We start from the raw sequence: 57671 nt of genomic DNA, 5'->3' as shown, positions 1-57671 counted from the left end.
GGAGCCGCGCTGCAGTGCCGCATCACCACGGAAGACCCGTCCAACGGATTCCGTCCGGACGTCGGAAAGATCAGCGGCTACCGCTCCGCCGGCGGAGCCGGTGTGCGGCTCGACGGCGGTACGGTGTACGCCGGCGCCGACATCAGCCCGCACTTTGATTCCATGCTGGTTAAGCTGACCTGCCGCGGCCGCAACTACCCCGCTGCCGTCAACCGTGCCCGTCGTGCGCTGGCCGAATTCCGCATCCGCGGAGTCTCCACCAACATTTCCTTCCTCCAGGCTGTCCTGGACGATCCGGACTTTATTGCCGGGGACGTAGCGACCTCCTTCATCGAGGAGCGCCCCGAACTGCTCAACGCCCGTGGTTCCGCGGACCGCGGTTCACGGCTGCTGAACTGGCTGGCGGATACCACGGTGAACAAGCCGAACGGCGAGCTGCCCGTCCACATTGACCCGGCGGACAAACTGCCCTCGGACCTGCCCGAAGTCCGCCCAGGCTCCCGGCAGCGGCTGCAGGAACTGGGGCCGGTTGGTTTCGCTGCCGAGCTCCGCGCCCAGCAGGCGCTGGCCGTCACCGACACCACCTTCCGGGACGCACACCAGTCGCTGCTGGCAACCCGGGTCCGCACGCGTGACCTGCTGGTGGCTGCACCGGCCGTGGCGGCCCTGACCCCCGAACTGCTTTCGGTCGAGGCCTGGGGCGGAGCCACGTATGACGTCGCACTGCGGTTCCTTGGTGAAGATCCCTGGGAGCGGCTTGACTCGCTGCGCCGGGCGCTGCCCAACATCTGCATCCAGATGCTGCTGCGCGGGCGCAACACCGTGGGTTACACCCCGTACCCGGCGGAGGTAACCGAAGCCTTTGTGCAGGAGGCGACCGACGCCGGCGTCGACATCTTCCGTATCTTCGACGCGCTGAACGACGTCGAGCAGATGGAACCGGCCATCCGCGCCGTACGCGCCACCGGAACTGCAGTGGCCGAAGTCGCGCTGTGCTACACGGCTGACATGCTGAACCCGGAAGAAAAGCTCTACACGCTGGACTACTACCTGAACCTCGCCCAGCAGATGGTCGACGCCGGGGCCCACATCCTGGCGATCAAGGACATGGCCGGACTGCTGCGGCCCGCTGCCGCCGCCAAGTTGGTGGCCGCACTGCGGGAACGGTTCGACCTGCCCGTGCACCTGCACACGCATGACACCGCCGGCGGCCAGCTGGCCACGCTCCTCGCCGCAGCCAACGTTGGTGTGGACGTCGTCGACGTTGCCAGCGCCCCGCTGGCAGGCACCACCAGCCAGCCTTCGGCGTCGTCCCTTGTGGCCGCGCTGGCGCACACGGACCGCGACACCGGGCTCAGCCTGGAGGCCGTCAGCTCGCTTGAGCCGTACTGGGAGGCGGTGCGCCGTGTCTACGCACCGTTCGAATCCGGCCTGGCCGGACCCACCGGACGGGTCTACCAGCATGAGATCCCCGGCGGACAGCTCTCCAACCTCAGGCAGCAGGCCATTGCCCTGGGCCTGGGCGAGAAGTTCGAAGCCATTGAGGACATGTACACAGCGGCGGACCGAATCCTGGGCCGCCTGGTCAAGGTCACGCCGTCGTCCAAGGTGGTGGGAGATCTCGCCCTGGCGCTTGTGGGCACCAAGGTCTCACCGGCGGACTTCGAAGAGAATCCGCAGAACTACGACATCCCCGATTCCGTCATCGGCTTCCTCAGCGGCGAGCTCGGAAACCCGCCCGGCGGATGGCCCGAGCCTTTCCGGACCAAGGCCCTGCAGGGACGCACCGTGAAGGTGCGCGACGTCGAACTCACCGAGGTTGACCGGGACGGTCTGGCCGGAGACTCGTCCACACGCCGCGAAACCCTGAACCGCCTCCTGTTCCCCGGGCCGGCCAAGGAATTCGCCATGGTGCGCGAAACGTACGGCGACGTCTCGGTCCTTGACACGCGCGACTACCTCTACGGGCTGCAGCGCGGCTCCGAGCACGTGGTCGAACTGGAGAAGGGCGTGCGGCTGATTGCCACCCTTGAAGCAGTGAGCGAGCCCGATGAAAGAGGCATGCGCTCCGTCATGACCACCCTCAACGGCCAAATGCGGACCGTGCTGGTCCGCGACCGCAATGTGCAGTCCTCGGTCAAGGTTGCCGAGCAGGCGGATCCGGCGAACGCCGGACACGTGGCGGCTCCGTTCGCCGGTGCGGTGACCATTACGGTCAGGGACGGCGATTCGGTCACGGCCGGACAAACGGTGGCCACCATCGAGGCCATGAAGATGGAAGCCTCCATCACGGCGCCCGTTTCAGGTACCGTCTCCCGGCTGGCGATATCCACCGTTGAACAGGTACAGGGCGGGGATCTGCTCGTGGTGATCGACCCCCAGAAAGACTAGGCGCAGCCTGCGGGCCGGGTGCAGCCGCCCAGGCTGCAAATCCGGTCCCCCGCAAAGGCCCCGGAATCCGCACGTCGGATGCCGGGGCCTTTGCGCGGTCCTAGACTGGAAGGGTGACTCACTTTGATTTGGCCATCATTGGCTCGGGCTCCGGCAATTCACTCATCACTCCGGATTGGGACGGCAAGAAGGTTGCCATCATCGACGGCGGTGTTTTCGGGGGCACCTGCCTGAACGTGGGGTGCATCCCGACGAAGATGTTCGTCTATCCGGCGCAGCTGGCAGCGGCCGGATCGGACGCCACCCGCCTGGGCGTGGACGTGACCCTGGACAAAGTGCACTGGCGGGACATCCGCGACCGCATCTTCACCCGCATCGATTCCATCTCCCGGGGCGGGCGGAACTACCGCGCGGAGGAACTGGACAACGTCACCCTGTATGAAAACCGGGTGCGGTTTGTCAGCGAACATGCCCTGGAGACCGAGGACGGCCAGCGGATTACCGCGGACCAGATTGTTGTGGCCGCAGGTTCCCGCCCGGTGCTGCCCGACATCCCCGGCATGGACCTGCCGCAGGTACACACCTCGGACACCGTAATGCGCATCCCCGATCTGCCTGAACGCATCCTGGTTATCGGCGGCGGCTACATTGCGGCCGAATTCGGTTTTGTGTTCTCCGCCTTCGGCGCGAAAGTCACGATGGCCGCACGTTCCGGCACCCTGCTGCGCGCACTGGATGAGACCGTGGCGGAGCGTTACACCCGGGAAGCCTCCAAGAACTGGGACGTCCGGCTGAACACGCAGGTGAAGTCTCTCGCGGAAAACGCCGACGGTTCCGTTCGTGTCAGCCTGGACGGGCCGCAGGGGCCAAGCGAACTCGACGTGGACCTGGTGCTTGCTGCGACCGGCCGGGTGCCCAATACCGACCGCCTCGACGTCAGCGCCGCGGGTTTTGACCTGCATCCCGACGGACGGCTGGCCGTGGACAAGTTCCAGCGGGTGCTGAAGGACGGCAAGCCGGTGAGCGGTGTGTGGGGACTGGGAGATGTCAGCAGCGATTTCCAGCTCAAGCACGTGGCCAACCATGAGGCCCGCGTGGTGGCCCACAATTTGGTGCACCCGGAAGATCTTCGTGCCAGTGACCACCGGTACGTTCCCTCCGCTGTTTTCAGCAGCCCGCAGATTGCGTCGGTGGGGATGACGGAGGAAGAGGCCTGCGCGGACACGGAGGCGCGGGGCGTGGAATTGGCCCTGGCGGTTCAGGAATACGGATCCACCGCCTATGGGTGGGCCATGGAAGACAACACCGGTTTTGTGAAGCTGTTGGCCGAAAAGGAGAGCGGAAAGCTCCTGGGCGCCCACATCATGGGCCACGAGGCCTCCATGTTGATCCAGCCGCTGATCCAGGCCATGTCCTTTGGGCTGGACGCGCAGTCCATGGCGTCCGGCCAGTACTGGATCCACCCGGCACTGACCGAGGTTGTGGAGAACGCGCTGCTCTCGCTGAAGACCGGGGCTGGCAGCTAGCGGCGGACGCAGAAAGGCCGGCCCGGTAATCCCGGACCGGCCTTTTTGCAGCGGCAGGTGAAGCTAGACCTTCTGTCCGCTGTAGATGCTGTCCACCACGGCGGAGAAGTCCCGAAGGACCTGGGCGCGCTTGATCTTCATGGACGGCGTGAGATGGCCGCTGGCTTCCGTGAAGTCGGTGGGAACCACGCGGAACACCTTGATGGCTTCGGCCTTGGACACATGCTTGTTGGCACGGTCCACCAGGGCCTGGATCTCGCTCTGCAGCTGCTCCGTTTCGGCCGCCTCGGCCACTGTCATGCCGGCCGGCAGCTTATGGCGCTCCAGCCAGCCGGGAAGGGCTTCCTCATCCAGTGTCACCAGTGCCGAGATGAAGGGGCGCTGGTCGCCCACCACCACGCACTGGGAGACGATGGCGTCAGCGCGGATGCTGTCCTCCAGGACCGCCGGCACCACGTTCTTGCCGCTGGCCGTGACAATGATTTCCTTTTTCCGTCCGGTGATCTTCAGGAAGCCGTCCTCGTCCAGCTGTCCGATGTCGCCGGTCCGGAACCAGCCGTCGGTAAAGTTCTCAGCTGTCAGGTCCGGACGGTTGTAATAGCCCTTCATGACGCTGAAGCCTTTGGCGAGGATCTCGCCGTCGTCGGCAATCTTTACCGCATTGCCCGGCAGCGGAGTGCCCACGGAACCAATCCGAACCCGCTTCGGGGTGCTGCTGGTGATCGGAGCGGTGGTTTCCGTCAGCCCGTAGCCTTCAAGGACCAGGACACCCACGCCGCGGAAGAAATGACCCAGCCGGTCACCCAGGGGAGCACCGCCGGAAATTGCGTACTGCACGCGGCCGCCCATGGCATCCCGGATCTTGGCATAGAGCAGCTTGTCGAAGACCGCATGCTTGATTTTCAGCCCCAGCGGGATCTTTCCGGTTTCCTTGGCCCGGGACCAGGCAATGGCTGTGGCGGCGCCGGCGTGGAAGATCTTTCCCTTGCCGCCGTCCTCGGCCTTGAGCATGGAGCTGTTGTAGACCTTTTCGAAGACCCGGGGGACCACCAGGATGAAGGAGGGCTTGAAGCTCTGCAAATCCGGCAGGAGGTTCTTGACATCGGCGGTGTGCGCCACGGTGGCGCCCGATGCGATGCAGAGGATGGAAATGAAGCGCGCATACACATGGGCCAGCGGCAGGAACATGATGGTCTGGGCACCTTCGCGGCACACTTCGGGCTGCGCCGCCGCGGCGTTGCGGGACAGGTTCACGAAGTTGCCGTGCGTCAGTTCGCAGCCCTTGGGCCGGCCGGTGGTTCCTGAGGTGTAGATGATGGTGGCAAGGTCATCCAGCCCGGCTTTGGAACGGCGGGTTTCGAGTTCGTCGTCGGACACCGGGGATCCTGAGGTCCGAAGTTCATCAAGGCCGGAGGCATCCAGCTGCCAGACGCTGGTTACCGCTGCCAGGTCCTCGTCAGCTGCGGCTTGCCGGACCACGTTTTCGTGACGGGCGGATTCAACCACCACGGCCACTGCACCGGAGTCGCTGAGGATCCAGGCCACCTGCGACGGAGAGGACGTCTCGTAGATGGGGACCGACACGGCGCCGGCATACCACAGGGCAAAGTCAACGAGCGTCCACTCATACCGGGTGCGGGCCATCAGGCCCACCCGGTCGCCGGCCTGGATGCCGGCGGCAATAAAGCCCTTGGCCAGCCGCCGGACGTCTGCGAGGAACTCCGTGGCGGTGATGGGCTGCCAGATGCCGTTCGCGTCCCGGACCGAGAACAGTGCCGGATTGGAGGCTTTGCCTGCCTGTTCCAGCAACAGGTCTGTAGTGTTGCTTTGCAGTGGCGATTCCACCAGAGGCGGCACACTGTATTCACGCACGATAGCTCCTTTGATATCCGGCTGCCCCGCGGACGTTCGGCGCAGACATTACCCGACAGCCTATAACGTGGATCACATAAAATACTGACGGGTAGCTTCTCGAAGCAATAACGCTTTCGCGGCGGGGGCGGCCGGTGAATAGAATGGTTGGTTGATGCGTCCCGTAACCCCAGCGCCCGTTCCCCGTTCCTCTCCGATTCCTTGGCAGCGCCGCGCCATTGAGCCCTTCCCTGCGCGGCGCCCGATGCGGCTGCCCAACCGGATGCGGAGGCGCGGGCTGGCCATCGGGATCGACATTGGCGGCACCAAGGTTGCCGCCGGACTGATCGACGGCGACGGCAGGGTTCTCGCCGAGGCCCGGCGCTCCACCCCCGGGCAGGATCCGCGCGAAGTGGAATCCGTGATCGTGGACCTGGTGGACGAGCTTTCCGCCAACCACCATGTGTGGTCCGTGGGCATTGGCGCTGCCGGCTGGATGGACCTTGCCGGCAGCACGGTGCTTTTCAGCCCCCATTTGGCGTGGCGCAACGAGCCGCTGCGAGAAAACCTGGAACGGCTGCTGCGGCGGCGCGTCTACCTGGTCAATGATGCCGACGGCGCGGCCTGGGCTGAGTGGCGCTTCGGATCCGGCATGGGCCAGAGCCGGATGGTCTGCGTTACCCTGGGCACCGGAATCGGCGGAGCCATGGTTATGGATGGCCGGCTGGAGCGCGGCAGGTTTGGCGTGGCCGGTGAGTTCGGCCACCAGATCATCATGCCCGGCGGCCAGCGCTGCGAGTGCGGAAACCGCGGCTGCTGGGAGCAGTATGCGTCCGGCAATGCGCTGGGCCGGGAAGCCCGGGAGCTGGCCGCCGCCAACTCACCCGTGGCCCAGGAAATCCTGCGGGCCGTGGACGGAGACATCAGCGCGATCACCGGTGCGGTTGTGACCGGAATGGCGCTCGACGGCGATCAGGCCTGCATCGAGCTGCTGGAAGAAGTGGGCCAGTGGCTCGGCCTGGGGCTGGCCAACCTGGCCGCTGCCCTGGACCCCGGCATGTTCGTAGTGGGCGGCGGACTCAGTGCAGCCGGGGATCTGCTGCTCGAACCGGCACGGCGCTCCTTTGCCCGCAACCTGACCGGCAGGGGCTTCCGCCCGGCGGCCCGGCTTGAACTCGCGGAACTGGGTCCGGCGGCCGGAATGATCGGTGCCGCGGACCTGTCCCGCATAGCTGCCCGGCGCTGACGGGCAGCTAAACGGCGGCGCCGTCGTCGTCGTGGTGGGACGGGAGCCGGAAGAGCAGGTAGCCCGCCGACGCCACGAACACGGCAACCACTCCCGCAAAGACGGCCAGGGGGGCGCTGCGCCAAAACATGGCAAACAACAGCAGCAGGATCGGGCCGCCCACCGCTCCCAGCCAGGCAAGCAGCACCAGCGGTTCGCCCGTGCTGAAGGGAGGGGGATCCGGCGGCACGAACTCGCCTTCGGATTCCAGCTCCTGAGGTTCGTCATAGTCCCGGGGCCCGCGCGGCGGTGCCGCCCGAAACGGCTGGTTGTCGAAGATGGCGCGGGTCCGCTCCGCTGCAGAGCGGCCGGCCGGCGGAGGGGTGTCGGCAGGGCGCGGACCGGCAGCCTGCGCGTCGCCCGGGGGAATCGGTTCTGCCGGGTTGCCGGCAGGATCCGCTGTTGGGCCGGTGCCGGTGTCCGCCGCCCCGGCAGCCCCGGGCGCCGGCGGTGTGTCCCTGCCGCCATGGGTCTCATCGGCCGGCATATTCTGCAGGCGGGAGACGAGCTCCAGCCAGACCGCGTCGTCGGTGGACTCATTGCGTTCCGGTTCACGTTCTTTCATGCTGCAGCACCTGCGCTGATTCTTTGGATGAACTGGTGGGAACGGTCAAAAATCAAGGGAGCATCATGGTCCATAGTGGCCACATGGTAGCTGTTTTCCAAGGGCACTACCTCCAGCTCGCTGACCAGATGCCGGCGCAGGACATCCATGCTGGACTCCGGGACCACCGTGTCCACCGTGGACCGGAACACCATCACCGGCGCGCTGATGCGGGGCAGCGCTGCCGTGGTGTCCTTGAACAGCCTCATCAGCTGGTGGACGCCGCCCACCGGAGTCCGCAGGTAGGCGCCTTCGTCCCGGCCTTCGAGCTTGATGTTGTTGCCGATCGCCGGCACCGACCGCAGGACATACTTCAGCAGGCCGGAGTAGCGCGCCCTGGGATCATCGATGGTGAGACCGGGATTGACGACGGCGACGCCGGCCACCGGGCGGTGCGCGGCCAGGCGCAGGGCAAGGGTTCCGCCCATGGACAGTCCTGCCGCAACCACTCGGTCCGTCCGCGCGGCCAGCTCCGAATACGCCGCGTCGTACGCGTCATACCAGAGCTCCCAGGGGGTGCGGGCCAACTCCTGCCAGGTGGTGCCGTGTCCTGGCAGAAGGGGAAGGCTCACGGCATATCCCTGGTCTGACAGGTGCTGGGCCCATGCCGCGAGGCTTACGGGCGAGCCGGTGAATCCATGGCTCAGGAGAACTCCGGTTGCGGCGTTTGCACCGTGTCCGTCGCTGGAGAAGGCGGCTGCGCCCGGTGGGGAAGTCATATCTCTATAGTTGCATTGATAGGGGCCTTTTCCACCCCTGCAGGTCCCAAAGCCGCGCCGCTTCCGAGCGCCGAAATTCGGTGCGGGCAAGCGGGCGCATAGAGTAGTAGAAGGGGACACCAAACCGGGTCCCTGATTTGTTTTGTCCGGACGGGAGAGCTGGCTTACGTGTTCTATTGGGTGATGAAGACCATTTTCATCGGGCCGGTGGTCAATCTGCTCTTCCGGCCCTGGGTCAAAGGCATGAACAACGTGCCGGAAACTGGTCCGGCTGTTCTGGTGAGCAACCACTTGTCCTTTTCCGACTCGATCTTCCTGCCGCTGGCGGTGCCCCGTCCCGTAAGCTTCCTGGCCAAGTCCGAGTACTTCACCGGCAAAGGCCTCAAGGGCAAGCTCACCGCAGCTTTCTTCCGGCTCACCAACCAGCTGCCGATGGACCGTTCCGGCGGCGCAGCTTCGGCAAACTCCCTGAGCGCAGGCGTGGACGTGCTGGAAAACGGCGGACTCCTGGGCATTTATCCCGAGGGAACCCGCAGCCCCGACGGCCGGCTGTACCGGGGCAAGACCGGGGTGGCCAAGCTGGTGCTCAAGACCGGCGTCCCGGTAATTCCCGTTGCCATGATCGGAACGGACAAGGTTCAGCCGATCGGCCGCAGGATTCCCAATATCCGCCGGATCGGAATCATCGTTGGCGAGCCGCTGGACTTCTCCCGCTATGCCGGCATGGAGAATGACCGGTTTATCCAGCGTTCGGTGACCGATGAAATCATGTATGAGCTCATGCGCCTTTCCGGCCAGGAATACGTGGATGTGTACGCGAGCACGATGAAAGAAAAGCAGGCAGCCGCCCGCAAGGTGTCCAAGGGGGCGGAGGCCCGCAGCGCCGCGGTGCGCCTTTCGGATTCCGGGGCTGTGCCCGCCGCCGGTGACGATGCCGGACAGGCAACCCGGCCCGGCGGCCGCGCCCGGCCCGCCGAGCAGGCGTCGGGAAAAGACTCTGCTCCCGTGGAAGATCAGGCGGAGCCTTCCTCCACCAGCCGCAGATCACACCGCAAACCCGGAACCGTCACCACCATCGGGCGCCGGAAGGCGCCGCGGGCGGACACCGGCACGGCCGGCGTCGAACCCGAAGACACCGAGCCCCACAGCGCCTAGTTCCGGTGCGTTCGCGGCCTCAGTGAACCGGTGAGCCGACGGGTGTCCCGGCGGCCGCAGCAGCGCCGGCACGGCGGCCAAAGAAGGTCCCGTCGCCCAGGGATGTGCCGCTGATGTATCCCAGGCCGTGCAGTCCCGAAGCGGCCCGCCCGGCCGCATACAGCCCGGGTATCGGCGCGCCGGACACATGCAGAACCTCCCCGTCATTGCCGGTTTTCAGGCCGCCGAGGGTGAAGATTTTAGCCCCGCCCCGGGACGCCCCCAGATCGGGTGAGCTCATGCCGCGGCTGACGTCGATCGCCGCAAAAGGAGCCTCCAGCGTCCGCAGCCAGCGTTTGTCCTTATGAAAATAGGGGTCCTCGCCCCTTGCAGCATGCCGGTTGTATTCGGCGAGTGCAGCTCCGTACCCTGCTGTGTTGCGGTCAAGCCGCTCCACGTTACGTCTCACACCCGGCGGCTTCTGCCTCCGCGGGCTCCAGACAGTACCCTTAAAGGCGTGACATACACTCCAGTTGATATCGCACTAGATTCATCTTCCGCTGCACGGAAAGGCGCGGCGGATTATCCCGGCCTCGATGACTGGCGGGCGCTGCCGATCGCGCAGCAGCCCACGTGGCGGGAGCACCCGGGTTATCAGGCCGCTGTAGCCGAGCTGTCCGCTGTACCTCCGCTGGTATTTGCCGGTGAAGTGGACATCCTCCGCAGCCGGCTGGCCGCAGCTGCCCAGGGAAAGGCCTTCCTCCTGCAGGGCGGAGACTGCGCGGAAACCTTTGAGGACGCCACTGCGGACAAGATCAGTTCGCGTGTGAAGACCATCCTTCAGATGGCGGTTGTCCTCACCTACGGCGCATCCCTGCCCGTCATCAAGATGGGCCGCATGGCGGGACAGTTTGCCAAGCCGCGTTCCTCCAATGAGGAGACCCGGGAAGGACAGACCCTCCCGGCCTACCGCGGCGACATGGTGAACGGCTATGAGTTCACCCCCGAGTCACGGGAGCACAACCCGGCACGGATGGTCCGCGCCTACCACACGTCCGCATCCACCCTGAACCTGATCCGCGCCTTCACCCAGGGAGGTTTTGCGGACCTCCGGCTCGTGCATCACTGGAACAAGGGATTCACCTCCAACCCGGCCCACTCGCGTTATGAATCACTGGCCCGCGAAATCGACCGTGCCGTCCGTTTCATGGATGCCTGCGGAACCGACTTTGAGGCGCTGAAGCGGGTGGAGTTCTTCGCCAGCCATGAGGCACTGCTGCTGGATTACGAGCGGGCCCTGACCCGGATCGACTCCCGCACCGGGCTTCCGTATGACACGTCTGCACACTTCCTCTGGATCGGTGAACGGACCCGGGACCTGGATTCCGCACACGTGGAATTCCTCTCCAAGGTCCGCAACCCCATCGGCGTGAAGCTGGGCCCCACCACCAAGCCCGAAGACGCCCTGGCCCTGATCGACAAGCTGGATCCCAACCGAGAGCCGGGACGCCTTACTTTCATCACGCGGATGGGCGCGCAGAATATCCGCGAGAAGCTGCCGCCGCTGGTGGAGCGGGTCACCGCTTCCGGCGCCCAGGTTCTGTGGGTGACGGACCCGATGCACGGCAACACCGTCACCTCACCCAACGGTTACAAGACCCGGAACTTCGACGACGTCATGGATGAAGTCCGCGGCTTCTTTGAAGTCCATGACTCGCTGGGCACTTTCCCTGGCGGGCTGCACGTGGAAATGACCGGAGACGACGTCGCCGAGTGCTTGGGCGGAGCCGATCCGATTGACCAGGAAGCATTCCTGGAAGGGTACGAATCGGTTTGCGATCCGCGCCTGAACCACATGCAGTCCCTGGAAATGGCCTTCCTGGTGGCCGGAGCGCTTTCCCGCCGGGGGGAGTAAAGCCAGCCCCGGGACCGGCATCCTGACATACCGACAGATACAGCCAGCCAAGCACTGAAGGTGCACACCCTGCAGGGTGTGCACCTTCAGTGCTTTCCGGAGACGTTGCTTTCCGGGGGATGTTACTTCCCGGAGTGAGTCCGCAAACCGGGGCGCGGGTCCGCGGAACAGTCAGCTAGACAACGCGCAGCGTGATCAGGGATCCTTCCGGTGCCATGGAACCGCCGCTGGGATCCTGCGACTGGACGATGCCCAGCAGGCCGCCCAGCAGTTCATTGATCTGGACCCGGAAACCAAGGCGTTCCAGCTGCGCCTGTGCATCTTCGGGGGACTGGCGCACCACATTGGGGACAGCCACCATCACCGGTCCCTTGGACAGGGTCAGCGTCACTGTTGAGCCGCGGTCCACCAGTTGAGGGCCGGGAGCCTGGACGGCAACGGACCCGTCCGGGATGTCGCTGCTGTTGATTCGGTCCGGAAGTACCTTTGCGGTCAGCCCGGCCTCTTTGATGAGCCGCTCTGCCTCGTCCTTGGTCTTGCCGACAACTGACGGAACCTGCACCGGAGCCGGGCCGAGGCTGAGGACCAGATTCACAGGTGTGTCGCGCCGCAGCTGGGTATCCGCTGCCGGAAACTGGCTGATGATTTTTCCTGCGTCAACGCTCTCGCTGTATTCCTCGGTAACCGCTCCCACGGCAAGACCGGCATCCGTAATGTTCTTCCGGGCAGCCTCCGCCGTGCGGGAGACGACATTGGGGACCTCGAAGAGTTCGGGTCCTTTGCTGATGAGCAGGGTCACGGGCTTGTAGCGCCGGATTTCAGCCGGTGCATCGGGATCCGTTCCCACGGCGAGGCCCGCGGCAACAATTTCGTCGTGCACTTCGCTGGTGGAGTACTGCAGCCCTTCTCCGCTGAGCAGGGCACCGGCTGCCTCCTGGGAGACATTGGCGACGTCCGGAACGGAGACCACGGCGCCGGGGCCGCGGCCAAAGAACCATCCGGTGAACACGGCGGCGGCAATGAGCAAAACTGCCAGCACCACCAGGAGCGCACCGCGCCTGCGCGGCCGTCCGGGGCGCAGTGAAACTTCGGGGCGGTGTGCTTCTTTGCTGCTTTGCCGCTGGAATGCTTTGGCATCCCTGCGGTCCTGCCGCCGCTGGGCAATGGTTCCGGTCCGGGAGCCGGCCGAAGTGTCCTCGGCCGGATCAACGGCCTCATAGTCGTTCTCCTGCCCCGCTCCGGCAAGGCGCCCGGTAGCCGGGACTGCCCCGCCGGCGGGAAACACCGCAGTGGCGTTGTCAGTGCGGCGGATAACCTCGGTGGGGTAACCGGGACCGGGCACTGCGCCTGACGGTGAGATGACCTCGGTGGAACCGGCCGGCGGCCTCGGAAGGGCGACGGTCTCTGTCTCGGGCGATCCCGCGGCTTCCGCGGAAACTGACGGACGGCGCTCCGGCGGGAGAGGCTGTCCAACGGGGGCGGAAAAATGGTAGTCGAGTTCCTCATCGCTGAGGGACGTGCGGATGTGGCGGAGTTCGCCCAGGAGGGCCCTGCCGTCCACGGGGCGGTTGTCAGGATCCGCAGCCGTGCACCATTGGACCAGTTCGTCCAGATCGGCAGCCAGCCCCGGACAGGCCCGGGAAGGCGCCGGAACGGTGGAATGGACGTGTTGGAATGCAATCTGGATGGGAGCCGTGCCCGTGAAGGGCTGCTTGCCGGTAAGCATCTCGTAGAGCATGATCCCGGCCGAATACACGTCGCTGCGCTTGTCCCCTCCGCTGCCGGTCACCAGTTCAGGGGCGAGATAGGCAACGGTTCCCACCAGCGTGCCGGTGTTGGTGCTCGTGGAGACAGCGCGGGCCAAGCCAAAGTCAGCAATTTTGATGCTGCCGTTGTCCGCGAGCAGGACGTTTTCGGGTTTAACGTCACGGTGGACCAGCCCGGCGTCGTGTGCTGCCGCCAGGCCGTCCACAACGGCGTCGAGCAGGGCCAGGGCGAGCCGGGGGGACAATCTGGTCCGCGTCTCCAGCAGCTCGCGCAGGGTCTTGCCGGGCACGTATTCCATCACCAGATAGGCCAGGTTTTCCTCGAAACCCTGATCGAGGACGCCGACGACGTGCGGGTGCGAAAGGCGGGCGGCGGACTTGGCCTCCCGCTCAAAACGGTCCAGGAAACCCGGGTCGGCGGCCAGATGCGGATACAGCACCTTCAGCGCAACGTTGCGGTCCAGCCGCAGGTCGGTGGCCAGATAGACCGTGGACATTCCGCCGCGGGCAATACGGGAAAGCACCTGGTAGCGCTCATCCACTACGGTGCCAACTAAGGGGTCATTCACGGTTTCATGCACTCTACGATCCTACGTGTGCAAAAGGGCAGGGTCCGGATCGACACCCGATCCGGACCCTGCCCTGCTTGCGGCTGCTGCAGTTAGGAGAAGGACTGGCGGTGTGCCAGGACGGAGGCGACGTAGTTGCGGGTGTCAGGGAACATGCCGTGCGTGTCCACCGAGTACTGGCCCTGGTAGTAGGAAGCCACAGCATCTTCAAGGCTGCCGGTTGTCCTCATCAGCGAGCTGATGATGGCTACGCCCGCGGTGGCGTTGTCATACGGATCCAACAGGTTCAAGTCGCGGCCCACGAGGTCTGAAGCCCAGTCGCCGGAGCTGGGGATGACCTGCATGGCTCCGATGGCGTTGGCGGGGGACACCGCTCGCTGGTCGAAGCCTGATTCCTGGTAGGAGAACGCCAGAGCCAGGGCTGGATCAACACCCATTTCCGCCGCTGTCTGCGCGACAATCTGCTGCATTTCCGCACGGTCCGGAACGGCGGAATTGTTCAGTGACTGCTTATTGACGTTGGCGTCGGCAACCACTGCGTCCGGGTAGGTGTAGTGCAGGAACGTGCTGGGGACCAGATCTGCCGGGGCTGCTTCCGCGGGTGCGTAGGCAAGTGTCGTCACGGACGCGCCGCCGGAAAGAACAACCACGTCGCCCGGGTGCAGGACGGTGCTGCCGTTCATGCCGTTGGCGGACATGAGCTCGGCGAGGCCAATGTTGTGGCTGGCTGCGATCCCCGTCAGGGTGTCACCGGGCTTAACCGTATGGTTTGCTGCGGGAGCGGCGGAAACCGGTGCAGCTGAAGGAGCGGAACCGCCGGAAAGCGAGATCTGCTGGCCGGGGTGGATGACGGAGGTCATCGTCAGGCCGTTGGCGGCCAGGACGCTGTCCAAACTGACACCCTGAGCAGCGGCGATGCCGCCAAGCGTATCGCCGGCCACCACTGTGTAGCCGGAGGCAGCGGAAGCGGAAGCGGCAGGGGCTGCGGGCGCGGCGGAAGGGGAGCCGGTCAGGCGCAGCTCTTCACCGGCAAAGATCAACGAGGTCGCCTGGAGGTTGTTTGCGCTCAGGACTTCATCCTGGGACAGTCCGTAGCGGGCGGCAATGGAGCTGACGGTGTCTCCGGCCTCGATCCGGTGCGTTGCGGGCACGCTTGTTTCGGCGGTGACGGTGACCGGAATCTGAGCGGTCACCTGCGACGGGATAACAACTGTGGCTGCCTTCTGGGGAGCCTGTGCCGGCATTTGCACAAAAGCGGCTGTGCGGTTGCCCGCGGGAGCTGCATGCGCCGGGTCGGCGAGCGCGAGTGCCGACAGTAGGAAAGCGGGAATGGCAGCCGCTGTCACGGCAACACTCAGCTTCCGGGGCATTCCCCGCGGGATAAAACGCTGGGAAGTGCTTCCCTGAATCGCCTGTGCAGTCATAAAGGGCTATTTCCTCATCTGTGGACGGCGCGGCTTTACCGCAACTCCGGGACAATTGTTTAGTGGTGGTGCGAGTGTGACAGGAGTGACTCCGGTGACGTAAGCGAATTTACACTACGTAGGCGCCTATCAGTACCTGAGTAGATGACATTTACGGTTTCAGCACCGCAATGAACCCGAAACTGGCCCGGGAGCGGGTTCTCATGGGAACCTAGGGGAGTGACTGAACTTGAGGAACTAGTTTCCGACTGGCTGACCCTGCCCGATGTGGCTGAAAAACTTAACGTATCCATTACCAAGGTGCACAGCATGCTCGAAGAGCGTGCGCTGGTGGCCGTACGGCTTGGAGACCGGAAAATCCGCAGTATTCCCGCCGCGTTCATTGACGACGGCGCTGTCCTGGACAGCCTGAAGGGGACAATCTCCGTGCTGATCGACGCCGGCTATAACGACGTCGAAATGGTCCGTTGGCTCTTTACGGCTGACGATTCCCTGCCCGGGCGCCCTGTTGACGCCCTGCGCGAAGGCCGCAAGACGGAAATCCGCCGGCGGGCGCAGGCTTTGGGCTGGTAAACCGGAACACCGAAAATATGTAGAAGCATAAAGTGCATGAAAAAGCATAAAGCAGCGGTTCCCTTAATAAGGGAGCCGCTGCTTTGTTATTGCCCGGTGCCGAGTTTCTTTGCTGCTTTCGCCGGCAGTGGATCCGTCCCGCCCTGATCAGGCTTTGCGGTTAACCGCCGCGAGTGCGAGCGAGTGCAGTGCCGCACGGGTGACGGCGTTTACCGGCATTTGCTCCAGTGCGTCAAATGCTGCCCGGGTATGGCCCTCAATGAGGGTTTCAGTGGCCGCAAGGGCTCCCGAATCTTCGATCAGGGAACGCAGCGCGGTAACGCCGTCGTCGTCGAGGTCTTCACGGCCCAGGCTGTCCGCAATGACCTTTTGGGCGGAGGATCCGCCCAGGGCAAGGGCATAGGCGACCAAAACGGTGCGTTTTCCTTCCCGCAGGTCGTCACCGGCGGGTTTTCCGGTCTGCACGGGGTCGCCGAAGACACCCAGGACATCATCGCGGAGCTGGAATGCTTCCCCCAGCGGAAGCGCAAAGCGGGAGTACCAGTCCATGAGCTCATCGGATGCTCCTGCAAGGGCACCTCCCAGGGTCAGGGGGTGCTCCGTGGTGTATTTGGCGGACTTGTAGCGCAGGATGTTCCGGGCGCGGACGACGGCGCGCTCGGGTTCGTGAGTGGGGCCCACCACTTCCTCGAGGATGTCGAGGTACTGCCCGGCCATCACCTCGGTGCGCATGCGGTTGAAGATCCGCCGCGCCGGAGTGCCGTGAGCCGCTTGGGCGCCCACTGCAGCGAACATTTCCTCACTCAGCGACAAGCACAAATCGCCGGCAAGGATAGCTGCGGATGAACCGAAATGGGTTCCATCCAGGTGCCAGGCGGCCTCGCTGTGGGCTGTGCTGAACCGCCGGTGGACGCTGGGCCCGCCCCGGCGGGTGTCTGAGCGGTCGATGATGTCATCGTGGATCAGGGCAGCGCTTTGGAACAGTTCGAGTGCAGTTCCTGCCCGCACGGCAGCGGTCCCCAGCTCGGCCCCGCCTGCGCCCCGCCAGCCCCAATAGCTCAACAGGGCGCGCAGGCGCTTACCGCCGCGGGCGAGGGATGACACGGCGTCCAGGAGCGGGAGCGATTCCACTGACACATCCTGGAGAACGGCCTGCTGCTCACCCAGGAAGGCTTCGAGTTCCGCGCTGAGGTGCTCACGGTAGGAGGACTGTTCCTCGGCGGCAGCCGCCTCGGCGGCTGAGAGGGTATTTTCCACGGCCGGCCTACTTGGCTGACTCTGGCAGGGTGTTGATGCTGGCCGTGTAGGTGTTGCCGCCCTCGCGGGGAACGACTGTCACGTTTGCGGTGTCATCGGCACCGGAGCGCAGGAACTGCTGCACGGTGGCGGTCTTCTGGACCTCGGACTCACCCGCTGTGAACCCCTGCGCGGTGAACGTCTTGGCGTAATAGTCAAGGATCTCCTGCGCGGAGGCGGCCGTCGTCGCGCTCAGGGAAGCGGTGAACAGTGCGGGGGTTTCCTCGAAACTCGTGGTCAGCGGGGTTGACCCCGGCATCACCGGAATGAGGTCGGAGGGAAAGCCCTCGGCAATGGCGGAGGACGTGGACGTGGCAGAGGGGGAGGCGCTGCTGCCGGCGGACGACGGGCTGCCGGAGGCTGAAACGGAGGGGGAGGCTGAGCCGCTGGGTGACGGTGACGCTGAAGACGGTGACGCTGAAGACGGTGACACTGAAGACGGCGACGATGACGTGGATGCGGACGCTGAGGCGGTGCCGGCGGAATCCGAGTCCGGGGAGCATCCGGCGGCGACCACCAGCAGGGCGGCGGAGGCAAGGGCGATCAGGGGCTTATTCATGGGTATCCGCTTCGTGTGGGAGTCAGGATCTGGTCCCCAGTCTAGGGGAAGCCCGAATGTCAGTGCCGTTGTCTACCATGAAGGAGTGAGCAACGGCCCCAGCGAAAACCGCGACTGCACCATAATGCACGTGGATATGGATGCGTTTTACGTCTCCGTGGAATTGCTCAACCGGCCGGAACTGGCGGGCCGGCCCATCATTGTGGGCGGCCTGGGCGGCAGATCGGTGGTGCTGTCCGCCTCCTACGAAGCCAGGCGCTACGGGGTCCATTCGGCCATGCCCATGTCCGTGGCCTACCGGCAGTGTCCGCAGGCCGTCATCCTGGAACCGCACCAGGAAGATTACCGGGAGGTCTCCGGGCGGCTGATGGGGATCTTTGAATCCATTACCCCGCTGGTTGAGCCCCTCAGCGTGGACGAGGCTTTCCTTGATATTGGCGGTGCCATGCGGCTGCTTGGGCCGCCCCGCGCCATTGGTGAGCTGATCCGGCGGCGGGTGGCCGCGGAGCTGGGCATCACCGCCAGCGTGGGCATCGCCGCCACCAAGTTCGTGGCAAAGATTGCCTCCACCCGGTCCAAGCCGGACGGGCTGCTGCTGATTCCGCGCGGCGAGACGGTTCCCTTCCTGCACACCCTGGATGTTTCGGCCCTTTGGGGCGTGGGCGCCAAAACACGGGAAACCCTGGGACGGGTGGGCATTTCCACTGTCGAGGACGTTGCCCGCACTCCGGTGAGCGTCCTCAAGCGGCTGCTCGGCTCAACCGGGGAACACGTATACGAACTGGCGTGGGGACGGGATCCCCGAAGCGTTACTCCGGTTCGGACAGAAAAGAGCATCGGTGCGGAGGAGACCTTTGCGCAGGATGTCTCCGAGGATGAAGTCCTGCACACCGAACTGCTTCGGCTGGCCCATCGGACGGCCGTCCGGCTGAGGGCGGCGGGCATGCAGTGCCGGGCGGTCTCCCTGAAGCTGCGCTTTGCGGACTTTTCCACGATTACCCGGACCCGGACCCTCCGGGAGCCGGTGGACAGCGCCCAGCTGATCTACGAGGAAGTGCGCGGACTGCTGACGGCTCTCGGCCCGCGGCGGATGAGCGTGCGCCTGATCGGCCTGCGGACCGAACGGCTCGAACCGGCGGGGAATGCGGCGGTCCAGCTGACGCTGGACGGGCGGGACGACAACTGGCGGTCGGCAGAAGACGCGCTGGATAAGATCAATGCCCGCTTCGGCGAGCTCGGAGTGGTGCCGGCCCGGCTCCTGGGCCCCTCCGGGCGGGCCCGCCCCGGCCGCAATCCGGGGCAGGGTTCTGCTCCGCCCCCGCCGCAGAACTAAGCCCTAGGCGGAATGGTTCCCCGCAGCGTGCCCACCGCTTTCCCCGGACTAAATTGCCACCTATCCTTAGAGGTAAGCACAACTTGCGTTCTGTCCGGGTCATCGGTCCAGGTGGTGTCTCCGGGTTCCCGGGGCTCCTCCGCAGTCATCCGGGCTACCGGAGGCGGGAACCGCCCCGGTACCGGGATCGTTGGTTGGTTTACATGGGAATTTCGGACCGCAAGGAGGCAGTAATGGCACTCTCGGAACACGAGCAGCGCTTGCTGGACCAGTTGGAGCAGCAATTACACGCCGAGGACCCCAAATTTGCCAATTCCATGGCTACCCCGGCGGGAACGGGCATTTCAACCCGGCGCATAGTGCTTGGAGCGCTGGTGGCCGTCGCAGGCATCGGGCTGCTGCTCGGCGGCGTAGCCTCCAATTCTCCCTTTAGCTTGATCTTGGGAATATTGGGCTTCCTGGTGATGGGGTCGGGCGTTTACTACGCAACGACGCGTGGCAAGCGTGGTTCAAAGTCAGTCTCGCCGGCACGCCGGAAGGAACGCGAAGCAAGTTCCCCGAAAAACTTCATGAGCAACCTGGAAAACAAGTGGGATGAGCGCAAGCGTGACCAGTAGCCGGAATCGTCCGTAAACAGGGACAGGCTCCACTTCCCTCCACGGTCAGCCCGTCAGAGAAAAAGACCCGCTTCGGCGGGTCTTTTTTGTGGCCAAAGGGAGCAAAAAGGGGGGTGGCAGGCCCGGGGTTTGCTCAGGATTCCCTCCACCCGGCTCCCGGCTCGCAAATATGCGGAATAAAAGGCGCGGCGCGCCGTATATCGGTGCGCCGCTTCGTTGACTGTGGAGGGAAGTGGAGTAAAGTGGAGGCCATAAGAGTGCAGAGGCAGCGCAGGAGGAAATTCTCCTCATCAGACGGGTGGTGACCGATGTTCCTCGGAACACACTCACCGCGCCTGGATGAGAAGGGGAGGCTCATACTGCCGGCCAAGTTCCGCGAGGAGCTGGCCGAGGGCCTAGTCCTGACAAGGGGCCAGGAACGCTGCATCTACGTCTTTAGCCAGAAGGAATTTGAACGGGTCCACGAACAGATGCGGGAAGCTCCGCTTTCTTCGCGTCAGGCGCGTGACTACATTCGGGTTTTTCTGTCAGGAGCATCAGATGAAGTCCCGGATAAGCAGGGTCGGATCACCATTCCGCCGGCACTGCGGGCCTATGCCGGACTCGGCCGTGAACTTGCCGTGATCGGAGCGGGGACCAGGGCTGAGATTTGGGATGCCGCTGCATGGCAGACCTACCTCGAAGCGCAGGAAACGGCGTTCTCGGAAACAGATGAGGACACCATCCCCGGCATCTTCTAGTCCACTCACTGCATGCAACACCAATTCAAAACCCCAGCAATACCACCACCCAGACCCACCACCACGCAGAGACCGGACAGCAGCGGTTTCTTGCATGAGATCTCCAGCCGCCCCGCAGGGCCGGCACCTGACTCACTTCCCCGGAGCCAGGCGTCACAGCGTGAGGCGCGGATGGGGGTCTGATTCAAGAACTACGCCGCCGTCCCCGGACGCGGAAGGACAGCAGATGAGCGAAGACCGCCCAACCGAAGAACGGCACGTTCCGGTGCTGCGTGACCGCTGTATCAATTTGCTGGCGCCCGCCATCGAAAAGGCAGTGGCGGATCACGGCAGCGCCGTGGTGGTTGACGCCACGCTGGGCATGGGCGGACACACCGAGGCGATGCTTTCCCGGTTTCCCCAGCTGCATGTCATTGGCATTGACCGCGACCAGCAGGCACTGGCCCTGGCCGGAGAGCGGCTGGCTCCCTTCGAGGACCGCATTGACCTCGTGCATGCGGTCTACGACGAGATTGCCGACGTTGTCCGGGACCTTGGTTTTGCCGGCATCGACGGCGCGCTCTTCGACCTGGGAGTCTCCTCCCTGCAGCTCGACGAGCGGGACCGCGGATTCGCCTACTCCTATGACGCTCCGCTGGATATGCGGATGGACACCAGTCGGGGACGCACCGCGGCGGACATCGTCAACACGTACAGCGAAGCAGACCTGGTCTCCATCATCCGCAAGTGGGGCGAGGAGAAGTTTGCTGGCCGCATTGCCAGCACCATAGTCTCCACCCGGGCAGTGAAGCCCTTCACCACCACGGGCGAACTGGTTGACGCCATTCGTGCGGTGGTCCCTGCCGGAGCGGCACGTACAGGCGGACACCCCGCCAAGCGTACGTTCCAGGCGCTGCGGATTGAGGTCAACGAAGAGCTGGATGTCCTGGAGCGCGCCATCCCGGCCGCTCTTTCCGTCCTCAATCTTGGCGGCCGCGTGGTGGTGATGTCCTACCACTCGCTGGAAGACAAGATTGTCAAAGGTGTCTTCGCCGCAGGTTCACGATCCTCCGCTCCCAAGGGTTTCCCCGTGGAACTGGAACAGCACAAGGCTCAGCTTCAGCGCCTCACCAAGGGAACGGAAGTTCCCACGGATGAAGAAATTACCGAAAACCCACGTGCTGCCTCTGCAAAGCTGCGGGCCGTGGAACGAATCCGCATTTCCACCGACGGGGCAGAATCATGACACAGGTACAGACGCGGCCGCATGCATCGGCGGGTACTGTCCGCCGAGTGACTCACGGCAACAACGCCCGGGCCTTGAACTGGGCGCCCACGCCGGGCGGTCCGGGACACGTTCCTGCTCCCGCGGCGCCCGAACCGCGCCGCCGCACACCGTTGTCGGTGGTACCCGCAGCGCGGCGTCGGCGCCGCGCTCCTGTGGTGGTTTTCTGCTTTATTGCCCTGATCCTTGGATTGGGAGCAGTGCTCCTGCTCAACATCTCTGTTTCCAGCGGTCAGTACAAGCTCGTGGAGCTGCAAAATGAGCGCACCGAACTGATGCAGCGCAACGAGGCGCTGACCCAGCAGCTGGAAAACCATCAGGCTCCCCAGATGCTGGCGGCCCAGGCTGCGGAGCTGGGAATGGTGACCTCTTCATCGTTCGGCAGCATTGACCTGCAGACGCTGAAAGTAACAGGGAACCCTGTCCCGGCCGAAGAAAGCGAAGGTCCGGCGGTGTTGATTCCTGCCCCCGAGGTGCTGACGCAGCCGGTTGCGCCCCAGGCGGCCGGCGCGGAAGCGGAAGCCACGGGGGAGTCGGCCCGGGCAGTGCAGGCGCGGGATGAGGAAGTTGCGGAAACCACTCCGGCGCCGGTCGGTCCTGCGGACGGCTGGACGGCTCCGGCCGCCCCGGAAGCTGACCTGAACGGCGGCACCGTTCCCGCACCCGCACAGATCAACGAGCAGTAGTTTTACCAGGCAGTACACGAAGCACTAACGAGGATACGTTGTGGCAAAAGCGCAGGGCAGGGAAAACCACAGGGTAGCCGTCGTTACCGGCAGGCTCAGGACAGGGCTCATCCTGGCGCTGATCCTGTTGACGGGTTTGGGTGTTCGCCTCTTTCAGGTGCAGGCGCTCGATCCGCAGGGCATGGCTGAAACAGCGGTCAGCGAACGGATCCGGAGCACCACGGTGCCGCCCCTGCGCGGCAGCATTCTTGACTCCAACGGCAACTACCTGGCACGCAGCGTGGAGCGCTTCGACATTGTCGTGGACCAGACGCTCTCGCATGACTACGTCGAAGAGCAGGCGTATGACCGGCGCACCGCTGACGGCAAGGAAACCGTCTCCTTCGACCAGGCATTTGATGAGCTGTCCGAAATCCTCGGCCAGGACCCGGAGACCCTGCGGGGAGCCGTACTGGGGGACAACTCCTTCAATTTCGTGGCAAAGACGGTCACCCCCGAAACCAAGGACAAGGTCCTGGCGGTTAAGTTCCCCGGCATTTACGCGGACCGGACCACGCTGCGTACCTATCCCTCCGGTGCAGTAGCGGGCTCCATCGTGGGTTTCCTGGGCACCGACGGTCCCCAGGAAGGCCTCGAGCTGACTCAGGATGACATCCTGGCGGGGAAGGCCGGCAGCAAAACCTACGAAATCGGCGGCGACGGCATCCGCATTCCCTACGCCACCAACGAGGATGTTCCGGTGCGTGACGGAGATTCGGTGAAGCTCAGCATCGACCAGGACCTGCAGTGGTTTGCCCAGCAGACCATTGCCAGCCAGGTGGAGGACTACAACGCCGAGTGGGGCAACGTGGTGGTGGTGGAAGTGAAGACCGGGCGCATCATTACCATGGCGGAGTCCACCACCGTTGACCCGAACAATCCGGGTGACACGCCTCTCGAGTTCCGGCAGCCGCTGTCGGTGACGGTTCCGTTTGAGCCGGGCTCCACTACCAAGGTCATTACCATGGCGGGTGCCCTGGAAGAGGGAATCATCAACCCGCTGTCCCAGTTCGAGATTCCGCCCACCTACACGGTTGACGGGCAAACGTTCAAGGACGCGTTTGACCACGGCACCGTGCATATGACGGCAGCCGGAATCCTGACGAAGTCCATGAATACGGGCACGGTCATGATCGGGCAACAGCTCACAATGCAGGAACGCTATGACTGGCTGAAGAAGTTCGGGATCGGGCAACCGCTGAACGTGGGCCTCAACGGCGAAACGTCAGGCCTCCTGGCTCAGCCGGAGGAATGGGACGGCCGGCAGCGGTACACGGTCCTGTTTGGCCAGGGACTGGCCCAAACGGCGCTGCACACGGCCATGGTGTATCAAACCATCGCCAACGACGGCGTCCGGCTGGCACCGAGCCTCATCGACAGCTACATTTCAGCGGACGGCACTGAAACTCCCACGGAAAAGGAAGAACCCACCCGCGTGGTTTCAGAGGAGACCGCACGTGAAGTCCAGCACATGCTGGAGACCGTGACGGCCGAAGGATCCGGCAAGGGAGGCAAACTGGACCAGTACCGGGTGGGTTCCAAGACCGGTACCGCCGAGGCGCCGGGAGCCAATGGTGGCTATGACGGCTACACACTCTCCTATGCTGGTATTGCACCAATGGACGATCCGCAGTACGTGGTGGTCGTGACGCTGCAGCGCCCCGAGGGTTCCCTGCAGGTCCTGGATCCGGGCAAGACCTTCAAGAAGGTCATGCAGCAGGTCCTGACCACCCGGCACGTGGCTCCGTCCGACTCGGAGCCGGAGCTGTACCCCGTGGAGTACTGACCCCGCGTCACGGCACGGGGCAGCGCCGCTTACGCTGCCCGGCTGATTCTATTTCGAGTACCACGTCAATTTTCTGGAGCAATGCAGTGCCTACAAGTGATCAACGCAATCCGCAGCTGCCGGGGAGCGGAATGCGTCCGTCCGCTGTCGAGCCGGTGTCCCTGCGGGCGGCAGCGGACACACTCGCCGCAGCCGGCCTGCCCGGTGTTGAACCGGCACGTGCCGCAGACGCCGAAAGGGACGTCATGCTCACCGGACTCACGATCAATTCGCGTGAGGTCCATCCGGGCGACCTGTACGTTGCGCTGCCCGGCGCCCGCCACCACGGCGCCGCTTTTGGCGCGGCGGCGGCCGCAGCCGGTGCTGCCGCAGTGCTGACCGACGCGGACGGCGCTGCCCAGCTGGCAGAGCTGCCCGTTCCCGTGTACGTCACTGACGAGCCCCGCCGCCTGGTGGGTCCGCTGGCCGCAGCGGTCTTTGGGAGCAGGCCGCAGGACGGCAGCGCCCCCACGCTTTTTGGCGTGACGGGCACCAACGGCAAGACCACCACCACGTACTTCATCAATTCCCTCCTGGGTGCGCTGGGCAAGACCACGGGGCTGATCGGAACCATCGAGATCCTCGCCGGCGGACAGCCCATCGCCAGTACCCTCACGACGCCGGAGTCTCCGCAGGTGCACGGGCTGCTGGCACTGATGCGCGAAAAAGGCCTGGATGCGGCGGCCATGGAGGTGTCATCCCACGCGATTTCCTACCGGCGCGTGGACGGTGTCGTCTTTGACGTTGCCGGCTTCACCAACCTCACCCAGGATCACTTGGACCTGCACGGGTCCATGGAAGAGTACTTCGCGGCCAAAGCCGGGCTCTTCCTGCCGGAACGGGCTCAGCGCGCCGTCATTTGCGTCGATGACGAGTGGGGTGCACGCATGGCGGCCCAGGCGCCTGTCCCGGTGTGGACGCTGGCAACGCACGACGGCGGTGCCGAGGCGAACTGGCGCGTCACCGACGTCGTGCGCGCCGGGCTGGGCCACCGCTTTGTGCTGCGGGGCCCCGACGGCGCCGTGCTGCGGGCCGGAACCGGGCTTCCCGGGACGTTCAACGTCTCCAACGCCGCGCTGGCAGCCGTCATGGTCCTGGCATCGGGCGTGGACATCGCCCGGCTCCAGGAAGCCCTGGACCGCAGTGATCCGTTTACCGTGGAGGTTCCCGGACGGATGCAGCTGGTGGGCGAAGCGCCCGCCGCAATCGTGGATTTTGCCCACAACCCGGATGCCCTTGCGCGCACACTGGAATCGGTGCGCCGAGAGGCCTCCGAACCCGAAGCCGCGCGCGCCGCAGGCGTGTCCGCCGCCGAGCCGCCGCGCGTCATTATTGTCTTCGGCGCCACCGGCCAGCGTGACCAGACCAAGCGCCCGCTCATGGGCGCCATCGCCGCACGGCTCGCCGACGTGGTGATCGTCACCGATGACGACCCCCATGACGAGGATGAGGCAACCATCCGAGCCGATGTCCTGGCCGGAGCGCGCGGCGCCCTTGATGACGGCGATGCCTCCTGTGAAATCCTTGAAGTGGCACCGCGGGCAGCGGCAATAGACCGCGCCGTGGCAATGGCCCGCCCGCAGGACACCGTGCTGGTAGCCGGCCGCGGACACGAAGTATTCCAAGAAGTAAAAGGAGTGAATTTGGCCCTCGATGACCGTGTTGAACTGAGGAAGGCTTTGACACGGTACGGATTCCCTGTGCTGTCCGGCAACGGGGTAGAGTCCTAAAACGTCATGATTGAACTTAGTGCAGCAGATATAGCGGCAATTACGGGCGGCGAACTGATCGGCGGGGCCGCACAGGCAGCCGGGACGATCGTGAACTCGGCCACAACCGACTCCCGGGAAGTGTCCCCGGGTTCCCTCTTCATCGCCAAACCCGGCGAACAATCCGACGGCCATCTTTTCGTGGAAGCAGCATTTGAGCGCGGGGCTGTCCTGGCACTGGTCGAGCGCCCCGTGCAGGACTCCTCGGGCGCCGTCTATCCAGCCATTCAGGTTCCTGACGCGGTCCTGGCCATGGGCACGCTCGCTGCGGAGATCGTCCGCAGGCTGCGCGCATCCGCGCCGCTGACCGTCATCGGCATCACCGGTTCAGCAGGCAAGACCACCACCAAGGACCTGCTTGCCGGCATCCTGCGTGCCGAAGGCGAAACCGTGGCTCCCGTGGGCTCCTACAACGGAGAGGTTGGCGTACCGCTGACCATCTTCGGCGCGGATTACGGCACCCGGTACCTCGTCATGGAAATGGGTGCCACCGGCGTCGGGCACATTGAGTACCTCGCCTCCATGGTCCAGCCGGACATCGGCGTGGTGTTGTGCGTGGGCACCGCCCACGCCGGCGAATTCGGCGGAGTGGAGAACATAGCCCGGGCCAAGGGCGAAATGGTGGAGGCGCTTGCCCCCGGCGGCACCGCAGTCCTGAACGCCGATGACATCCGCGTGGCCGCCATGGCCTCCCGGGCCGGCAGCGGCGTCGACATCCTCTACTTCACCTCTTCTCCGGAAGAGGCACACGGCGCAAAGTCGGCGGTACGGGCCGTGGACGCCCGCACCGACGATCAGGGCCGTCCGGTCTTCACCCTCCGGTTCCCTGACGGCAGCGAGTATCCGGTGGAATCCGGCCTGATTGGTGCCCACCATACGGCCAACCTGCTGGCAGCCGCTTCGGCGGCCTTCGCAGCCGGCGTCCCGGCCGAACGGATTGCTTCCGGACTCTCGGGCCAGAAGGCGGCGAGCCGCTGGCGCATGGAACGCACCGACCGGCCCGACGGCGTCACCGTCATCAACGATGCGTACAACGCCAATCCGGAGTCGATGCGCGCTGCCCTGCGCACCCTTGCCGAACTCGGCCGGGGGCGCCGCACCTGGGCCGTGCTCGGCGAGATGCTGGAGCTCGGTGATGCCTCGGTAACGGAGCACGACGCCGTCGGCCGGTACGTGGTGCGCCTGAACATTTCCCACCTCATTGTGGTGGGAACCGGAGCCCGCGCCATGCACACCGGCGCCGTCATGGAAGGCTCCTGGGGGGACGAGTCCATTTTCGTGGACACCCCCGAAGACGCAGAACGCCTCCTGGCTTCCTCCCTGGAGCCCGGTGACCTTGTCCTTTTTAAATCCTCAAACGGCGCTGCACTGCGCCACCTCGGTGATCGGATAGCCTTGAACGCCCCATCTTCAACCTCCGCCCTGCCGCCGGCGTCCGCGCCGCAGCAAACCAGCCCGGGTACTGCCGGGGAAGCCGGAGGCGTTCAGTAGTGGTTTCCCTGCTTATCGGGTCGTCACTGGCTCTGATCCTTGCCCTCGCCGGCACCCCGCTGTTCATCCGTTTCCTGGTCAAGAAGAGTTACGGACAGTTTGTCCGGGACGACGGCCCGACGTCGCACCACACCAAGCGCGGCACGCCCACCATGGGCGGTGCCGTTATTGTGGCCTCGGTGGTGGCCGCGTACTTCATCACGCACCTGGTCAGCTTTGCGATCAACCCGGGCAGCTTCGGGCCGTCCGCGTCCGGGCTGCTGGTCCTGTTCCTGATGGTCGGCATGGGGCTTGTGGGCTTCATTGACGACTACACGAAGATTTCCCGCCAGCGCAGCCTGGGGCTGAACGCCAAGGCGAAGATCATCCTGCAGACCCTCGTGGGGGTCGCGTTTGCCATCCTGGCCCTGAACTTCCCCAACGGAGAGGGCCGCACCCCGGCCTCCACCAAGATCTCCTTTATCCGCGACACCGGCCTTGACCTGGCCTTCGCCGGCACGCTGATTGGCGCCATCCTCTTCATCCTGTGGGCCAACCTCATCATCACGGGAACCACCAACGGCGTGAACCTGGCGGACGGACTGGACGGGCTGGCCGCAGGAGCCTCCATCCTGGTGTTCGGTGCCTACTTCCTGATCGCGTTCTGGCAGTCCAACCAGAGCTGCGGGGCGCCGACCTCCGGCAGCGTCTGCTACGAAGTCCGTGACCCGATGGACCTGGCCCTGCTGGCCGGTGCCATGGTCGGTGCGCTGATCGGTTTCCTCTGGTGGAACACCTCCCCGGCCAAGATCTTCATGGGGGACACAGGATCACTCGCCATCGGCGGCGCCATCGCCGCCTTTGCCATCCTCTCCCGCACCGAACTGCTCCTGGTGATTCTTGCCGGCCTCTTTGTGATCATCACGCTGTCAGTGATCATTCAGGTGGGGTACTTCAAGTTGAGCGGCGGCAAACGCGTGTTCAAGATGGCCCCGCTGCAGCACCACTTTGAGCTCAAGGGCTGGGCGGAAGTTACGGTGGTGGTCCGTTTCTGGATCGTCGCCGGGCTGTGCGTTGCCCTGGCCCTGGGCATCTTCTATGCGGAATGGGTGGTAGGAAATTGAGCGAACGCACTGATGCCGCGGCCGGAAGTTCCCGGCTGGATGAGCTGACCACCTGGGATGCGCCCTGGCGGGGACTGCGCGTCGTGGTGACGGGAATCGGACTGTCCGGATTCTCGGCAGCCGACACCCTGATCGAACTCGGCGCCCGCGTGGTGGTTGTGGACGCGCGGGACAACGAGGAAAACCGGGCCAAAGCGGACACCCTGCGCATCGTCGGTGCTGCCGACGTCCTGCTGGGGGCCGGGCACGCAGAAGCGCTTCCGCTCGTGGAAGGCGAGCCCGCTGACCTGGTCGTAACCTCACCGGGCTTCAGCCCGGCCCATCCGCTGATGGCGGCCGCAGCTGACGCCGGAATACCGGTGTGGGGCGATGTCGAACTGGCGTGGCGGGTCCGCATCCGTGAAGGCCGCAAGACCGCGGAGTGGCTGACGATTACGGGAACCAACGGCAAAACCACCACCGTTTCCATGACCGAAAGCATGCTCCGGGCCGCAGGCCTGCGGGCCGTCGCCGCAGGCAACGTGGGAACCCCCATCCTGGATGCCATCCGTGACCCGGAGGGCTTTGACGTCATTGCAGTGGAGCTGTCCTCCTTCCAGCTCCACTGGTCCCACTCACTCTCCCCGCTGGCGAGCGTGTGCCTGAACATCGCAGAGGACCATGTGGACTGGCACGGGTCCTACGAGGCCTACGCCGCGGACAAGGCGAAGATCTACGAGAACACCCGCGTCGCCTGCATTTACAACGCCGAGCAGGCCGAGACCGAGCACATGGTTGAAGAGGCGGACGTCATTGAAGGCTGCCGCGCCGTGGGCTTCACCACGGGTATGCCGGCAGTCTCCATGGTGGGCATGGTGGAAAACCTTTTGGTGGACAGAGCGTTCATTGAACAGCGAAAGGACTCCGCCGCCGAGCTGGCCTCCATGGCCGATCTGGGCGAGTACGCCCCGCGGCACATGGTGGCCAACGCCCTTGCCGCGGCGGCACTGGTCCGCGCCTGCGGGGTGGAGCCCGTCGCAGTGCGGGACGGACTGCGGGCCTATGATCCCGGCGCCCACCGAATCCAGCCGGTTGCCCGCCTGAACGACATTCTGTGGATCAACGATTCAAAGGCAACCAACCCGCACGCGGCTTCCGCCTCGCTGTCCGCCTTCCCCTCCGTGGTCTGGATTGCCGGGGGACTGTCGAAGGGGGTCACCTACGATGACCTCATCCGGGACCACGCGTCCCGGCTTCGCTCAGTCATCCTGATCGGCACCGACACGGCGGACCTTCGGACCGCACTGGCGCGACACGCCCCCGAAGTCCACGTGATTGACGCCGTGCCGCCCCACACTGGTGGGAAGGATGCAGCGGCAGTTCCCAGCGGGGAAGAGGTGATGGCCCTGGCCGTCGCCGCCGCAGCATCACAGGCCCAATCCGGAGACACTGTCCTGATGGCGCCCGCAGCGGCGTCCATGGACCAATTCGCGTCCTACGCGCACCGCGGGGACGCTTTCATCGAGGCCGTCCGCGGGTACGTGGAAGGACAGGCGCCGACTCCTAAGGAGCCCTAGATGGTCACTTCGTCCTCCGGGAAACCCCGCAAACCAGTGCTCCGTTCCAGCCGTCCGGCAGCCCCTGCAGCCGGAGCCGGTGCTCCGGGCCGAACACAGGCACCGCCCGCTCCGGAGCAGCCGTCCGCCGGGCGGAAGACAACCGGCCGGGGTCCTGCCTCAAGCCTCGGTTCCCGATTCCGGAATACACCGGGCAAAACGCCGTCCCTGCTGGAACGCGGCATCGTGCTCCTGGAAGGGAGCAGGCGCAAAGCAACGGGCTCGGCCTACTACACCATCCTCGGGGCCTCACTGGCCCTGACGGCCATTGGCCTGATGATGGTGCTGTCCGCGTCCTCAGTGGAATCCATCGCTGCCTCGTCGGGCGAGTCCATCAGCAGCACGTTCGGCTTTTTCATGAAGCAGGCCATGTTTGCAGCCCTGGGCGTCGTGGCGATGCTGGTGCTGTCCCGGCTTGGTCCCCAGAGCTACCGGAAGCTGGCCAAATGGGGGATGGTGGGAGCCCTCTTCCTGCTGATCCTGGTCTTTATCCCCGGCATCGGCGAGGAGGTCAACGGCAACCGGAACTGGATCAAAATCGGCCCCCTCGGCGGACAGCCCTCGGAAGCGGCCAAGCTGGCCATGGCCATCTGGTTTGCCTCGGTGCTGTCCCGGCGGCAAAAGCTTTTGACCAACTGGAAAGATGTCCTTGTTCCGGTGGTCTTCCCGGGCGGAGCCCTCCTGCTGGGGCTGGTGCTTATCGGCAAGGATCTCGGGACGGTCATCATCATGGGCCTGATCATGATTGCAGCCCTGTTCTTTGCCGGCACGCCGCTGCGGTTCCTGGCCGGGATGGCGGGCGCGGGCGCGGCGGCGGCCTTCCTCATGTCCCTGGTCAGCGGCAACCGCACCAGCCGAATCAGCGCCTGGCTGGGGAAGGACTGCGGTGCCGGACTCTGCGACCAGGCCAACGCCGGCATGTACGCACTGGCGTCCGGAGGCTGGTTCGGTGTGGGCATCGGCCAGAGCCGGCAAAAGTGGAGCTGGATCCCCGAAGCGCACAATGACTTCATCTTTGCCATCATCGGAGAAGAATTCGGTCTCCTGGGAACACTGTTGATCGTGCTGCTCTTCGGCATCCTGGCGGTAGCCACGGTCCGGATGACCATGCGCCACACCGATCCGTTTATCCGGATCCTCTGCGGCTCCATCCTGGTGTGGATCGTCGGTCAGGCATCCGTGAACATCGCCATGGTGACGGGCCTGCTGCCCGTTATCGGCGTACCGCTGCCGTTCATCTCCTACGGCGGCTCCTCGCTGACCTTTACGCTCGCGGCGGTGGGCGTGCTGCTTTCCTTTGCCCGCAAAATTCCAGAACACAAATTTTCCGAAAGTGAACCATCAGCTCCATGACGCAACGTCCCCTTTCCCTCGTCCTCGCCGGAGGCGGCACCGCCGGGCACATCAGTCCGCTGCTTGCCGTGGCCCGTGCCGTCCGGGAGTCCGCGCCTGATGCCCGCATCAAAGTAGTGGGCACGGCCGCAGGCATGGAAACGCGGCTGGTGCCCGCAGCAGGATTTGAACTGGCCGTCATTGACCGCGTTCCCATGCCCCGGAAACCCGGCGGAGACCTGGTCCGCCTGCCGGGCCGGCTGCGGCGCGCCATTGCGCAGGCAGGCGACATTCTTGATGAAGCCGCTGCCGACGTCGTCGTGGGAGTGGGCGGGTACGTGTCCACTCCGGTGTATCTTGCCGCCCGGCGCCGGAAACTCCCGATCATCGTGCATGAAGCCAATGCCCGCCCGGGTCTGGCCAACCGCGTAGGTGCACGCTTCGCCGACGTCGTCGGCACAGCCTTCGCTGAAACCAAACTGCCCGGTGCGCAGCTGGTGGGAATGCCGATGCGCCGCGAAATTGCGGAACTGGACCGCGCCGGCGCCCGCGCTGCCGCCCGGAAGGCCCTCGGCCTGGAACAGGACCGGCCCACGCTCGTGGTCACCGGAGGCTCGTCCGGAGCGGCCAGCATTAACCGGGCCGTGGAAGAGGCGCTTCCCGCCCTCGCAGCGGCCGGCATCCAAACTCTGCACATCACCGGCCGCGGCAAGCAGCTGGAGGCGGCCGACGGCGGATTGCTCGCCGCTCCCTTCTACCGCCAGGTCGAATACGTGGACGGCATGGAACAGGCCTACGCCGCTGCGGACCTGCTGCTGGCCCGTTCCGGTGCGGGCACGGTGTGTGAAATCAGCGCCGTGGGCCTGCCCGCAGTCCTGGTACCACTGCCGCACGGCAACGGAGAGCAGGCGCTGAACGCTGCAGGCCTCGTGGCCGCCGGGGGAGCACTGGTGGTTTCCGACTCACTCTTCACAGCAGCATGGATCTCGGACAAGCTGATACCTTTGCTGGCCGATCCCGCTGCGCTGGAGGCCATGTCAGCCGCTTCGGCGGCCGAAGGCATCCGCGATGCCGACCGCCGAATGGCGGAATTCATTCTCGACGCAAACGTAAGGTCACGCGCATGAGCAGGCTGAAGCTGCAGGACCTGGGACGGGTGCATTTCATCGGACTAGGCGGTGCCGGCATGTCCGCCGTCGCCCGGGTCATGATTGGCCGGGGAATATCCGTTTCCGGTTCGGATTCACGGGATTCGCCCGGGCTGCGCGCCCTGGAAGCCCTGGGTGCCACTGTGTTCGTGGGCCAGGAGGCAGCAAATGTGCAGGGCGCTGACACCGTGGTGGTCTCCACCGCGATCCGTGCCGAAAATCCTGAACTGGCTGCTGCCCGCGAGCTCGGCCTGCGGATTATCCACCGCTCGGTGGCCCTCGCCGCAGCCATGGGCACCCAGGATGTGGTGGCCGTTGCCGGAACCCACGGCAAAACCACCACGACCGCCATGGTGACCGTCCTGCTGCGCGAAGCCGGGATGGATCCCTCCTTCGCCATCGGCGGCGACGTTGCGGCCCTCGGAGTCAATGCGGCCTTCGGCAGCGGCAATGTGTTCGTGGCTGAAGCTGATGAATCCGACGGCTCCTTCATGAACTACCAGCCGCGCATTACCGTGATCACCAACGTTGAGGCCGACCACCTGGACCACTACGGCACCGAGGAAGCGGTCTTCGCGTCCTTCGACAAGTTTGTGCGCCTGCTGCCGGCCGACGGCCTGCTGGTGGCGTGTGCCGATGATCCCGGTGCTGCGGACGTGGTGCGCCGGTCCGGTGCCGCACGTGTATGTACCTACGGCTACAGCGAAAATGCCGACATCCGGATTACCGATACGCGCCCGCTGTCCAGCGGTTCCGTGTCCGTGCTCCGCTTCAGCCTTGACGGGCTGGAGTGCGAGCAGGAACTGCGGCTCCTGGTCCCCGGGGCGCACAATATCCGCAACGCGGCCGCCGCTTTTGCCGTGGGCCTCGGACTGGGCGTGGATCCGGCCCTGGCAGCAGCAGGACTGTCCGTTTTCTCCGGTGCGGCGCGCCGGTTCGAAGCCAAGGGCGCCGTCCGGGGGGTGCGTGTCTTTGACGACTACGCGCACCACCCGACCGAACTTGTGGCGGCACTGGAAGCGGCACGGACCGTTGCCGGAGAGCACCGGGTGCACGTCCTGTTCCAGCCGCATCTGTTCAGCCGAACGCAGGCCTTTGCCGCCGAATTCGCCTCCGCCCTGGAACTTGCCGACAGCGCTACGGTGCTGGACATCTATGCCGCCCGGGAGGACCCGGTGCCCGGAGTCACCAGCGAACTGATCACCTCCCGGGTGAACCGCCCCGGAGGCTACGCCCCGGATGCGGACCGGGCCGTACAGGATATCTGCCGCCGTGCGGAGCCCGGAGACATCATTCTGACCGTGGGAGCCGGAGACGTGACCCGGTTTGGCGCCATACTGGTCCAAGAGCTGGCCGAAACGGCTGCAGATGGCATCGCCGCAGCTGACAGCAATGACGCCGGAAATGCCGCCGCCGCGCAGGCGGTGCCGCGGCAGGTTTCCCGTGGTTAGCCGGAAACCGCGCCGGCCCAAGGCTGCCGGCGCTCCTCCGGTTCCGGAGTCCCGGGGCAGGACCCCTCAGCGGGCTGCCGCCCCTTCCTCGCCTGCGGGACAGGCGATTGGCCGGGACAACGGCTATTCCCGGACCATTACCGATACGACTGCGCCGGACACCGTCACCGCAACGGTTTTGGCCTTTCCCGAGCCGCCGGTCCGCCGGCGCCGGCGCTGGGTCATCATCTCCGTCGTCTCCGTGACGGTAGTGGTTGCTGCGTTCCTGGCCTTTCTGTTCCTGTCTCCGGCCCTGGCGCTGAAGACAGTGACCGTGCAGGGGATTTCCCTGCTGTCCAAGGAACAGGTGAACAGTTCCCTGCAGCCCCTGATGGGCCGGCCCCTGACCACTATTGGTGATGACGACGTCGCCGCGCTCCTGGCGGACCGCCCCGAGGTGGCCGGAGTGCACGTTGTTGCGAAGCCGCCGCATGAGATTGAAGTGACGATTGCCGAACGCGTTCCGGTGGCCGTCCTGCAGAGCGGCACGGAGTTCCTGCTGATTGACCAGGAGGGCATGGTCATCGGTTCGGCTGCCAACCGGACGGATGCCCGGCTGCCGCTGATCGACGGCGGGACCGAGGCCGTGAACAGTGCCGTTTTCAGTACAGTCACCTCAGTGCTGTCCGTTCTTCCGGAGAAGGTGCTCGCGGAGCTGGACCATGCCTCCGCGTCGTCGGTTGATTCAGTGGAACTTAAGCTCATCAACGGACAGACGGTATTCTGGGGGAGCGCCGAAGCCAATGTGGCCAAGGCGCGCGCTGTGGAAGCCATGCTGCAGATGCCGGAGAAGGACCCACCAGTCCGCGTTTTCGACGTCAGCACCCCCACTGCTCCTGTGACACGGTGATTTTTACCTCCTGCGGTAAAGAAAATTCCGACACGCGGCAGAGGTAATTGCACAACGGGTTTTAGCCCCATAGCGTCACAGGTAGAGCATTACTTGACATAACTATAACCTTCAACCAGAAGCTTAGGCTTGCGGGTTGAAGGTTACAGGTCAGGTTCAAGGTTTTCGGCCGGAAATTATCCGGCCACCCAATGATCAGTTGCACAGATTCGAACAAGGGACACAGGACGTGGCAGCACCGCAGAATTACTTGGCCGTCATCAAGGTCGTCGGCATCGGCGGCGGTGGCGTGAACGCCGTAAATCGGATGATCGACGTGGGACTCCGCGGCGTGGAGTTCATCGCCATCAACACCGATGCGCAGGCACTGCTGATGAGCGACGCCGACGTGAAGCTCGACGTCGGACGTGAGCTCACGCGCGGCCTGGGCGCCGGTGCGGATCCCGAGGTGGGCCGCAAGGCTGCCGAGGACCACGCCGAAGAAATCGAAGAGGTCCTGCGCGGAGCGGACATGGTCTTCGTGACCGCAGGCGAGGGCGGTGGAACCGGTACCGGCGGCGCGCCCGTCGTGGCCCGCATCGCCCGTTCCCTCGGTGCCCTGACCATTGGTGTGGTGACGCGCCCCTTCACCTTCGAAGGCCGCCGCCGCTCCAATCAGGCTGAGTCGGGCATCGATACGCTGCGCGAGGAAGTCGACACGCTCATCGTCATCCCCAATGACCGCCTGCTTTCCATCAGCGACCGCAACGTGTCCATGCTGGACGCCTTCCGTTCCGCAGACCAGGTGCTTCTTTCCGGTGTCCAGGGCATCACCGACCTCATCACCACCCCGGGCCTGATCAACCTCGACTTTGCCGACGTGAAGTCCGTCATGCAGGGTGCCGGTTCCGCTCTCATGGGTATCGGTTCCGCACGGGGAGAGGACCGCGCGGTCAAGGCTGCCGAGCTGGCTATCGCTTCTCCTCTGCTTGAAGCCTCGATCGACGGTGCACATGGCGTACTGCTGTCCATTCAGGGCGGTTCCGATCTCGGCCTGTTCGAGATCAACGAGGCCGCCCGCCTGGTTCAGGAAGTGGCGCACCCCGAAGCCAACATCATCTTCGGTGCCGTCATCGACGACGCCCTGGGTGACGAAGCACGGGTCACAGTCATTGCTGCCGGATTCGACCAGGTGGATGTAACGTCCCAGCCGATCTCGCACAAGCCGGCCGAGCCCGTTGCACCGCCGGCCAGCGCTCCCGCAGTCGGCTATGCCGGTGCTGCGCCTGCTTCCGCCGGACTTTCGGCATGGTCGCAGCGCCCCACCCAGCACACCGACGTTCCCGCCGATGCAGGTTTTGACGTAGACCTGCCGGCAGTCGTTGAGTCGGACCTCTCCACAGGCCGGAACGATGACCTGGATGTCCCTGACTTCCTGAAGTAGCACCCGGTCCGGACAACAGTCCGGTCCAACACACAGCAGCGAGGTTGTTCGACAATGTTTTGGTGGCAGGCACAGGCCGGTGACGGTCTGACGGTCGCGTTCACCAATACGGCGGCGGGCAACCTCGCTTTGCATGTGGGGGACGATCCCGCACAGGTTCGACGGCGCCGGGCAGCGCTGGAGCAGCATATGGATGTTCCCGCCGGTTCGCTGGCGTTCATGAACCAGGTTCATTCCAACGTGGTGGCAACAGTTCCCCGCTTGCGGACGCCCCGTACGGATTCCTCCCCGGTGTCATCCGAAGGGGAGTTTTCTGCGGCGGAGGGCCCGGCTGGGGATGCCCCGACGGCGGATGCACTGCTGAGCCCGGACGGCTCCGTGCCGCTGGCTGTCATGGTGGCCGACTGTGTCCCCGTGGTCCTGGCTGGCCGGTCCGGCACCGGTGTGGTGACCGCCGTCGCGCACGCCGGCCGGCGCGGCCTGCTGACCGGCATCCTGGCCAACACCGTACAGGACATGCGTGCAGCCGGCGCGCTCAGCCTGCGGGCCTGGATTGGGCCGGCTGTCTGCGGCTCCTGCTACGAAGTTCCCCCGGCCATGCTGGAGGAGGCAGCCGAAATCCTTCCCGCAGTACGCTCACGTACCCGTTGGGGCACGCCGGCCCTGGATCTGCCGGGCGGCGCCCAGGCGCAGCTGGTGGACCTGGATGTGGATGTCCTGCGCGTCGGCGGATGCACCCTGGAATCGGATGACCTTTACTCGCACCGCCGCAGCAGCGCCGCAGGGCGCTTCGCCGGCCTCGTTTGGAGATGAGCCCATGACGGACAGCACCACCGCTGCGGAGAGATCCGCTGAACTCGCAGACCGGCTGGACCGGGTGCGCACGCGCATCCGGTCAGCTGTGCACGGGCGGGCCGCTCCCACCCTGATTGTGGTCACCAAGTACTTCCCGGCCAGCGACGTGGAGCTGCTGGCCGGCCTGGGTGTCACGGATGTCGGGGAGAACAAGGACCAGGAAGCCGCCGCGAAGGCTGAAGCCACCGCGGGGCTGCCCCTGAACTGGCATTTCATTGGGCAGCTGCAAACCAACAAGGCCAAATCAGTGGCCCGTTACGCCGCGGCCGTGCACTCGGTGGACAGGGACTCGCTCGTCCGGGCACTCGCCAGGGCGATGGCCGGCGAACAGCAGCGGCGCGACGCGGCAGGGCAGCCTGCCCGGGACGCGCTGGAGTGTTTTCTCCAGGTGGACCTGAGGACGCCGGAAGCCGCCGGTGCCGCTGACGGAACGCCGTCCGCGGCCGGACGCGGGGGAGCGCAGCCCGGGGAGATCCCGCTTTTGGCCGAAGCTGTGGCGGGCGCTCCGGGATTGCGGCTGGCTGGCCTGATGGCCGTGGCTCCGCTGGGCGCAGACCCGGGGGAAGCCTTTGCCATGCTCAAGGAGTTGTCCGGCCAGCTGCGCAGGAGCCACCCGGAAGCAGATGCGATCTCTGCCGGCATGAGCGGGGATCTGGAGGCCGCGCTGTCGCACGGGGCGACACACCTGAGGGTCGGCTCCGATATTCTGGGGCAGCGACCCCCGGTGCGGTAGCGTTTATTGGAAGTAAGTCTCTCATTTGGCGAGAGACGGGTGCTACGGCGCTGAAGTTTTATGAAGGAGCAACCATGGCTGGCGCAATGCGCAGGACAATGATCTATCTTGGGCTTGCCGACGGTGAAGAGCCCTACGAGTCTGAGCAGAAGAGCCAGCGGGAAGCTCCGGTGCGCAGCACCGAGGAGTATGTCCCTGAGTACGAGCGGACGGAGCGTGTCGAACGTGCCGAGCGGCCCGAAGAGGCCGAACCCGCCGCCGCACCCGTGGCACGGACTGCGGTCGAAGAATACCGAGCCCCGGTTACCCCCATCAAACGAGTTCAGTCATCCCGAGAGGAAGTGGATGGCTTGCGCCAGATCACCACAGTCCATCCCCGTTCCTACAACGACGCCAAGATCATTGGTGAGAGCTTTCGCGACGGTATCCCCGTCATCATGAACGTCACTGACATGGGCGAAGCGGATGCAAAGCGTCTTGTCGATTTCTCTGCTGGTCTGGTCTTTGGCCTGCGCGGTAGCATTGAGCGCGTGACCAATAAAGTCTTCCTCCTGTCGCCGTCCTACGTGGAGGTGTTGGGAGATGACAAAAAGGTCAGCGAATCCCAGTCGGCATTCTTCAACCAGAGCTGACCGCATCCCCGCAGCAGCGGGGTCACTGCGGATCGCTGAGGCTTCCCCGGAAACGAAACCACACGCGTGAGTATTATTTTTTCCCTGCTGTATGTCCTGCTGGTGCTCTTTCAATTTGCCCTGATACTGAGGATTGTCTACGACGCAGTGCAGATTTTCGCGCGCCAGTGGCGCCCGAAGGGTCCCGCACTGGTTCTCGCCTCGGTCATTTACGGCGTCACCGATCCGCCGATCCGCCTGTTGCGCAGGTTCATCCCTCCGCTGCGGCTCGGCGGAATCTCACTGGACCTGGCCTTCATTGTGCTGTTCATCGTGGTGGCGATCGCCAAAGCGATCGTGGCCAACGGCATCGCCTAGCACCGGGCCCGAATCCGGCGGACATTAGTATTCCCCACCCGGCAGATATACTGTGAAAAGCAATAAGTCTCCTTGGAATTTATGTTCGTTGGATTCTGTACGTAGAACCGTCTGCCTGACTCGCAGGCGAATCTTATAAACCAGTGTGAGGTGACCAGATGGCTCTGACGCCAGAAGATGTTGTTAATAAGCGGTTCCAGCCGACCAAGTTCCGTGAGGGCTACGATCAGGACGAGGTGGACGATTTCCTCGATGAGATCGTCATTGAGCTCCGCCGCTTGAACGCAGAGAATGAAGACCTCCGCACCCAGCTCGCTGAATGCGTTGCCGGTTCCAAGAATGAAACTTCAGCCGGCACCAAGAGCGAAAGCTCCGTTCCTGCACCGGTTTCAGCCGCCGCCAAGACCGGACAGGTCACGGCGCCGGTCAAGGAAGAGAAGAAGCCGGTTTCGGCCAAGGCCGGGTCTGCCAAGGCCGATGCATCCAAGACTGCTGCCGCCCCGGCTTCCACGGCCAAGCCGGAGACTGCGGCTGCCGCGGCTTCCGCACCTGCCGCCGGCAGTTCCGCCGGTGCCGTCAGCGAGACGGAGACCGCCGCCGGGATTCTCGCCATGGCCCAGAAGATGCACGACGACTACGTCGGTGCCGGTGTTGAGCAGCGCGACAAGATCATTGCTGAAGCGCAGATCGAAGCCACCGGCCTCATCACCGATGCCGAGGACAAGAGCGCCAAGATCCTCAGCAGCCTCGAACAGCAGAAGGCTACCCTGGAGCGCAAGGTCGAGCAGCTGCGCGGTTTCGAGCGCGACTACCGTTCACGCTTGAAGGCCTACATTGAAGGCCAGCTGCGTGACCTGGACGCCAGCGGCACCATTGCTTCGGAGACGGCTGACGCCTAACCTGCGGAGCCGTGGCAGCACGGGTGCACTAAACTGAAAATATGCACGGGCCGGCTGGCCGGGACGCCCCGGTCCGCCGGCCCGTTGTCTTGGCGCCCCGGCGTCTTCCGGTGAAGCGACACAACGAATGAAAGCACCATGACTAAATCTTCTGAGGAACCCGTGGCCGCAAGCGCCGCAGGCGGTCCCGGCGCGCATGTCCGCCCGGCCTGGTCCGGTTATGCCCTGCTCATGGCAGGTTGTGCCGTTCTGGGACTGGGTATCGACCAACTCACCAAATGGTGGGTGGAGAGCACCATGCGCCTGGGCGAAGTCACGGACGTCCTGCCGCCCGTGCTGCGGTGGCACTACATCCTCAATCCCGGTGCCGCTTTCTCCATCGGCACCGGCCACACCTGGGTGTTCACCATCATCATGGTTGCCGTCTGTGCCTTCCTGATCTACCTCATGCTCAAGGTCCGGTCCGTATCCTGGGCGGTTGCCCTGGGCCTGGTTCTCGGCGGAGCGATGGGGAACCTCACGGACCGATTGTTCCGTGAACCCTCTTTCGGCCAGGGACACGTGGTGGACTTTATCGCCCTGCCGAACTTCGCCATCTTCAACATTGCCGACTCCTGCGTGGTCTGCGGCGTGATCCTGGTCTGCCTGCTGACCCTTCGAGGAGTGGGCATGGACGGACAGCGGACCCCGTCCGAGACACAGCAGGACCCTGCGGCGGAGGCAGCGGAAGGTTCAGGCCACGCCGCCGGGGGCGGAACAGCACGACATGCACGGGAAACCGGCACCACAGATACAACGAACGGCGAAAGCAACAAATGAACGAGATCCACACCGTCCTTTCGATCCCTGACGAGGCCGACGGCAAACGCGCCGACGCGGTCCTGGCCAAACTCCTGGAAGTCTCGCGTTCCACCGCCGCCGTATGGTTCACCGACGGCTACTTCAGCCGGGCGGGGCGGCCGCTGGACAAGTCGGACCGGCTCTCCGCCGGGGACGAAGTCGCAGTGGACATTCCGGAACAGCGCGACCCGCTCGCCGTCGTCGTCGAGCCGGTGGAGGGCCTGAAGATCCTGGCGGACGACGAACACTTTGTGGTCATCGATAAGCCCGTGGGCGTGGCTGCCCACCCCTCACCGGGCTGGGTGGGCCCCACCGTGGTGGGCGGCCTGGCCGCTGCCGGCTACCGCATTTCCACCTCCGGGTCCCCTGAACGGCAGGGCATAGTCCACCGCCTGGACGTGGGGACATCCGGTGCCATGGTGGTGGCCAAAACCGAACATGCCTACACGCTGCTGAAGCAGGCCTTCAAGGAGCGCACGGTAGAGAAGATGTACCACGCCGTTGTCCAGGGGTTGCCGGATCCGCTGCGCGGCACCATCGACGCGCCGATCGGCCGCCACCCTTCCTATGACTGGCGCTTTGCCGTATTGGAAGGCGGACGGCCCTCCGTCACCCACTACGAGGTGCTGGAAGCCTTCGGAAAGGCCTCCCTGGTGGAAGTTCACCTGGAGACCGGACGCACGCACCAGATCCGTGTGCATTTCTCCGCGCTGCGCCATCCCTGTGCCGGAGATCTCACCTACGGTGCGGAGGCCAAGCTCGCTGCCGAGCTGGGCCTGACCCGCCAGTGGCTGCACGCCCGGAAGCTGGCGTTCACCCACCCGGGCACGGGCGAACGCGTGGAAGTCACCAGCGAATATCCCCAGGACCTCCAGTACGCCCTGGACGCCCTGCAGCGCGGGGACGTCTGAGGCACTGAGCACATGCCGGGCGGCCGGGCGGCGTGCCGTCCGGCCGCCGCTTTAACCGGGCCTAGAATGGTTCGGTGGCTTCAGCAACTTCTTCGAAATCGTTTGTCCATCTTCACAACCACACCGAGTACTCCATGCTGGACGGTGCGGCCCGCCTGACGGATCTCTTCAGCCACGCTGATGAGCTGGGCATGAACGCCGTGGCCACCACCGACCACGGTTTTGTGTTCGGGGCCTTCGACTTTTGGAACAAGGCCCGCAACGCCGGCATTAAACCGATCGTCGGCGTGGAGGCCTACCTGACTCCCGGTACGGCCCGGGCGGACAAGACCCGCGTGAAATGGGGTGACGGCGGACGCAACGACGTCTCCGGTGCCGGCGCGTACACGCACATGACCATGTGGTCCGAGACCACCGAGGGCATGCACAACCTCTTCCGGATGTCCTCCCTGGCGTCCCTTGAAGGATTCCTCTACAAGCCGCGCATGGACCGGGACCTGCTCCAGACGTACGGCAAGGGCCTGATCGCCACCACCGGCTGCCCCTCCGGTGAAGTCCAGACCAAGCTGCGCCTGGGCCTGTACAAGGAAGCGGTCCAGGCAGCCTCGGACTTCCGGGACATTTTCGGGAAAGACAACTTCTTCTGCGAGCTGATGGACCACGGCCTGGACATCGAGCGCAATGTCCAGGCAGACCTGATTAAGCTGGCCCGCGAGCTGCAGCTGCCGCTGGTTGCCACCAATGACCTGCACTACACGCACGCCGAAGATGCCTCCGCCCATGCCGCGCTGCTGTGCGTGCAGTCGGGTTCCTCCCTGGCGGACCCCAAGCGCTTCAAGTTCGACGCCGACGAGTTCTACCTGAAGTCCCCGGCGGAAATGCGGGCCATCTTCCGGGACTACCCCGATGCCTGCGACAACACGCTGCTCATCGCCGAGCGGTGCGACGTGGAATTCAACACCAAAGCCAACTACATGCCGCGGTTCCCCACCCCTGAAGGGGAAAACGAGGAATCCTGGTTCGTCAAGGAAGTCGAAAAGGGCCTGCATTACCGCTACCCGGCCGGCATTCCCGACGCGGTCCGGAAGCGCGCCGACTATGAAGTGGGCATCATCGCCCAGATGGGTTTCCCGGGATACTTCCTGGTGGTGGCCGACTTCATCAACTGGGCCAAGGAAAACGGCATCCGGGTGGGCCCGGGCCGTGGCTCCGGTGCCGGTTCCATGGCCGCTTACGCCATGCGCATCACTGACCTGGACCCGCTGCAGCACGGCCTGATCTTTGAGCGCTTCCTGAACCCGGACCGCGTTTCCATGCCTGACTTCGACGTCGACTTCGATGATAGGCGCCGGTCCGAAGTGATCCACTACGTCACCGAGAAATACGGCGACGAGCGCGTGGCCATGATCGTCACGTACGGCACCATCAAGGCCAAGCAGGCGCTCAAGGACTCCTCGCGGGTCATGGGTTATCCGTTCTCCGTGGGAGAGCGCCTGACGAAGGCCATGCCGCCGGACGTCATGGGCAAGGGCCTGTCCCTGCAGGATGTCCACAACAAGGAAGCCAAGCGCTACGGCGAGGCCGAAGAACTGCGCGAACTGCTGCGCACCGATCCCGACTCGCAGCGCGTCTTCGACACCGCGCTCGGACTGGAAGGCCTCAAGCGCCAGTGGGGCGTGCACGCTGCCGGTGTGATCATGTCCTCCGATCCGCTGATCGACATTGTCCCGATCATGCGCCGCGAGCAGGACGGGCAGGTCATTACGCAGTTCGATTACCCCACCTGCGAAGGCTTGGGGCTGATCAAGATGGACTTCTTGGGCCTGCGAAACCTGACGATCGTCTCCGACGCCGTGGAGAACATCAAGAACAACCGCGGCGAGGACCTGGTCCTGGAAGACCTGCCGCTGGACCTGAAGGAGGCCTATGACCTCCTGGCCAGCGGCGACACCCTCGGCGTGTTCCAGCTCGACGGCGGGCCCATGCGGTCGCTGCTCAAAAGCATGCGCCCCGACAACTTCGAAGACATTTCCGCCGTCATCGCCCTGTACCGGCCGGGCCCCATGGGTGCGAACTCGCACACCAACTACGCCCTGCGCAAAACCGGGCAGCAGGAAATCACTCCGATCCATCCGGAGCTTGAGGAACCGCTGGCGGAGATCCTGGGAACCACCTACGGCCTGATTGTCTACCAGGAGCAGGTGATGGCCATTGCCCAGAAGGTGGCCGGGTTCAGCCTCGGCCAGGCCGACATCCTGCGCCGTGCCATGGGTAAGAAGAAGAAGTCCGAGCTGGACAAACAGTATGCCGGATTCCACCAGGGCATGATCGACCGCGGCTACTCGGAGGCGGCCATCAAGGCGCTCTGGGACATCCTGCTGCCGTTCTCCGACTACGCCTTCAACAAGGCGCACTCGGCCGCCTATGGCGTCGTCTCTTACTGGACTGCCTACCTGAAGGCCCAGTATCCGGCCGAATACATGGCTGCCCTGCTCACCTCCGTGGGTGATGACAAGGACAAGCTGGCCATGTACCTGAACGAATGCCGCAAGATGGGCATCACGGTGCTGCCGCCGGACGTGAATGAATCCTCCGTGAACTTTACCCCGGTCGGCAAGGACATCCGCTTTGGCATGGGGGCCATCCGCAACGTCGGCGCCAACGTGGTGCAGTCCATGGTGTCCGCCCGCGAGGAAAAGGGTGCGTTCACCAACTTCAAGGACTTCCTGATGAAGGTCCCTGCGGTGGTCTGCAACAAGCGCACCATCGAATCCCTGATCAAGGCAGGCGCCTTTGACTCGATGGGCCACGCGCGGCGGCCGCTGGCCATGATCCACGAAGAGGCGATCGATTCCGTCGTCGTCCTCAAGCGCAACGAAGCCGTGGGCCAGTTCGACCTCTTTGCCGCGATCGCGGACCAGGAGCCGGAAGACTCGATCAGCATTGAGATTCCTGACCTGCCGGAGTGGGAGAAAAAGGACAAGCTGTCCTTCGAACGGGACATGCTGGGCCTGTACGTCTCGGACCATCCGCTGCAGGGACTGGAGGGCATCCTCAGCCAGCACGCGGACTCCTCCATCACGAACATTGTGGGAGAGGAAGGCCCGCCCGACGGCGCCATCGTCACCATTGCCGGCATGATCACCTCGCTGCAGCGCAGGATTGCCAAGAACAGCGGCAACGCCTACGCCCGGTGTGAGATCGAGGACCTGGCCGGCTCCATGGAAGTCATGTTCTTCGGCCAGGTGTACGGCCCGATTGCCGCGGTCCTGGCCGAGGACCTCATTGTGGTGGTCCGCGGCCGGCTCCAGCGCCGCGACGACGGCGCCGTCACCCTGAACGCGCAGGAGCTCACCGTTCCGGACCTGAGCGAGGGCCATTCCGGGCCGGTGGTGATTTCCATGGCCACGTACAAAGCCACGGAAACCGTGGTGAGCCAGCTCGGGGACGTGCTCCGCACCCATCCCGGCACCTCCGAGGTGCAGATCCGGCTCAACGGATCCCGCACCGTGGAAGTCATGAAGCTGGGCGTGGACCTGAGAGTGAACCCCACGCCGTCATTGTTCGGCGATCTCAAGGTGCTGCTCGGTCCGGCCTGCCTGGATGTCTAGGCCCGGCACCGCCGGGCGAACCCCGTAACGAAAGACCTCCGGATCGGCGGCTCAGAGGAGCCCGCCGGTCCGGAGGTCTTTTTGGGTGCCGGCACTGCACCCGTGCCGCTGCGGCACCGTAATGCTCCCGCCCCCAGCGGCGGGAGAACAGCTGCTTAGGTAGACTGGAAGGCGTGACCCCTCCTTCCAGCTCAGAGCCCGTCTTCGAATCCTTCCGCACCATCGACCTGCGCGGCCAGCACCTCACCCCGGCCGGACTCAAGCACGCGATGCCGCGTGCGGAGACCACCACGGATGTGGCCTCGGACGCCGTTGCCGCCATTATTGGCGATGTCCGCACCCGCGGGTATGAAGCACTCGCTGAACTGGCGGAGCGTTTTGACCATGTGGAGCAGGATTGCCCGCTGGTTCCCCGTGCGGCGCTGAAGGAAGCCCTGGAGCAGCTGGATCCGAAGATCCGCGCCGCCCTGGAGGAATCCATCCGGCGTGCCCGGCTCTTCGCCGAGGCCCAGCGTCCGCGGGACACCGAACTGCAGATCGGCCCCGGCGCCAGCGTCAGCCAGAAATGGCTTCCCGTAAACCGGGTGGGCCTCTACGTCCCCGGAGGGCTCGCTGTGTACCCGTCCTCGGTGATCATGAACGTGATCCCCGCCCAGGCCGCCGGTGTTGCCTCGCTCGCCCTGGCTTCGCCGCCGCAGCGGTTCTTCGGCGGCCTGCCGCACCCAACCATTCTGGCCGCGGCTGAACTCCTGGGCATTGAAGAGGTCTATGCCATGGGCGGCGCCCAGGCGATAGCTGCCTTTGCCTATGGTGTTCCGGCCTCCGGCGACAATCCGGAACTGGAGCCGGTGGACGTGGTGACCGGGCCGGGCAACGTTTACGTGGCCACCGCCAAGCGCCTGGTCAAGGGAGTGGTGGGGATTGACGCCGAAGCCGGGCCGACGGAGATTGCCATCCTCGCCGACGCGGGTGCGGATGCGAGGCTGGTGGCGGCTGACCTGATTAGCCAGGCCGAACACGATCCCAATGCGGCCTCTGTCCTCGTTACCGATTCTCCGGATCTGGCGGAGCGGGTCCGGGAAGAACTGAGCCGCCAGGTTCCGGCGACCCGGCACAGCGGACGGGTGGCCACCGCGCTTTCCGGTCCCCAGTCCGGAACCATCCTGGTGGATGACGTGGAGCAGGGCGTTGCCGTCTGCAACGCCTACGGAGCCGAACACCTGGAAGTCCAAACTGCCAACGCTGCGGACGTCGCAGCCCGCATCACGAGTGCAGGCGCCATCTTTGTCGGCAATTACAGCCCCGTCAGCCTTGGCGATTACTGCTCCGGTTCCAACCACGTGCTGCCCACCGCCGGAACCGCTGCCTTCTCTTCGGGGCTGAACGTCACCACGTTCATGCACGCTGTCCAGGTCATCAACTATGACCGCGCTGCACTGGAGGAAGTGAGCGGACACGTTGTGGCCCTGTCACAGGCCGAGGACCTCCCGGCCCACGGCGACGCCGTATCGGCCCGTTTTTCCTCCTGACACGGGAACTGCAACCCCCACATGTAGTACCCGCTGGTACAACATGTGGGGGTTGCAGTTGGTGCTGACCGGCTTGCGGCCCTAGAATGAGTGCGCAGCCGGCGCAGTGCCGGATGAACCGGGCTTGTGGGGGATGCAGCAGTCACCGCAGATGCTGTCCCGGGCCCTGAACGCCAGCGAAAGGACACCGGATGTATTGTCCGTTTTGCCGCAACGCTGATTCGCGCGTCGTGGACAGCCGCCTCGCCGATGACGGCTCCGCCATTCGCAGACGCCGCCAATGCCCTGACTGCGGGCGCCGGTTCAGCACAGTGGAGACCACCAGCCTGAGTGTCATTAAGCGCTCCGGCGTGGGGGAACCTTTCAGCCGCGGCAAGGTCATCAACGGCGTACGCAAAGCCTGCCAGGGCCGTCCGGTCAGCGAGGATGACCTGGCCATGCTGGCGCAGGAAGTGGAGGAATCCATTCGTGCCAGCGGGGTGGCGGAGATTGACGCCCATGAGGTGGGTTTGGCCATCCTGAAGCCTCTCAAGAAACTGGACCAGGTGGCTTACCTTCGGTTTGCGAGCGTCTACCAGGCGTTCGATTCCCTGGAGGATTTTGAGGCAGCCATCGCGGTGCTGCGCGAAGACTCCCTTCAACCCCAGTCCCGCACCGAGTCAGCGCAGCGGCCCCTCACTGCACGCTGAAGCGGCATCCGGCCCCGGCAGCATCCGGGCACTGTTTCCCTCACCAACGTCGCTTGCAGGGATTCCGATAACGGGGAAACGCGTCATCTGTACAACCGGTTGCGGGCCGGCACGGGAATCGGCGGTACAGCATCAGCAGCTCCGGCACAGCGAAGCGGCGGCAGGTAATCCTGCCGCCGCTTCGCTCTGTCTTCCCTGCGGGTGGGTCTGCAGGGCCTACTTGATGTAGTCGAAGTGCAGGGCAGCCTGCAGGGCGGCCCCCACAATGCCGGCGTTGTTCTTCAGATTGGCCGTGACCAGGGGAGTGCGCAGGTCAAGCAGCGGCAGGAAGTCCTCACTGCGCTTGGAGATGCCGCCGCCCACAACAAAGAGGTCGGGGGAGAACAGGAACTCCACGTGGGAGAAGTACCGCTGCAGGCGCTGCGCGTATTCTTCCCAACTGATGTCGTCGCGTTCACGAGCGGAGGCCGAGGCCCGCGTTTCCGCATCCACACCGTCAATCTCCAGGTGGCCGAGCTCGGCGTTGGGCACGAGCTGGCCGTTGGAAATGAGTGCCGATCCGATGCCGGTGCCCAAGGTGATGATCAGGACGGTGCCGTCCACGCCGCGGCCGGCGCCGTAGCGTGCTTCGGCCATCCCGGCGGCGTCGGCGTCGTTCATGACCTGCACCTCGCGGTTCAGGGCGTTGGTGAGCAGGGCATCAACATCGGTGTCCACCCAGCTCTTGTCCACGTTGGCGGCGGAACGGGCCACGCCGTGCTGGATGATCGCCGGGAACGTCACGCCGATCGGGACCTCGGTCCCGGGGCCGTCCGGACGGGAGGAGAGCTCGGCAACAATCTGGCCGACGACGCCGGCTACGGCTTCCGGGGTGGCCGGCTGCGGCGTCGGAATGCGGAAGCGGTCACCGATCAGCTTGCCCTTGGTGAGGTCGACAATGCCGCCCTTGATGCCGGTGCCGCCAATGTCAATGCCGATTACAGCGTTTCCGTCGCCGTGTTTGTTCTTGTGCTTCTTCGCCATGGTTCTCCAGTGGTAGGTCTGTCTCGTGTCGTGGACGCTGCTAGGGGAGGGTCAGAACTTCGGCTCCGGTATCCGTCACGAGCAGTGTGTGCTCAAACTGGGCGGTGCGTTTGCGGTCCTTGGTGAGGACTGTCCAATTGTCATCCCACATGTCCCACTCAATGGTGCCGAGAGTGAGCATAGGCTCAATGGTAAACACCATTCCCGGTTCAATGAGCCGGCTGTAGGCCGGCGCGGCGTCGTAGTGGGGAATGATGAGTCCGGTGTGGAAGGCTTCGCCCACTCCGTGGCCGGTAAAGTCACGGACCACGCCGTATCCGAACCGCTTGGCGTACGACTCGATGGTCCGGCCGATGACGTTGATTTCGCGTCCCGGCATGACTGCTTTGATGGCCCGGCGCAGGGACTCCTGGGTGCGTTCCACCAGCAGGCGGGATTCTTCGTCCACGTCGCCCACGAGGAACGTCCAGTTGGTGTCACCGTGCACGCCGTTGATGTAGGCGGTGATGTCGATGTTGATGATGTCGCCGTCCTCGAGCACCGTGGTGTCCGGGATGCCGTGGCAGATGACCTCGTTGACGGAGGAGCACAGCGATTTGGGGAAGCCGCGGTAGCCCAGGGTGGAGGGGTATGCATGGTGGTCCAGGAGGAACTCGTGCCCTACCCGGTCCAGCTCATCGGTGGTGATGCCCGGAGCAATGTGCTTGCCGACTTCCACAATCGCCTGGGCGGCAATCTTGGACGCTGCACGGATCTTCTCGATGGTTTCAGGGGACTTGACCTCGGAACCGGTGAAGGGGGCCGGAGCTTCCTTATTAACGTACTCCGGACGCGGAATCGACGCCGGGACTTTGAGCCGCGGGCTCACGTTTCCCGGGCTCACATGGCCGAGGGGTGCAGTGTCAACAGTGTGGGGCATACCATCGATCTTATCGCCGCAGGGCCCCTGCCGCGGTACGCGGGAGTCCCGGCGGGGAATGCGCGGGCGTTTTGCCGCAGCAGTTCCGCTCCGGTGATGTCCGCAGCGGGTAACAAGAGCACCACGATCAAGGAGACCGAACTATGGCCGAGTACTGGTTCAACGTTGTCACGCACGAGGTCGAAGAGGGACCGCAGTCCGACTGGACCAAACTGCTGGGCCCGTACAAGACGCAGGAGGAGGCCCAGTCGGCGCTGTTGAAGGTCCAGCAGCGCAATGAGGCCTGGGACAAAGAGGATGACTAAAGCCGCCGCCCGCAGGGACCCGGCTGGCCGCCGCAGGAGCTAGGGGCTAAAAGCTGTGCTCCGGGCCGGGAAAGGCACCGCTGCGGACTTCATCCGCGTAGGTTCGGGCCGCGTCGGCCAGCACCGACCGGACATCGGCGAACGCCTTGACGAATCGAGGCTGCTTGCCGCCGCGCAGGCCTGCCATGTCCTGCCACACGAGTACCTGGCCCGTGGTCGCGTTGCCGGCGCCGATGCCGATGGTGGGAACGCCGACGGCGGCATCCACCTCGGCAGCCACCTCGGCCGGAACCATTTCCATCAGGACGCAGAACGCACCCGCATCAGCCAGGGCTGCGGCGTCGTCGAGCACTGAACGGCGGGCATCGCCGCGGCCCTGCACCCGGTAGCCCCCCAGTGCATGCTCGCTCTGCGGGGTGAAGCCCACGTGCGCCATCACCGGAATGCCGGCCGCCGCGAGCGCCCGGACATGCGGGGCATAATGCGCACCGCCTTCCATCTTCACGGCATGCACCAGGCCTTCCTTGAGCAGCCGGATCGAGGATTCCACTGCCTGGGCAGGGGAGACTTCGTAGGAGCCGAAGGGCAGGTCGCAGACCACCAGGGCGCGCTGTGCGCCGGCGGTGACGGAGCGGGCAAAGAGGATCATTTCATCGAGCGTGATCGGCAGTGTGGTGGCGTGTCCCATGACATTGTTGGCCGCTGAATCGCCCACCAGCAGCACTTCAATTCCTGCCTCGTCGAAAATGGCCGCAGTGTACTGGTCATAGGCGGTGAGCATTGCGAAATGCTCACCGGCGTCCTTGATCTGCTGCAGGTGCGGGATGCGGATCCGGCGCGGGCCCCCGGGATTGCCGGGACGCCCGGGGGCGGCGGAGGCGGAGGCATAGGGTGCGGGATGTTCGGCATCGGTCATTCCCCGAGCGTACTAAAAACGAGGACGGTTGCGGCCCCTGTCCCGGAAGCTCCTTCAGGCGGTCGTAACGCAGGGCCGTAACTCACGGGCAGCTGCCGGCTCGGCGCGGCAAACGGCGCAGGGATGGGTAGAGTAAACGCAGGCTTGTAACACTGGGAGGGCCCGGAGGATCCGGGCCCTCCCACCGTCCGGAAAGAGGTAGGGATGAACCGCCAGCAGGAATTCGTTTTGCGCACCATTGAAGAGCGAGACGTCCGGTTTGTGCGGTTGTGGTTTACCGATGTTGTGGGCACGCTGAAATCCGTGGCGCTGGCTCCGGCCGAGGTGGAAGGCGCATTTGAAGAGGGCCTGGGCTTTGACGGATCCTCCATTGAGGGACTGGCCCGCGTCTTTGAATCCGACATGCTGGCACAGCCGGACCCGTCCACCTTCCAGATCCTGCCCTGGCGCGGAGAGTCTGAGCAGACATCGCGCATGTTCTGTGACGTGCTCACTCCGGACGGACAGCCGTCTGCGGCGGATCCGCGGAACGTGCTCAAGCGCCAGCTGGCCAAGGCCGCGGACATGGGCTTCACCTGCTACACGCATCCGGAAATTGAGTTCTACCTGCTGAAGTCCGATGAGCTCGGACCCGACGGCGAACCGGTCCCCGTGGACCGTGCCGGGTACTTTGACCATGTTCCCGGCGGTGTGGCCCAGGACTTCCGCCGCACCGCGGTATCCATGCTGGAAGCCGTGGGGATTTCCGTGGAGTTCAGCCACCACGAGGCCGGTCCCGGCCAGAACGAGATTGACCTGCGCTATGCGGATGCGCTGCAGACAGCGGACAACATCATGACCTTCCGCACGGTGGTCAAGGAAGTGGCCCTGACCACCAACTGCTACGCCACGTTCATGCCCAAGCCGTTCTCCGACCACCCGGGCTCGGGCATGCACACGCATCTTTCCCTGTTCGAAGGGGACACCAACGCGTTCTTCGAAGCCGGTGCCCAGTACCAGCTGTCCCGCACCGCCCGGCAATTCATCGCCGGTATCCTGCGCCACGCTCCGGAATTCACCGCTGTCACCAACCAGTTCGTGAACTCCTACAAGCGGCTCTGGGGCGGCGGGGAGGCTCCGAGCTATGTGTCCTGGGGCCACAACAACCGCTCCGCCCTGGTCCGGGTCCCCCTGTACAAGCCGGGCAAGGGCCAGTCCGCCCGCATTGAATACCGCGGCATCGACTCCGCCGCCAACCCGTACCTGTCCTATGCCGTACTGCTCGGTGCGGGCCTGAAGGGCATCGAAGAAGGCTACGATCTTCCCGCCGGCGCGGAGGACGACATCGAGAGCCTCTCCGCCGCCGAACGCCGTGCCATGGGCCTGGATCCGCTGCCTGCCTCGCTGCATGACGCCGTGCGCGCCATGGAGGAATCCGAACTGGTGGCGGACATCCTGGGCGAGCAGGTCTTCGAGAACTTCCTGCGCAACAAGCGTGCCGAGTGGAACGAGTACCGCCAGCACGTCACGCAGTTTGAACTGAAGAAGAACCTGGGCATTCTTTAGTCCGGCCCCCAATGATCTGCGGTACTTAACGGCATGGAGGAATGAGCGATATGGAGGACCTCCGATGAGTCTCACCCGCCGGCTGATTGCCGCAGGCTTCACTGACCTGGAGAAGAGCAGCCGCTTCCTGCAGGCTCCGGAACTGGAGGGCCTGGACGAATCCGCGCTGTTCACCGGCTTCCTGCAGGCCGCGGATCCCGACCTGGCCCTGCAGTCACTGGTCCGGCTGCTGGACCGGGTTCCCCCGCTGCGGGAACTGGTGGAGGGCGGCGAGGAGGAAAGCGAAGCACTGTTCCGGCTGCTTGGAGCCTCCGAGGCGCTCGCCGAGTTCCTCATGCGCCACCCGGAGGCAGCGGAAAGCCTGAGGTCTCCGCTTCGCGCGGAGCCCGCGGAGGTAGCCGGTGACATCCTGCGCGCGTCGCTGCTGGAATCCGTGAAGGCCGGCACCGGAGACGCCCCCGTGGCGGGCATGACCGGCACCGAAGCCTACGTGGCGCTTCGCTCCCGCTACCGCAGGCATCTGCTGGATCTGGCGGTGCGGGATCTGGGCGCAGCCTCACCCACCGATGTGCTGCCCGCCGTCGGCCGTGAGCTCGCCGATCTTGCCGGTGCGGCGCTGGAAGCTGCACTGGCGGTGTCGCGTGCAGAATTGGCCGCCAGCTATCCGGCGGAGGACATCTCCCGTGTCCGGCTGGCCGTGATTGCCATGGGCAAATGCGGTGCCCGGGAACTCAACTACATCTCCGACGTGGACGTCATCTACGTGATGGAGGCACCGGACCTGGATGGAACCGCCGCGGCCCGGATCGGCACCGCACTGGCGGCCGGGATCTCCCGGGCCATCAACGCCTCCGCGCCGGAGCCCGGGTTGTGGGAAGTGGACACCAACCTCCGCCCCGAGGGCAAGGACGGGCCCCTGGTCCGCACCCTGGACTCACATCTGAGCTATTACGCCCGCTGGGCGCACACCTGGGAGTTTCAGGCACTGCTCAAGGCCCGCGCCGCAGCGGGAGACCCGGACCTGGGACGGCGCTACGAGGAAGCAGTTGCCCCGCTCATCTGGTCCAGCACCGAGCGTGACGGCTTCGTGGAAGCGGTGCAGGCGATGCGCCGCCGCGTCACGGACAACATTCCGGCCCACGAGGAGGCCCGGCAGCTCAAGCTCGGCAGCGGCGGGCTGCGCGACGTCGAATTCACCGTCCAGCTGCTGCAGCTGGTTCACGGACGCACCGATGAGTCCCTGCGCGTGCGCAGCACGACGGCGGCCATCGCCGCCCTGAGTGAAGGCGGCTACATTGGCCGCACCGACGCCGTGGACCTGGACGCCGCCTACCGTTACCTGCGCGTCCTGGAGCACCGCATCCAGCTGGTGCACATGCGGCGCACGCACCTCATGCCGGAGACCGAACCGGCCCTGCGCGCCCTGGCCAAGGCCGCCGCCGGCTCCCTCGCTGTCGGCCGTCCCACCGCGGAGCGGCTGACCGACACCTGGCAGCGGACCAAACGGCTGGTTCGCCGGCTGCACGAGAGCATTTTTTACCGCCCGCTGCTCAATACCGCTTCCAACCTCAGCGTGGACGAGGTGAAGCTCTCCCCGGCAGCGGCCCAGGCACGGCTGGCGGCCCTGGGATATGCGGACCCCAAGGGCGCCATGCGGCACATTGAAGCGCTGACCGCTGGAATCAGCCGCCGGGCCGCCCTGCAGCGCCAGCTCCTGCCCGTACTGCTTGGATGGCTGGCCGACGGCGTGGACCCCGACGCAGGCCTGCTGGGCTTCCGGCGGCTAAGCGAGTCGCTCGGGGAGACACACTGGTACCTGGGCATGCTGCGGGACTCCTCGGCAGCGGGGGAGCGGCTGTGCTCCATCCTCTCGTCCAGCCGGTTCATCACGGACCTGCTGGAAGTCTCACCGGAAGCCACCGCCTGGCTGGACACGGACAAAGACCTGGTGCCCATGAGCTTTGATGCACAGTGGCAGGAAATCCGGTCCAAGATGTCCCGCCACCCCAAGCCGCAGGAAGCCATGCGCCTGATCCGCCTGATCCGCCGGCGGGAAATGCTGCGGATCGCCCTCGCGGACAGTGCCGGGCTGCTCTCGCAGGAGGACGTGGGGCTGGCGCTCGCCGACGCGGACCGGGCTGCCGTCCTGGGAGCCCTGCACGTCGCGGAGGGTGAAGTGTTCAGTGCGGAGGACAGGCTAACCGAGATGCTGGTGGTAGCCATGGGCCGCCAGGGCGGACGCGAAATCGGCTATGGCTCCGATGCCGACGTCCTCTACGTCCACCGTGCCCTTCCCGGTGCCGAAGCGGGGGCAGCCCAGTCGCAGGCCGAACGCATTGTCGGGCAGCTCTCGGCGCTGCTGCAGCAGCCGTGCACCCCCGCCGTCCTGGCGGAAAAGGTGCTTGTCCTGGATGCCGGGCTGCGCCCCGAAGGCCGCAACGGGCCGCTGGTGCGCAGCCTCGGTTCCTACCGGGAGTATTACAGCCGGTGGTCGCTGATCTGGGAAGCGCAGGCGCTGCTCCGTGCCCGCCCGATGGCCGGCAGCGATGACCTGGCGGCTGACTTCATTGACCTGATCAACCCCATCCGTTATTCCGCCGGGGTCACCGAGCACGACGTGGTGGAAATCCGGCGGATCAAGGCACGCGTGGAAAACGAACGTCTTCCCCGCGGAGCGGACCCCTCACGCCAGCTTAAACTGGGCCGCGGCGCGCTCAGCGACGTGGAATGGCTGGTGCAGCTGCTCCAGCTTGAACATGCCGGCGAGCATCCGGGCCTGCGGACCACGTCAACGCTGCCGGCGCTCGACGCCCTTGCCGCGGCGGACCTGATTCCGGAGGCGGACGCCGCCATTTTGCGTGAGGCCTGGCTCCTGGCCAGCAGGATCCGCAGCGCCAACGTCATCCGGGGCGGACGCAACGCAGACGTGTTGCCTTCCTCACGCCGGGAACTGGAGGCGGTGGCCCGGTGGTGCGGTTACGGGTCCGGCCAGGGCGGCGTGCTTGAGGAGGATTACCTGCGGATTACCCGCCGTTCGCGGGCTGTTTTCGAGCGCTGGTTCTATGGATACGGCTCTCACTGACCCCTCCCGCAGAGCCTGGATGCCGCACGCCCGAGCCTGCTCCGGCGGCCTCCCGGTTAGTTCCTGAGCCTCACGCTGGGTAGTCTCTATGAGGCATTATCGGCATTTTTGTGCCGTTCCGGAACATCTAGGAGACGTTTTTACCTTGCATACAGGCAATCGGGTCCGTCGAGGCCCGGCCAAACTCGCTGCCCCGTTCATAGCGGCGACCGCGGCCATCGCACTGCTCCTTGGCGTCCCCGCAACGGGGGCCAGCGCTGCGGAAACTCCCAATGCGGCCGAGGGCCAGAGTTTCTCCGTCGGCACGGACACCACCTTTGCCCCCTTCGAGTTCCGCAAGGACGGCGAACTTGTGGGTATTGACATGGACCTCCTGAACTCCATTGCCGAGGAAGAGGACTTCACTGTTGACATCCGGTCCCTGGGCTTTGACGCGGCGCTCCAGGCGCTGCAGTCCAACCAGGTTGACGGTGTCATTGCCGGCATGTCCATCACCGAGGAACGGCAGAAGACCTTTGACTTCTCGGATCCGTACTTCGAGTCCGGGATCCAGATGGCCGTCGCCGAGAACAATGACGAGGTCAGCAGCTACGAGGACCTGGCCGGAAAGCGCGTAGCGGTCAAGACCGGCACTGAGGGCCAAACCTTCGCCGAGTCCATCAAGGACCAGTACGGATTCACCGTGGTGGCCTTTGCCCAGTCCGCCCAGATGTACGACGACGTAAAGTCCGGCGGTTCCGTGGCAGTCTTCGACGACTACCCCGTGCTCGCGTACGGGGTGAAGTCCGGCAACGGGCTCAAGACGGTCACGGAAAAAGAAGTCGGTTCCTCGTACGGCTTTGCAGTGAACAAGGGCACCAATCCCGAGCTGCTGGCAGCCTTCAATTCCGGCCTGGCCGATCTGAAGGCCAGCGGCGAGTACGACGAGATCCTGGACCGCTACCTGGAAGCCGGAGCCGAAGATTCCAGCTTCTGGTCCCTCGTCACCGACAACGCCCCGGCCTTTGCCAAGGGCATGGGCCTGACCCTGCTGGCCACCGCCCTGTCCCTGGTCTTCGCGCTGGTGCTGGGCGTGCTGTTCGGCTTCTTCAAGGTCAGCTCCAACGTGGTGCTGCGCGGCATCGCCACCACCTACGTGGCGATCTTCCGCGGCACCCCGGTGCTGGTCCAGGCATTCTTCTTCTACTTCGGCCTGCCGCAGCTGATCGGGCAGCCGGTGGACGTCCTGACCGCCGGTGTGCTGACGCTGTCACTGAACGCCGGTGCCTACATGACCGAAATCGTGCGGGGCGGCATCCAGTCCGTGGACCCGGGCCAGATGGAGGCTGCACGCAGCCTGGGCCTTGGCTACGGCAAGACCATGCAGAAGGTCATCATTCCGCAGGCCGTGAAGATCATGACGCCCTCCTTCATCAACCAATTCGTGATCACCCTGAAGGACACCTCCCTGCTGGCCGTGATCGGCTTTGCCGAACTCACGTACCAGGCCCAGCAGATCTACGCCGTGAACTTCCGCACCGCCGAGGTGCTGCTGATCGTGGGCGCCCTGTACTTCATCGTCATCACGCTGCTGACCAAGCTGGCAGATGTCCTGGATAAGAGGTTTAACAAGTGAGCAAAATCCAAACCCGCGGACTGCGCAAGTCCTACGGCACCAATGAGGTCCTCAAAGGCCTGGATGTTTCCATTGCCGAAGGCGAGGTTGTCTGCGTCATTGGACCCTCCGGTTCGGGCAAGTCAACCTTCCTGCGCTGCCTGAACAAACTCGAAGACATCACCGCCGGCGAGGTGGAGGTCAACGGCTTCAGCCTCACCGACCCCAAGGTGGACCTGAACAAGGTGCGCCAGAACATCGGCATGGTGTTCCAGCACTTCAATCTGTTCCCGCACATGAGCGTGCTGCAGAACGTGATGCTGGCACCGCTGGAACTGAAGAAGGGCTCCAAGGCGGAGGTGCGGGCCAACGCAGAGCGCCTCCTGGAGCAGGTGGGCCTGGCGGACAAGGCCGATGCGCGCCCCGCCCAGCTTTCCGGCGGCCAGAAGCAGCGCGTAGCCATTGCGCGCGCACTGGCCATGGCACCGGACATCATGCTCTTTGACGAGGCCACCTCAGCCCTTGACCCGGAAATGGTCGGTGAGGTCCTGCAGGTCATCCGCGACCTGGCCAAAGCCGGCATGACCATGGTGGTGGTGACCCACGAAATGGGCTTTGCCCGTGAGGTGGCGGACCGTGTGATCTTCATGGCCGACGGCCACATTGTTGAAGAAGGCGAACCCGAGGCATTCTTCTCCCAGCCCAAGCATCCCCGGCTGCAGGACTTCCTGGCCAAGGTGCTCTAGCGTTCCACGGCATTGCGGCGCCGCAATGCCGGCACCGCAACGACGACGACGGCGGCCCTCCCCCCCACGGGTTCGGCCCGCGGGGGGGGTTGTGATTTTATTGCGGGGCGGGGGCGCGGGGGGGGTTCGACAACACGGGGGAGGGGCGGGCCGGGGGCCCCAACAATT

47 protein-coding genes (1 of these 47 running past the window's edge) are annotated in these 57671 nt (G+C 64.9%); 36 read left to right on the top strand and 11 right to left on the bottom strand.

Annotated elements, in window-relative coordinates; translation table 11 throughout:
* Both ACIQXM_RS15100 and ACIQXM_RS15095 read left to right on the top strand, forming a co-directional pair.
* A protein-coding gene (locus ACIQXM_RS15100) for a pyruvate carboxylase (RefSeq protein ID WP_400932913.1) crosses the window boundary here: on the top strand, positions 1–2391 show its 3' portion. The gene continues 1014 nt to the left of window position 1, outside the view; 2391 of the gene's 3405 nt are visible here — the last part of the coding sequence; its start codon lies off the left edge, out of view; it ends in the stop codon at positions 2389–2391.
* Positions 2392–2504: 113 nt separating this feature from the next.
* A complete protein-coding gene (locus ACIQXM_RS15095) occupies positions 2505–3917 on the top strand; it encodes a mycothione reductase (protein ID WP_400932911.1) in 1413 nt (470 codons plus the stop codon).
* Positions 3918–3980: 63 nt separating this feature from the next.
* On the opposite strand, the gene ACIQXM_RS15090 is transcribed toward ACIQXM_RS15095, so the two are convergent.
* Positions 3981–5789 carry an AMP-dependent synthetase/ligase gene (locus tag ACIQXM_RS15090; RefSeq protein WP_400932910.1) on the bottom strand — a complete coding sequence of 603 codons (1809 nt, stop codon included), beginning with the start codon at positions 5787–5789 and terminating at the stop codon, positions 3981–3983.
* 244 nt (positions 5790–6033) lie between these two features.
* On the opposite strand from ACIQXM_RS15090, the gene ACIQXM_RS15085 reads away from it, so the two are divergent.
* Positions 6034–7014, top strand: coding sequence for an ROK family glucokinase (locus tag ACIQXM_RS15085; RefSeq protein ID WP_400932994.1), 981 nt, complete (start codon positions 6034–6036; stop codon positions 7012–7014).
* 7 nt (positions 7015–7021) lie between these two features.
* On the opposite strand, the gene ACIQXM_RS15080 is transcribed toward ACIQXM_RS15085, so the two are convergent.
* Together ACIQXM_RS15080 and ACIQXM_RS15075 are read right to left on the bottom strand one after the other, a co-directional pair.
* Positions 7022–7618, bottom strand: a complete 597-nt coding sequence (locus ACIQXM_RS15080; RefSeq protein WP_400932908.1) for a hypothetical protein — start codon at positions 7616–7618, stop codon at positions 7022–7024.
* The gene (locus ACIQXM_RS15075) at positions 7615–8376 is read right to left on the bottom strand and encodes an alpha/beta hydrolase (RefSeq protein WP_400932906.1); all 762 of its coding nucleotides are present in this window, start codon (positions 8374–8376) and stop codon (positions 7615–7617) included. Before ACIQXM_RS15075 ends, ACIQXM_RS15080 begins: the two co-directional genes overlap by 4 nt.
* Positions 8377–8544: 168 nt before the next feature.
* On the opposite strand from ACIQXM_RS15075, the gene ACIQXM_RS15070 reads away from it, so the two are divergent.
* Positions 8545–9531: a lysophospholipid acyltransferase family protein gene (locus tag ACIQXM_RS15070; RefSeq protein WP_400932904.1), complete on the top strand. Its 987-nt coding sequence runs from the start codon at positions 8545–8547 to the stop codon at positions 9529–9531.
* A 19-nt stretch (positions 9532–9550) separates the two neighbouring features.
* Here the strand turns inward: ACIQXM_RS15070 and ACIQXM_RS15065 are convergent, their stop codons facing one another.
* Positions 9551–9979, bottom strand: coding sequence for an FAD-binding protein (locus ACIQXM_RS15065; RefSeq protein ID WP_400932903.1), 429 nt, complete (start codon positions 9977–9979; stop codon positions 9551–9553).
* Positions 9980–10027: 48 nt separating this feature from the next.
* Here ACIQXM_RS15065 and ACIQXM_RS15060 point away from each other — a divergent pair, with 48 nt between their 5' ends.
* Complete coding sequence (locus ACIQXM_RS15060) at positions 10028–11425, top strand: class II 3-deoxy-7-phosphoheptulonate synthase (RefSeq protein WP_400932901.1); 1398 nt, start codon at positions 10028–10030, stop codon at positions 11423–11425.
* Between the two features lie 175 nt (positions 11426–11600).
* Here ACIQXM_RS15060 and ACIQXM_RS15055 read toward each other — a convergent pair whose 3' ends face one another.
* Entirely contained in the window at positions 11601–13772 is a 2172-nt protein-coding gene (locus tag ACIQXM_RS15055; RefSeq protein ID WP_400932899.1) for a PASTA domain-containing protein, read from the bottom strand.
* A gap of 80 nt (positions 13773–13852) precedes the next feature.
* Positions 13853–15184: a LysM peptidoglycan-binding domain-containing protein gene (locus ACIQXM_RS15050; RefSeq protein ID WP_400932897.1), complete on the bottom strand. Its 1332-nt coding sequence runs from the start codon at positions 15182–15184 to the stop codon at positions 13853–13855.
* A 219-nt stretch (positions 15185–15403) separates the two neighbouring features.
* Between ACIQXM_RS15050 and ACIQXM_RS15045 the strand changes: the two genes are divergently transcribed.
* A complete protein-coding gene (locus ACIQXM_RS15045) occupies positions 15404–15757 on the top strand; it encodes an Rv2175c family DNA-binding protein (protein WP_104054705.1) in 354 nt (117 codons plus the stop codon).
* A 147-nt stretch (positions 15758–15904) separates the two neighbouring features.
* On the opposite strand, the gene ACIQXM_RS15040 is transcribed toward ACIQXM_RS15045, so the two are convergent.
* Positions 15905–17014 (bottom strand): polyprenyl synthetase family protein, encoded by a 1110-nt coding sequence (locus ACIQXM_RS15040; protein ID WP_400932895.1) that lies wholly within the window; start codon positions 17012–17014, stop codon positions 15905–15907.
* Between the two features lie 7 nt (positions 17015–17021).
* Positions 17022–17612: a hypothetical protein gene (locus ACIQXM_RS15035; protein WP_400932893.1), complete on the bottom strand. Its 591-nt coding sequence runs from the start codon at positions 17610–17612 to the stop codon at positions 17022–17024.
* A gap of 85 nt (positions 17613–17697) precedes the next feature.
* Between ACIQXM_RS15035 and dinB the strand changes: the two genes are divergently transcribed.
* The 25 genes from dinB (at position 17698) to nrdR (ending at position 47373) form a co-directional block, all read left to right on the top strand.
* On the top strand, positions 17698–18945 hold the full coding sequence (dinB, locus tag ACIQXM_RS15030) for a DNA polymerase IV (RefSeq protein ID WP_400932891.1): 1248 nt from the start codon (positions 17698–17700) through the stop codon (positions 18943–18945).
* A 233-nt stretch (positions 18946–19178) separates the two neighbouring features.
* The gene (locus tag ACIQXM_RS15025) at positions 19179–19562 is read left to right on the top strand and encodes a DUF3040 domain-containing protein (RefSeq protein WP_400932890.1); all 384 of its coding nucleotides are present in this window, start codon (positions 19179–19181) and stop codon (positions 19560–19562) included.
* Between the two features lie 308 nt (positions 19563–19870).
* A complete protein-coding gene (mraZ, locus tag ACIQXM_RS15020) occupies positions 19871–20302 on the top strand; it encodes a division/cell wall cluster transcriptional repressor MraZ (protein ID WP_400932888.1) in 432 nt (143 codons plus the stop codon).
* Positions 20303–20528: 226 nt separating this feature from the next.
* Positions 20529–21527 carry a 16S rRNA (cytosine(1402)-N(4))-methyltransferase RsmH gene (gene rsmH / locus ACIQXM_RS15015; protein ID WP_400932886.1) on the top strand — a complete coding sequence of 333 codons (999 nt, stop codon included), beginning with the start codon at positions 20529–20531 and terminating at the stop codon, positions 21525–21527.
* A gap of 47 nt (positions 21528–21574) precedes the next feature.
* Positions 21575–22252: a hypothetical protein gene (locus ACIQXM_RS15010; RefSeq protein ID WP_400932884.1), complete on the top strand. Its 678-nt coding sequence runs from the start codon at positions 21575–21577 to the stop codon at positions 22250–22252.
* Positions 22253–22292: 40 nt separating this feature from the next.
* Positions 22293–24077 (top strand): peptidoglycan D,D-transpeptidase FtsI family protein, encoded by a 1785-nt coding sequence (locus ACIQXM_RS15005; RefSeq protein ID WP_400932882.1) that lies wholly within the window; start codon positions 22293–22295, stop codon positions 24075–24077.
* Between the two features lie 131 nt (positions 24078–24208).
* The gene (locus ACIQXM_RS15000; protein WP_400932880.1) at positions 24209–25846 is read left to right on the top strand and encodes a UDP-N-acetylmuramoyl-L-alanyl-D-glutamate--2,6-diaminopimelate ligase; all 1638 of its coding nucleotides are present in this window, start codon (positions 24209–24211) and stop codon (positions 25844–25846) included.
* A gap of 6 nt (positions 25847–25852) precedes the next feature.
* A complete protein-coding gene (gene murF, locus ACIQXM_RS14995; RefSeq protein ID WP_400932879.1) occupies positions 25853–27376 on the top strand; it encodes a UDP-N-acetylmuramoyl-tripeptide--D-alanyl-D-alanine ligase in 1524 nt (507 codons plus the stop codon).
* On the top strand, positions 27376–28479 hold the full coding sequence (gene mraY / locus ACIQXM_RS14990; RefSeq protein WP_400932877.1) for a phospho-N-acetylmuramoyl-pentapeptide-transferase: 1104 nt from the start codon (positions 27376–27378) through the stop codon (positions 28477–28479). The genes murF and mraY overlap by 1 nt, the downstream gene beginning before the upstream one ends.
* Positions 28461–30035 carry a UDP-N-acetylmuramoyl-L-alanine--D-glutamate ligase gene (gene murD, locus ACIQXM_RS14985; protein WP_400932875.1) on the top strand — a complete coding sequence of 525 codons (1575 nt, stop codon included), beginning with the start codon at positions 28461–28463 and terminating at the stop codon, positions 30033–30035. The genes mraY and murD overlap by 19 nt, the downstream gene beginning before the upstream one ends.
* Positions 30036–31427 (top strand): putative lipid II flippase FtsW, encoded by a 1392-nt coding sequence (ftsW, locus tag ACIQXM_RS14980; protein WP_400932873.1) that lies wholly within the window; start codon positions 30036–30038, stop codon positions 31425–31427.
* Positions 31424–32533, top strand: coding sequence for an undecaprenyldiphospho-muramoylpentapeptide beta-N-acetylglucosaminyltransferase (gene murG / locus ACIQXM_RS14975; RefSeq protein WP_400932871.1), 1110 nt, complete (start codon positions 31424–31426; stop codon positions 32531–32533). The genes ftsW and murG overlap by 4 nt, the downstream gene beginning before the upstream one ends.
* Positions 32530–34005, top strand: coding sequence for a UDP-N-acetylmuramate--L-alanine ligase (murC, locus tag ACIQXM_RS14970; protein WP_400932869.1), 1476 nt, complete (start codon positions 32530–32532; stop codon positions 34003–34005). The genes murG and murC overlap by 4 nt, the downstream gene beginning before the upstream one ends.
* Positions 33998–34894 (top strand): cell division protein FtsQ/DivIB, encoded by an 897-nt coding sequence (locus tag ACIQXM_RS14965; RefSeq protein WP_400932867.1) that lies wholly within the window; start codon positions 33998–34000, stop codon positions 34892–34894. Before murC ends, ACIQXM_RS14965 begins: the two co-directional genes overlap by 8 nt.
* Before the next feature lie 229 nt (positions 34895–35123).
* Entirely contained in the window at positions 35124–36317 is a 1194-nt protein-coding gene (gene ftsZ, locus ACIQXM_RS14960) for a cell division protein FtsZ (protein ID WP_400932865.1), read from the top strand.
* Positions 36318–36371: 54 nt separating this feature from the next.
* On the top strand, positions 36372–37130 hold the full coding sequence (locus tag ACIQXM_RS14955) for a polyphenol oxidase family protein (protein WP_400932863.1): 759 nt from the start codon (positions 36372–36374) through the stop codon (positions 37128–37130).
* Between the two features lie 4 nt (positions 37131–37134).
* The gene (locus tag ACIQXM_RS14950; protein WP_400932992.1) at positions 37135–37905 is read left to right on the top strand and encodes a YggS family pyridoxal phosphate-dependent enzyme; all 771 of its coding nucleotides are present in this window, start codon (positions 37135–37137) and stop codon (positions 37903–37905) included.
* Positions 37906–37979: 74 nt separating this feature from the next.
* On the top strand, positions 37980–38537 hold the full coding sequence (locus ACIQXM_RS14945; protein WP_400932861.1) for a cell division protein SepF: 558 nt from the start codon (positions 37980–37982) through the stop codon (positions 38535–38537).
* Positions 38538–38603: 66 nt separating this feature from the next.
* On the top strand, positions 38604–38894 hold the full coding sequence (locus ACIQXM_RS14940) for a YggT family protein (RefSeq protein ID WP_400932859.1): 291 nt from the start codon (positions 38604–38606) through the stop codon (positions 38892–38894).
* A 158-nt stretch (positions 38895–39052) separates the two neighbouring features.
* Positions 39053–39793 (top strand): DivIVA domain-containing protein, encoded by a 741-nt coding sequence (locus tag ACIQXM_RS14935; RefSeq protein WP_400932858.1) that lies wholly within the window; start codon positions 39053–39055, stop codon positions 39791–39793.
* A gap of 138 nt (positions 39794–39931) precedes the next feature.
* Positions 39932–40612 (top strand): signal peptidase II, encoded by a 681-nt coding sequence (gene lspA / locus ACIQXM_RS14930; protein ID WP_400932856.1) that lies wholly within the window; start codon positions 39932–39934, stop codon positions 40610–40612.
* Positions 40609–41544, top strand: coding sequence for an RluA family pseudouridine synthase (locus ACIQXM_RS14925; RefSeq protein WP_400932854.1), 936 nt, complete (start codon positions 40609–40611; stop codon positions 41542–41544). Before lspA ends, ACIQXM_RS14925 begins: the two co-directional genes overlap by 4 nt.
* 74 nt (positions 41545–41618) lie before the next feature.
* Positions 41619–45155: a DNA polymerase III subunit alpha gene (gene dnaE / locus ACIQXM_RS14920; protein ID WP_400932852.1), complete on the top strand. Its 3537-nt coding sequence runs from the start codon at positions 41619–41621 to the stop codon at positions 45153–45155.
* A 173-nt stretch (positions 45156–45328) separates the two neighbouring features.
* Positions 45329–46684, top strand: coding sequence for a histidinol dehydrogenase (gene hisD / locus ACIQXM_RS14915; protein ID WP_400932850.1), 1356 nt, complete (start codon positions 45329–45331; stop codon positions 46682–46684).
* 191 nt (positions 46685–46875) lie between these two features.
* Positions 46876–47373 (top strand): transcriptional regulator NrdR, encoded by a 498-nt coding sequence (gene nrdR / locus ACIQXM_RS14910; RefSeq protein ID WP_400932848.1) that lies wholly within the window; start codon positions 46876–46878, stop codon positions 47371–47373.
* A gap of 216 nt (positions 47374–47589) precedes the next feature.
* Here nrdR and ppgK read toward each other — a convergent pair whose 3' ends face one another.
* Positions 47590–48396 (bottom strand): polyphosphate--glucose phosphotransferase, encoded by an 807-nt coding sequence (ppgK, locus tag ACIQXM_RS14905; RefSeq protein WP_400932846.1) that lies wholly within the window; start codon positions 48394–48396, stop codon positions 47590–47592.
* Positions 48397–48436: 40 nt separating this feature from the next.
* Positions 48437–49315 carry a type I methionyl aminopeptidase gene (gene map, locus ACIQXM_RS14900; protein WP_400932844.1) on the bottom strand — a complete coding sequence of 293 codons (879 nt, stop codon included), beginning with the start codon at positions 49313–49315 and terminating at the stop codon, positions 48437–48439.
* A gap of 143 nt (positions 49316–49458) precedes the next feature.
* Here map and ACIQXM_RS14895 point away from each other — a divergent pair, with 143 nt between their 5' ends.
* Positions 49459–49620, top strand: coding sequence for an SPOR domain-containing protein (locus ACIQXM_RS14895; protein ID WP_400932842.1), 162 nt, complete (start codon positions 49459–49461; stop codon positions 49618–49620).
* A 46-nt stretch (positions 49621–49666) separates the two neighbouring features.
* Here ACIQXM_RS14895 and panB read toward each other — a convergent pair whose 3' ends face one another.
* Positions 49667–50536, bottom strand: a complete 870-nt coding sequence (gene panB / locus ACIQXM_RS14890; protein ID WP_400932840.1) for a 3-methyl-2-oxobutanoate hydroxymethyltransferase — start codon at positions 50534–50536, stop codon at positions 49667–49669.
* A gap of 204 nt (positions 50537–50740) precedes the next feature.
* Between panB and glnA the strand changes: the two genes are divergently transcribed.
* From glnA to ACIQXM_RS14870, 4 genes are all read left to right on the top strand, one after another.
* The gene (gene glnA, locus ACIQXM_RS14885) at positions 50741–52081 is read left to right on the top strand and encodes a type I glutamate--ammonia ligase (RefSeq protein ID WP_400932838.1); all 1341 of its coding nucleotides are present in this window, start codon (positions 50741–50743) and stop codon (positions 52079–52081) included.
* Between the two features lie 64 nt (positions 52082–52145).
* Complete coding sequence (locus tag ACIQXM_RS14880; protein WP_400932836.1) at positions 52146–55163, top strand: bifunctional [glutamine synthetase] adenylyltransferase/[glutamine synthetase]-adenylyl-L-tyrosine phosphorylase; 3018 nt, start codon at positions 52146–52148, stop codon at positions 55161–55163.
* A gap of 145 nt (positions 55164–55308) precedes the next feature.
* Positions 55309–56778 (top strand): amino acid ABC transporter substrate-binding protein/permease, encoded by a 1470-nt coding sequence (locus ACIQXM_RS14875; RefSeq protein ID WP_400932834.1) that lies wholly within the window; start codon positions 55309–55311, stop codon positions 56776–56778.
* Positions 56775–57503, top strand: a complete 729-nt coding sequence (locus ACIQXM_RS14870; RefSeq protein WP_400932833.1) for an amino acid ABC transporter ATP-binding protein — start codon at positions 56775–56777, stop codon at positions 57501–57503. The genes ACIQXM_RS14875 and ACIQXM_RS14870 overlap by 4 nt, the downstream gene beginning before the upstream one ends.
* Positions 57504–57671: the final 168 nt, after the last annotated feature.

Origin of the sequence: Arthrobacter sp. NPDC097144, assembly GCF_044762205.1 — a bacterium.
Lineage (GTDB): Bacteria > Actinomycetota > Actinomycetes > Actinomycetales > Micrococcaceae > Arthrobacter_B.
The sequence above is the reverse complement of the archived record's forward strand: the minus strand, read 5'-3'. Positions and strand labels throughout refer to the sequence as shown.

What these genes read in the sequence shown, in the direction of transcription:
- ACIQXM_RS15085 (WP_400932994.1), top strand. Translation starts at nt 6,034, where the DNA reads ATGCGGCTGCCCAACCGGATGCGGAGGCGCGGGCTGGCCATCGGGATC.
- ACIQXM_RS15080 (WP_400932908.1), bottom strand. Translation starts at nt 7,618, where the DNA reads ATGAAAGAACGTGAACCGGAACGCAATGAGTCCACCGACGACGCGGTC.
- ACIQXM_RS15075 (WP_400932906.1), bottom strand. Translation starts at nt 8,376, where the DNA reads ATGACTTCCCCACCGGGCGCAGCCGCCTTCTCCAGCGACGGACACGGT.
- ACIQXM_RS15050 (WP_400932897.1), bottom strand. Translation starts at nt 15,184, where the DNA reads ATGACTGCACAGGCGATTCAGGGAAGCACTTCCCAGCGTTTTATCCCG.
- ACIQXM_RS15035 (WP_400932893.1), bottom strand. Translation starts at nt 17,612, where the DNA reads ATGAATAAGCCCCTGATCGCCCTTGCCTCCGCCGCCCTGCTGGTGGTC.
- ACIQXM_RS15025 (WP_400932890.1), top strand. Translation starts at nt 19,179, where the DNA reads ATGGCACTCTCGGAACACGAGCAGCGCTTGCTGGACCAGTTGGAGCAG.
- mraZ (WP_400932888.1), top strand. Translation starts at nt 19,871, where the DNA reads ATGTTCCTCGGAACACACTCACCGCGCCTGGATGAGAAGGGGAGGCTC.
- rsmH (WP_400932886.1), top strand. Translation starts at nt 20,529, where the DNA reads ATGAGCGAAGACCGCCCAACCGAAGAACGGCACGTTCCGGTGCTGCGT.
- ACIQXM_RS15000 (WP_400932880.1), top strand. Translation starts at nt 24,209, where the DNA reads ATGCGTCCGTCCGCTGTCGAGCCGGTGTCCCTGCGGGCGGCAGCGGAC.
- murF (WP_400932879.1), top strand. Translation starts at nt 25,853, where the DNA reads ATGATTGAACTTAGTGCAGCAGATATAGCGGCAATTACGGGCGGCGAA.
- murD (WP_400932875.1), top strand. Translation starts at nt 28,461, where the DNA reads ATGGGTGGTAGGAAATTGAGCGAACGCACTGATGCCGCGGCCGGAAGT.
- ftsW (WP_400932873.1), top strand. Translation starts at nt 30,036, where the DNA reads ATGGTCACTTCGTCCTCCGGGAAACCCCGCAAACCAGTGCTCCGTTCC.
- murG (WP_400932871.1), top strand. Translation starts at nt 31,424, where the DNA reads ATGACGCAACGTCCCCTTTCCCTCGTCCTCGCCGGAGGCGGCACCGCC.
- murC (WP_400932869.1), top strand. Translation starts at nt 32,530, where the DNA reads ATGAGCAGGCTGAAGCTGCAGGACCTGGGACGGGTGCATTTCATCGGA.
- ACIQXM_RS14955 (WP_400932863.1), top strand. Translation starts at nt 36,372, where the DNA reads ATGTTTTGGTGGCAGGCACAGGCCGGTGACGGTCTGACGGTCGCGTTC.
- ACIQXM_RS14950 (WP_400932992.1), top strand. Translation starts at nt 37,135, where the DNA reads ATGACGGACAGCACCACCGCTGCGGAGAGATCCGCTGAACTCGCAGAC.
- ACIQXM_RS14945 (WP_400932861.1), top strand. Translation starts at nt 37,980, where the DNA reads ATGGCTGGCGCAATGCGCAGGACAATGATCTATCTTGGGCTTGCCGAC.
- ACIQXM_RS14935 (WP_400932858.1), top strand. Translation starts at nt 39,053, where the DNA reads ATGGCTCTGACGCCAGAAGATGTTGTTAATAAGCGGTTCCAGCCGACC.
- lspA (WP_400932856.1), top strand. Translation starts at nt 39,932, where the DNA reads ATGACTAAATCTTCTGAGGAACCCGTGGCCGCAAGCGCCGCAGGCGGT.
- ACIQXM_RS14925 (WP_400932854.1), top strand. Translation starts at nt 40,609, where the DNA reads ATGAACGAGATCCACACCGTCCTTTCGATCCCTGACGAGGCCGACGGC.
- nrdR (WP_400932848.1), top strand. Translation starts at nt 46,876, where the DNA reads ATGTATTGTCCGTTTTGCCGCAACGCTGATTCGCGCGTCGTGGACAGC.
- ppgK (WP_400932846.1), bottom strand. Translation starts at nt 48,396, where the DNA reads ATGGCGAAGAAGCACAAGAACAAACACGGCGACGGAAACGCTGTAATC.
- map (WP_400932844.1), bottom strand. Translation starts at nt 49,315, where the DNA reads ATGCCCCACACTGTTGACACTGCACCCCTCGGCCATGTGAGCCCGGGA.
- ACIQXM_RS14895 (WP_400932842.1), top strand. Translation starts at nt 49,459, where the DNA reads ATGGCCGAGTACTGGTTCAACGTTGTCACGCACGAGGTCGAAGAGGGA.
- panB (WP_400932840.1), bottom strand. Translation starts at nt 50,536, where the DNA reads ATGACCGATGCCGAACATCCCGCACCCTATGCCTCCGCCTCCGCCGCC.
- glnA (WP_400932838.1), top strand. Translation starts at nt 50,741, where the DNA reads ATGAACCGCCAGCAGGAATTCGTTTTGCGCACCATTGAAGAGCGAGAC.
- ACIQXM_RS14880 (WP_400932836.1), top strand. Translation starts at nt 52,146, where the DNA reads ATGAGTCTCACCCGCCGGCTGATTGCCGCAGGCTTCACTGACCTGGAG.